The 55,686-nt window shown below is 71.8% G+C and carries 54 protein-coding genes, 1 tRNA gene and 1 riboswitch (1 of these 56 only partly in view); of the genes, 26 read left to right on the forward strand and 29 right to left on the reverse strand.

Going from position 1 to position 55,686, the window contains the following annotated elements; genetic code table 11:
* Positions 1-400: 400 nt before the first annotated feature.
* Positions 401-1,156 carry a class I SAM-dependent methyltransferase gene (locus ACIGEZ_RS30675; protein WP_399837881.1) on the forward strand — a complete coding sequence of 252 codons (756 nt, stop codon included), beginning with the start codon at positions 401-403 and terminating at the stop codon, positions 1,154-1,156.
* Between the two features lie 100 nt (positions 1,157-1,256).
* Positions 1,257-1,586, forward strand: coding sequence for a deoxyxylulose-5-phosphate synthase (locus ACIGEZ_RS30680; RefSeq protein ID WP_399837537.1), 330 nt, complete (start codon positions 1,257-1,259; stop codon positions 1,584-1,586).
* A gap of 18 nt (positions 1,587-1,604) precedes the next feature.
* On the opposite strand, the gene ACIGEZ_RS30685 is transcribed toward ACIGEZ_RS30680, so the two are convergent.
* Entirely contained in the window at positions 1,605-2,075 is a 471-nt protein-coding gene (locus tag ACIGEZ_RS30685; protein WP_399837539.1) for an SRPBCC family protein, read from the reverse strand.
* A gap of 323 nt (positions 2,076-2,398) precedes the next feature.
* Between ACIGEZ_RS30685 and ACIGEZ_RS30690 the strand changes: the two genes are divergently transcribed.
* Positions 2,399-3,961 carry a hypothetical protein gene (locus ACIGEZ_RS30690; protein ID WP_399837542.1) on the forward strand — a complete coding sequence of 521 codons (1,563 nt, stop codon included), beginning with the start codon at positions 2,399-2,401 and terminating at the stop codon, positions 3,959-3,961.
* A complete protein-coding gene (locus ACIGEZ_RS30695) occupies positions 3,951-5,672 on the forward strand; it encodes a hypothetical protein (RefSeq protein ID WP_399837544.1) in 1,722 nt (573 codons plus the stop codon). The genes ACIGEZ_RS30690 and ACIGEZ_RS30695 overlap by 11 nt, the downstream gene beginning before the upstream one ends.
* A gap of 101 nt (positions 5,673-5,773) precedes the next feature.
* On the opposite strand, the gene groL is transcribed toward ACIGEZ_RS30695, so the two are convergent.
* The 4 genes from groL to thrC form a co-directional block, all read right to left on the reverse strand.
* The gene (gene groL, locus ACIGEZ_RS30700; RefSeq protein WP_399837546.1) at positions 5,774-7,402 is read right to left on the reverse strand and encodes a chaperonin GroEL; all 1,629 of its coding nucleotides are present in this window, start codon (positions 7,400-7,402) and stop codon (positions 5,774-5,776) included.
* Positions 7,403-7,765: 363 nt separating this feature from the next.
* A complete protein-coding gene (locus ACIGEZ_RS30705) occupies positions 7,766-7,969 on the reverse strand; it encodes a cold-shock protein (RefSeq protein WP_005315736.1) in 204 nt (67 codons plus the stop codon).
* Positions 7,970-8,423: 454 nt separating this feature from the next.
* A complete protein-coding gene (locus ACIGEZ_RS30710; protein ID WP_399837548.1) occupies positions 8,424-8,702 on the reverse strand; it encodes a MoaD/ThiS family protein in 279 nt (92 codons plus the stop codon).
* A gap of 27 nt (positions 8,703-8,729) precedes the next feature.
* The gene (gene thrC, locus ACIGEZ_RS30715) at positions 8,730-10,040 is read right to left on the reverse strand and encodes a threonine synthase (protein ID WP_399837551.1); all 1,311 of its coding nucleotides are present in this window, start codon (positions 10,038-10,040) and stop codon (positions 8,730-8,732) included.
* Positions 10,034-10,178, reverse strand: a riboswitch (SAM riboswitch). (Overlaps the previous gene by 7 nt.)
* Before the next feature lie 121 nt (positions 10,179-10,299).
* Between thrC and ACIGEZ_RS30720 the strand changes: the two genes are divergently transcribed.
* Together ACIGEZ_RS30720 and ACIGEZ_RS30725 are read left to right on the forward strand one after the other, a co-directional pair.
* Positions 10,300-11,241 (forward strand): glucosyl-3-phosphoglycerate synthase, encoded by a 942-nt coding sequence (locus ACIGEZ_RS30720; protein ID WP_399837884.1) that lies wholly within the window; start codon positions 10,300-10,302, stop codon positions 11,239-11,241.
* Positions 11,242-11,485: 244 nt separating this feature from the next.
* Positions 11,486-12,919: a trehalose-6-phosphate synthase gene (locus ACIGEZ_RS30725; protein WP_399837553.1), complete on the forward strand. Its 1,434-nt coding sequence runs from the start codon at positions 11,486-11,488 to the stop codon at positions 12,917-12,919.
* A 15-nt stretch (positions 12,920-12,934) separates the two neighbouring features.
* Here the strand turns inward: ACIGEZ_RS30725 and otsB are convergent, their stop codons facing one another.
* From otsB to ACIGEZ_RS30740, 3 genes are all read right to left on the reverse strand, one after another.
* Positions 12,935-13,792: a trehalose-phosphatase gene (otsB, locus tag ACIGEZ_RS30730; RefSeq protein WP_399837556.1), complete on the reverse strand. Its 858-nt coding sequence runs from the start codon at positions 13,790-13,792 to the stop codon at positions 12,935-12,937.
* Between the two features lie 80 nt (positions 13,793-13,872).
* Positions 13,873-14,103 (reverse strand): DUF3263 domain-containing protein, encoded by a 231-nt coding sequence (locus ACIGEZ_RS30735; protein ID WP_399837558.1) that lies wholly within the window; start codon positions 14,101-14,103, stop codon positions 13,873-13,875.
* A 10-nt stretch (positions 14,104-14,113) separates the two neighbouring features.
* Positions 14,114-15,388 (reverse strand): extracellular solute-binding protein, encoded by a 1,275-nt coding sequence (locus tag ACIGEZ_RS30740; protein ID WP_399837561.1) that lies wholly within the window; start codon positions 15,386-15,388, stop codon positions 14,114-14,116.
* 227 nt (positions 15,389-15,615) lie between these two features.
* On the opposite strand from ACIGEZ_RS30740, the gene ACIGEZ_RS30745 reads away from it, so the two are divergent.
* From ACIGEZ_RS30745 to ACIGEZ_RS30765, 5 genes are all read left to right on the forward strand, one after another.
* Positions 15,616-16,512: an SIS domain-containing protein gene (locus ACIGEZ_RS30745; RefSeq protein ID WP_399837564.1), complete on the forward strand. Its 897-nt coding sequence runs from the start codon at positions 15,616-15,618 to the stop codon at positions 16,510-16,512.
* Positions 16,513-16,629: 117 nt separating this feature from the next.
* On the forward strand, positions 16,630-17,586 hold the full coding sequence (locus ACIGEZ_RS30750; protein ID WP_399837567.1) for an ROK family protein: 957 nt from the start codon (positions 16,630-16,632) through the stop codon (positions 17,584-17,586).
* Complete coding sequence (nagA, locus tag ACIGEZ_RS30755; protein WP_399837569.1) at positions 17,586-18,728, forward strand: N-acetylglucosamine-6-phosphate deacetylase; 1,143 nt, start codon at positions 17,586-17,588, stop codon at positions 18,726-18,728. Before ACIGEZ_RS30750 ends, nagA begins: the two co-directional genes overlap by 1 nt.
* Before the next feature lie 135 nt (positions 18,729-18,863).
* Positions 18,864-19,802 carry a 1-phosphofructokinase family hexose kinase gene (locus ACIGEZ_RS30760; RefSeq protein WP_399837572.1) on the forward strand — a complete coding sequence of 313 codons (939 nt, stop codon included), beginning with the start codon at positions 18,864-18,866 and terminating at the stop codon, positions 19,800-19,802.
* A 54-nt stretch (positions 19,803-19,856) separates the two neighbouring features.
* Positions 19,857-20,702, forward strand: a complete 846-nt coding sequence (locus ACIGEZ_RS30765; RefSeq protein ID WP_399837575.1) for a ketose-bisphosphate aldolase — start codon at positions 19,857-19,859, stop codon at positions 20,700-20,702.
* A gap of 80 nt (positions 20,703-20,782) precedes the next feature.
* Here the strand turns inward: ACIGEZ_RS30765 and ACIGEZ_RS30770 are convergent, their stop codons facing one another.
* Positions 20,783-21,751, reverse strand: coding sequence for a CBM35 domain-containing protein (locus tag ACIGEZ_RS30770; protein WP_399837579.1), 969 nt, complete (start codon positions 21,749-21,751; stop codon positions 20,783-20,785).
* 131 nt (positions 21,752-21,882) lie between these two features.
* Complete coding sequence (gene cdgB, locus ACIGEZ_RS30775; protein WP_399837581.1) at positions 21,883-23,520, reverse strand: diguanylate cyclase CdgB; 1,638 nt, start codon at positions 23,518-23,520, stop codon at positions 21,883-21,885.
* Positions 23,521-23,812: 292 nt separating this feature from the next.
* Between cdgB and ACIGEZ_RS30780 the strand changes: the two genes are divergently transcribed.
* A complete protein-coding gene (locus ACIGEZ_RS30780) occupies positions 23,813-24,364 on the forward strand; it encodes a flavin reductase family protein (RefSeq protein WP_399837583.1) in 552 nt (183 codons plus the stop codon).
* Between the two features lie 79 nt (positions 24,365-24,443).
* Here ACIGEZ_RS30780 and arfB read toward each other — a convergent pair whose 3' ends face one another.
* Complete coding sequence (gene arfB / locus ACIGEZ_RS30785) at positions 24,444-24,881, reverse strand: alternative ribosome rescue aminoacyl-tRNA hydrolase ArfB (RefSeq protein ID WP_399837586.1); 438 nt, start codon at positions 24,879-24,881, stop codon at positions 24,444-24,446.
* A 135-nt stretch (positions 24,882-25,016) separates the two neighbouring features.
* Between arfB and ACIGEZ_RS30790 the strand changes: the two genes are divergently transcribed.
* On the forward strand, positions 25,017-25,592 hold the full coding sequence (locus ACIGEZ_RS30790) for a TerD family protein (RefSeq protein ID WP_399837588.1): 576 nt from the start codon (positions 25,017-25,019) through the stop codon (positions 25,590-25,592).
* 112 nt (positions 25,593-25,704) lie between these two features.
* A complete protein-coding gene (locus ACIGEZ_RS30795) occupies positions 25,705-26,217 on the forward strand; it encodes a GNAT family N-acetyltransferase (RefSeq protein WP_399837591.1) in 513 nt (170 codons plus the stop codon).
* A gap of 7 nt (positions 26,218-26,224) precedes the next feature.
* Here the strand turns inward: ACIGEZ_RS30795 and ACIGEZ_RS30800 are convergent, their stop codons facing one another.
* Complete coding sequence (locus ACIGEZ_RS30800) at positions 26,225-27,622, reverse strand: M1 family metallopeptidase (protein WP_399837593.1); 1,398 nt, start codon at positions 27,620-27,622, stop codon at positions 26,225-26,227.
* A 152-nt stretch (positions 27,623-27,774) separates the two neighbouring features.
* Positions 27,775-28,323 carry a heme-binding protein gene (locus tag ACIGEZ_RS30805; RefSeq protein WP_399837596.1) on the reverse strand — a complete coding sequence of 183 codons (549 nt, stop codon included), beginning with the start codon at positions 28,321-28,323 and terminating at the stop codon, positions 27,775-27,777.
* Positions 28,324-28,584: 261 nt separating this feature from the next.
* Here ACIGEZ_RS30805 and ACIGEZ_RS30810 point away from each other — a divergent pair, with 261 nt between their 5' ends.
* The 5 genes from ACIGEZ_RS30810 (at position 28,585) to ACIGEZ_RS30830 (ending at position 32,837) form a co-directional block, all read left to right on the forward strand.
* Positions 28,585-29,763, forward strand: a complete 1,179-nt coding sequence (locus tag ACIGEZ_RS30810; protein WP_399837600.1) for a sensor histidine kinase — start codon at positions 28,585-28,587, stop codon at positions 29,761-29,763.
* On the forward strand, positions 29,760-30,383 hold the full coding sequence (locus ACIGEZ_RS30815; protein ID WP_399837603.1) for a response regulator: 624 nt from the start codon (positions 29,760-29,762) through the stop codon (positions 30,381-30,383). Before ACIGEZ_RS30810 ends, ACIGEZ_RS30815 begins: the two co-directional genes overlap by 4 nt.
* 209 nt (positions 30,384-30,592) lie before the next feature.
* A complete protein-coding gene (locus tag ACIGEZ_RS30820) occupies positions 30,593-31,798 on the forward strand; it encodes an FAD-dependent monooxygenase (protein WP_399837887.1) in 1,206 nt (401 codons plus the stop codon).
* A 44-nt stretch (positions 31,799-31,842) separates the two neighbouring features.
* Positions 31,843-32,247 carry a hypothetical protein gene (locus tag ACIGEZ_RS30825; RefSeq protein WP_399837606.1) on the forward strand — a complete coding sequence of 135 codons (405 nt, stop codon included), beginning with the start codon at positions 31,843-31,845 and terminating at the stop codon, positions 32,245-32,247.
* 89 nt (positions 32,248-32,336) lie between these two features.
* The gene (locus tag ACIGEZ_RS30830; RefSeq protein WP_399837609.1) at positions 32,337-32,837 is read left to right on the forward strand and encodes a hypothetical protein; all 501 of its coding nucleotides are present in this window, start codon (positions 32,337-32,339) and stop codon (positions 32,835-32,837) included.
* Between the two features lie 38 nt (positions 32,838-32,875).
* Here the strand turns inward: ACIGEZ_RS30830 and ACIGEZ_RS30835 are convergent, their stop codons facing one another.
* On the reverse strand, positions 32,876-33,535 hold the full coding sequence (locus ACIGEZ_RS30835) for a pentapeptide repeat-containing protein (RefSeq protein WP_399837612.1): 660 nt from the start codon (positions 33,533-33,535) through the stop codon (positions 32,876-32,878).
* A 117-nt stretch (positions 33,536-33,652) separates the two neighbouring features.
* Between ACIGEZ_RS30835 and ACIGEZ_RS30840 the strand changes: the two genes are divergently transcribed.
* Both ACIGEZ_RS30840 and ACIGEZ_RS30845 read left to right on the forward strand, forming a co-directional pair.
* The gene (locus ACIGEZ_RS30840) at positions 33,653-34,828 is read left to right on the forward strand and encodes an NAD(P)-binding protein (protein WP_399837615.1); all 1,176 of its coding nucleotides are present in this window, start codon (positions 33,653-33,655) and stop codon (positions 34,826-34,828) included.
* Positions 34,829-34,884: 56 nt separating this feature from the next.
* A complete protein-coding gene (locus tag ACIGEZ_RS30845) occupies positions 34,885-35,889 on the forward strand; it encodes a zinc-binding dehydrogenase (RefSeq protein WP_399837618.1) in 1,005 nt (334 codons plus the stop codon).
* A 3-nt stretch (positions 35,890-35,892) separates the two neighbouring features.
* Here ACIGEZ_RS30845 and ACIGEZ_RS30850 read toward each other — a convergent pair whose 3' ends face one another.
* From ACIGEZ_RS30850 to ACIGEZ_RS30865, 4 genes are all read right to left on the reverse strand, one after another.
* Positions 35,893-36,225, reverse strand: a complete 333-nt coding sequence (locus ACIGEZ_RS30850; RefSeq protein WP_399837621.1) for a hypothetical protein — start codon at positions 36,223-36,225, stop codon at positions 35,893-35,895.
* 54 nt (positions 36,226-36,279) lie between these two features.
* Positions 36,280-37,737 carry a glycoside hydrolase gene (locus ACIGEZ_RS30855; protein WP_399837625.1) on the reverse strand — a complete coding sequence of 486 codons (1,458 nt, stop codon included), beginning with the start codon at positions 37,735-37,737 and terminating at the stop codon, positions 36,280-36,282.
* Positions 37,738-37,873: 136 nt separating this feature from the next.
* Complete coding sequence (locus ACIGEZ_RS30860; protein WP_399837628.1) at positions 37,874-38,347, reverse strand: GNAT family N-acetyltransferase; 474 nt, start codon at positions 38,345-38,347, stop codon at positions 37,874-37,876.
* Between the two features lie 19 nt (positions 38,348-38,366).
* A complete protein-coding gene (locus ACIGEZ_RS30865) occupies positions 38,367-38,645 on the reverse strand; it encodes a hypothetical protein (protein ID WP_399837631.1) in 279 nt (92 codons plus the stop codon).
* Positions 38,646-38,894: 249 nt separating this feature from the next.
* Between ACIGEZ_RS30865 and ACIGEZ_RS30870 the strand changes: the two genes are divergently transcribed.
* The gene (locus ACIGEZ_RS30870; protein ID WP_399837634.1) at positions 38,895-40,283 is read left to right on the forward strand and encodes an NAD(P)/FAD-dependent oxidoreductase; all 1,389 of its coding nucleotides are present in this window, start codon (positions 38,895-38,897) and stop codon (positions 40,281-40,283) included.
* 141 nt (positions 40,284-40,424) lie between these two features.
* Here the strand turns inward: ACIGEZ_RS30870 and ACIGEZ_RS30875 are convergent, their stop codons facing one another.
* The 3 genes from ACIGEZ_RS30875 to ACIGEZ_RS30885 form a co-directional block, all read right to left on the reverse strand.
* A complete protein-coding gene (locus ACIGEZ_RS30875; protein ID WP_399837638.1) occupies positions 40,425-40,871 on the reverse strand; it encodes a hypothetical protein in 447 nt (148 codons plus the stop codon).
* Entirely contained in the window at positions 40,864-42,570 is a 1,707-nt protein-coding gene (locus tag ACIGEZ_RS30880) for a right-handed parallel beta-helix repeat-containing protein (protein WP_399837641.1), read from the reverse strand. The genes ACIGEZ_RS30875 and ACIGEZ_RS30880 overlap by 8 nt, the downstream gene beginning before the upstream one ends.
* Positions 42,571-42,835: 265 nt before the next feature.
* Positions 42,836-42,909, reverse strand: a tRNA-Thr gene (locus tag ACIGEZ_RS30885).
* 182 nt (positions 42,910-43,091) lie between these two features.
* Between ACIGEZ_RS30885 and ACIGEZ_RS30890 the strand changes: the two genes are divergently transcribed.
* The 3 genes from ACIGEZ_RS30890 to ACIGEZ_RS30900 all read left to right on the forward strand — a co-directional run bounded on the left by ACIGEZ_RS30890 (position 43,092) and on the right by ACIGEZ_RS30900 (position 45,752).
* Complete coding sequence (locus ACIGEZ_RS30890) at positions 43,092-44,189, forward strand: ABC transporter ATP-binding protein (RefSeq protein ID WP_399837644.1); 1,098 nt, start codon at positions 43,092-43,094, stop codon at positions 44,187-44,189.
* Positions 44,190-44,510: 321 nt separating this feature from the next.
* Positions 44,511-44,924 carry a hypothetical protein gene (locus tag ACIGEZ_RS30895; protein ID WP_399837647.1) on the forward strand — a complete coding sequence of 138 codons (414 nt, stop codon included), beginning with the start codon at positions 44,511-44,513 and terminating at the stop codon, positions 44,922-44,924.
* Positions 44,925-45,038: 114 nt separating this feature from the next.
* On the forward strand, positions 45,039-45,752 hold the full coding sequence (locus tag ACIGEZ_RS30900) for an NDP-sugar synthase (RefSeq protein WP_399837651.1): 714 nt from the start codon (positions 45,039-45,041) through the stop codon (positions 45,750-45,752).
* Positions 45,753-46,114: 362 nt separating this feature from the next.
* On the opposite strand, the gene ACIGEZ_RS30905 is transcribed toward ACIGEZ_RS30900, so the two are convergent.
* The 6 genes from ACIGEZ_RS30905 to ACIGEZ_RS30930 form a co-directional block, all read right to left on the reverse strand.
* Positions 46,115-47,695: a DoxX family membrane protein gene (locus ACIGEZ_RS30905; protein ID WP_399837654.1), complete on the reverse strand. Its 1,581-nt coding sequence runs from the start codon at positions 47,693-47,695 to the stop codon at positions 46,115-46,117.
* 95 nt (positions 47,696-47,790) lie between these two features.
* Positions 47,791-48,744 (reverse strand): 23S rRNA (guanosine(2251)-2'-O)-methyltransferase RlmB, encoded by a 954-nt coding sequence (rlmB, locus tag ACIGEZ_RS30910; RefSeq protein ID WP_399837657.1) that lies wholly within the window; start codon positions 48,742-48,744, stop codon positions 47,791-47,793.
* Positions 48,745-48,832: 88 nt separating this feature from the next.
* On the reverse strand, positions 48,833-50,233 hold the full coding sequence (gene cysS, locus ACIGEZ_RS30915) for a cysteine--tRNA ligase (protein WP_399837660.1): 1,401 nt from the start codon (positions 50,231-50,233) through the stop codon (positions 48,833-48,835).
* Between the two features lie 128 nt (positions 50,234-50,361).
* Positions 50,362-50,871, reverse strand: coding sequence for a 2-C-methyl-D-erythritol 2,4-cyclodiphosphate synthase (ispF, locus tag ACIGEZ_RS30920; RefSeq protein WP_399837665.1), 510 nt, complete (start codon positions 50,869-50,871; stop codon positions 50,362-50,364).
* Positions 50,861-51,619 carry a 2-C-methyl-D-erythritol 4-phosphate cytidylyltransferase gene (gene ispD / locus ACIGEZ_RS30925; RefSeq protein WP_399837668.1) on the reverse strand — a complete coding sequence of 253 codons (759 nt, stop codon included), beginning with the start codon at positions 51,617-51,619 and terminating at the stop codon, positions 50,861-50,863. The genes ispF and ispD overlap by 11 nt, the downstream gene beginning before the upstream one ends.
* A 304-nt stretch (positions 51,620-51,923) precedes the next feature.
* On the reverse strand, positions 51,924-52,406 hold the full coding sequence (locus ACIGEZ_RS30930; RefSeq protein WP_003953493.1) for a CarD family transcriptional regulator: 483 nt from the start codon (positions 52,404-52,406) through the stop codon (positions 51,924-51,926).
* Positions 52,407-53,050: 644 nt separating this feature from the next.
* On the opposite strand from ACIGEZ_RS30930, the gene ACIGEZ_RS30935 reads away from it, so the two are divergent.
* Positions 53,051-53,731 (forward strand): DUF461 domain-containing protein, encoded by a 681-nt coding sequence (locus ACIGEZ_RS30935; RefSeq protein WP_399837671.1) that lies wholly within the window; start codon positions 53,051-53,053, stop codon positions 53,729-53,731.
* 57 nt (positions 53,732-53,788) lie between these two features.
* Here the strand turns inward: ACIGEZ_RS30935 and ACIGEZ_RS30940 are convergent, their stop codons facing one another.
* Both ACIGEZ_RS30940 and ACIGEZ_RS30945 read right to left on the reverse strand, forming a co-directional pair.
* Positions 53,789-54,469, reverse strand: a complete 681-nt coding sequence (locus ACIGEZ_RS30940) for a response regulator transcription factor (RefSeq protein WP_015035162.1) — start codon at positions 54,467-54,469, stop codon at positions 53,789-53,791.
* Positions 54,466-55,686: the 3' portion of a sensor histidine kinase gene (locus ACIGEZ_RS30945; RefSeq protein ID WP_399837673.1), read on the reverse strand. Its footprint extends 63 nt past the window's final position; only the last 1,221 of its 1,284 coding nucleotides appear in the window; its start codon lies off the right edge, out of view — the gene reads right to left on this strand; its stop codon occupies positions 54,466-54,468. Before ACIGEZ_RS30945 ends, ACIGEZ_RS30940 begins: the two co-directional genes overlap by 4 nt.

Genomic DNA, 55,686 nt, shown 5'->3' on the forward strand with positions numbered 1-55,686 from the left:
CTGGCGCTTCTGCCAGAAGTGCTTCGCGATGTACTTCTGGGGCTACCCCACCGACGGCGTCTGCCCCGCCGGCGGCGCGCACAGCGCCCAGGGATACAACTTCGCCCTCCCGCACTCCTGACGAACTCCCTCCCCTGCCCCTCCCGTTCGGCGTCTCGGACACAGGGGCACGGAACTCGTCGGGATGCGCCCTCCGCGGCCGCCCGGACCCCCCGAGACGCCCCCTGCCGCCCCCGCCAGGCCCGTACCCCGTACCCGCCGAGGCGGGGGCCGCGACCACCCCGCGCACCCCCGCCCAACAGCCGCACAGCCACCCCGCAAACAGCATCTGACCTGGCCTTTCACCTCCACCTCCCCTACCGTTTCCCTGACACGGAAGGGGACCGCTTTGGACCGCACGCTGGACCGCACGACCCGTACCACCGAGGACGTCCTCGAACTCCTCGACGGCCTGTTCGCCCACGACGCCGACAAGTGGGAGAGGTTCTACGACGACCGTTCCAGGCCGGTCCCGTTCTTCGTCCCGAAGCCGGACGAGAACCTCGTCGGCTACCTGGACGACGGCCTCGTCGACCCCGCCGCCGGCCGCGCCCTCGATCTCGGCTGCGGCCCGGGCCGCAACGCCCTGTTCCTCGCCGAACGGGGCTTCGAGGTCGACGCCGTGGACCTCTCGCCCGGCGCCCTCGCCTGGGCCCGCGAACGCGCGCGGGAGGCCGGCCACGAGAACATCCGCTTCCTCCAGGGCAACGCCTTCTCCGGCGCCCTGGACAAGGACCTGGACCAAGCCCCGTACGACCTGATCTACGACTCCGGCTGCTTCCACCACCTTCCGCCGCACCGCCGCGGCACCTATCTCGACTTCCTCACCCACCACCTCGCCCCCGGCGGCCACTTCGCCCTCACCTGCTTCGCCGCCGGCCCCGACGGCATGGGCTCCGAACTCCCCGACCCCGCCTTCTACCGCGACGCCTCCCTCCACGGCGGCCTCGCCTACACGGCCACGTCGCTCCGCACCCTCTTCACGGACGCCACCGTCCTGGAGGAACTCGCTCTCCGCCGCATGCACGCCGAGCCGCCCACCTCCGCCCGCTTCGGCGAGCCCTTCCTCTGGACGGGCCTGTTCCGGCGCGCGGACCTGCCGGACGTCAGCCGCTGACGTACTCGCACACCGCGGCCCGCCCGCCGCGCCCCCGAATAGGCCGGTGGCCGCCGAAATCCCATGGCCCGCCAGGCCCTTGGGGCTCTAGCCTGCCCGCATGAGCCATGCCAAGACCTCGTACGTCTGCCTGCCCTGCCGGGCCTCGTACAAGCAGCCGTACGGGCCCGAGCGCGAGCGGCGCTGTCCGCGCTGCGCGCGGGCGATGATCCATGCCGGCTCTGCCTTCGCCCCGCCCCGGCGCCGTGACACGGACGCCTGGCGCGCGCTGTCCGTCGTGCTCAACGCGGGCATCCGGTTCCACAAGAGTTGCTGTGGCGGCCCCGGTTGGCGCCCCCGCACCCTCCGCGAGGTCAAGGAGCGGACGGCTTACGCCCGCCGCACCGGGCAGCCCATGGCCCGGGCCCTGCTCCGCCGGCACCCGTACTGAGCCGGCGGCGGCAGCCCGTCACATCGTCTCCAGATACCTCGCCAGCCGGTCGTACTGCTCCTTCACCCCCGACTCCATCCCCGCCGCCAGCGCCTGGTCCCGGACCTCCGTGGAGGGCCAGAAGGACGTGCTGGTCAGGGCCGTGCCGCCGTCGGGAGTGGCGTCGAAGGTGAGGATGACGCGGACCGGTTCGCCGTCCGGCATCTGTTCGAAGATCTCCGTGTAGACGATGCGTTCGGACGGGACGATCTCCTCGTACGTGCCCGAGAAGACGATCTCCTGGCCGTCGGGGGCCCGCTGGCCCCAGCGCCACGCGCCGCCCGGGCGCAGGTCGATGTCGCAGACGGACATGGTCAGGGCGGCGACTCCGTACCATTCGCGCACGTGCTCGGGGCGGGTCCAGGCCTCCCAGACGCGTTCCACGGGGGCGTCGAAGGTGCGGGTGATGACCAGCTCGCGTTCCGCGGGTGTCGTGAGGAGAGTGATCATCGGAATTTCTCCCGTCTGCCTCTGCCGCGACCTCGGCCGTCTGCCTTTCCCGCCCCTCCTCCCAGGATCGCCCTGACCGACTCTCCGTGCGAACAGGGGCGAACAGGGAATCGAGTGAACACGTTCAACCCTGAGGCGCTATCGTGCTCCCACGCGGCCTGCGATATCCAACGCGCCGCCTTTCCGACCTGTGGGGGGTCCCTCAGATGCGCTCTACGCGCACGCTGCCGCATGCCTTGGTACGTGCGGCAACCGTTTTCGCTCTTTCGGCAGGCGTCGCCCTGCCCGTCATCGTCGCGGCGCCGACCGCGTACGCCGCGACCGTGAGCCAGACCGTCACCCACGACGACGGCCGGCTGACCCTCGGGCTGCCGTCCAACGCGCTCTGGGTGAAGGTGAGCGTCCTCGCCTCCAGCGCCCCGGACGCCGCCGTGCTCGCCACGACGGACGAGCTCACGTCGACGGCCTACAACGCCTGGACCACCGACGCGGCGATCAAGCTCCCCGAGGGCACCGCCTTCGGGGACTACCCGCTCGCCGTCGACTACCGCCTGCCCGGCGGCATCGTCGAGCACTGGACCGGCGGGTCCTTCGGCTACAAGCTGCACACCGGTGTCTCCACGGTCGCCTTCGACCGCAAGACCACCAGCTACGACCAGCGGGACGTCGTCCTGTCCGGTACGGCCACCACCTGGAACCCGGCCACCGGCGAGCGCACCCCCGCCGCCGAGGGAACCTCGGTCAAGGTCACGCTGAACCTGCGCGACGCGTACTCCGCGACCAGCACGAAGATCGCCACGGCCACCACGGCCGCCGACGGCACCTTCTCGCTGCCGGTCACCCCGAACGCCGAGATCTCCGGCGGCACGGCCGTCGTCACGGCCGGCACCGACGTGGACCCGGACGAGGCGCGCCCGGTGCCCGCCGTGGGCGTGGAGAAGCTGACGTACCGAATCACCTCGGACACCAGCAAGTACCGCGTCAACGCGAACACCGACGTCAAGGTCACCGGCCGCGTCGAACGCCTGACCGCCGAGGGCTGGAAGGCCTTCGGCGGCGCGCCGGTCGTCTCCACCGGCACCGAGCCGCTCGGCTACGACACGGCCGTGCGCAACGAGATCGGCTCCGGCGGCACGTTCGCCGACGGCTCCTTCTCGTACCTGGCCCGGGCCCAGTACTCGACGACCGGCGTCTACACCGGCCTGCGTCCCTCCGTGTACTACGGCAAGGGCAACGACCGGCCGTACGACCTCGCCAGGATCGCCGTACCGCAGCACTTCTGGTACGCCGACGCCCGGATGACCCTCGACGAGTTCGGCAGGCTCACCGCGACCGGCCGTCTGGCCACCAACGCGTCGGTGACCTGCTACGACAAGATCGACTGGGTCGCCCTCCAGGTGTCCCTGGACAACGGCCGCACGTGGCACGACATGAAGGCACAGGCCACCTCGTACTGCAGCAGCTACTCGTTCCAGGTCTGGGGCTTCGACAACGCCCTCTACCGGATCTACCACCCCGAGACGGACCGTTTCTTCGCCCGGACCAGCACCCCGGTCCGGCTGGCCCGTACGCCCACCCGGATCGTCAACGTCTCCATCACCCCGTCCCGGCCCCGCACCGGCTCGTCGATGACCGTCAAGGGTCTCGTCCAGCAGAAGGTGAACGGCGTCTGGAAGGCCATGCCGGGTGCCAAGGTGACGCTGGTCTTCAAGCCCAGGGGCGACTCGAGCTGGTACTGGGTCAAGAAGGACGTCGCGACCAACTCGGCCGGCAACTTCAACTTCCGCGCCACCAACTACGGCGACGGCTCATGGGGGCTGTACCTCCAGTCCAAGAACGGTTTCTTCTACAGCGAGTCGAGGACCATCTATGTCGATGCGCTCTGATCTCCGACGCTCGGAGTCCCGGCGCCCGGAGCTCCGACGCTCTGACCTCCGGCGGCTCTCCGCCGTCTCCCTCGTCACGGCGCTCACCCTGGGCGTCGCGGCCGCTCCCGCCCTCGCCGACGAGCCCGCCCCGACGCCCACCCCGGTGGGCGTCGGCCGGGCCGTCACCCAGGCCGACCAGCGCGGCAGCTTCCGCGTGACCGCGTGGACGGACGCCCCGCAGGCCACCGTCACCGCGGTCTCCGCCAAGGTCCGCCAGGGCGACACCGTCCTCGCCGACATCCCGGCGCTGCTCCAGTCCACCCCGGGCACCTTCACGCTGCCCGCGGACGCCACGCTCAAGCTGACCGAGGACCAGGGCACCATCCCGGCGCTCGGCAAGTACGCGATCGACGTCACCGCCACCGACTCGCTCGGCAACACGGTGACCCGCACCGGCGCGGGCACGCTGGACTTCACCCTGCGGCCGCTGCTCAGCTTCGCCGTCGGCACCCCCGGCTGGAACGACCCGAGCATCCGCCCGCAGGGCAAGCTGACCGGTGTCCAGCCCGGCTCCGGCGACATCGTGCCGCTGCCTGGGCGCTCGGTCTCGTACCAGCGTTCCACCCCGGACGAGGGCCCGGCACAGTCCGCGCTCACCACGGACACCGGCGAGTTCGCCGGCGCCCCGATCCCGGCGACGCGGGCCTACGAGTCGTACCGGGCCTCGTTCGCCGAGGACAGCGCCGAGGTCCACGGCACCGCCACCGACTGGCGCTACTTCAGCGAGTGGCAGGCCAGGAAGATGACGGTCACCGCCACCGCCGACAAGGCGCGCGCGGTGAGCGGCGAGACCGTCACCATCACCGGCCGGGTCACCGACCCGGAGAACGGCGGGGCGCCGCTCGCGGACCAGCCGGTGCGGGTGCGCCTCGGCGCGCCGCACGACTACTACCACGAGGCCGTCTCGTTCCCGCAGACGGTGCGGACCGACGCCGACGGCAACTACACCGCGAAGCTCGTCGCCGCCGCGGGCCCGAACGCCTCGGGCTGGACCGTCGAGTCGGCGGACCTGTTCCAGGCCTTCTCGCCGGTCCAGGGCACGCTCGTCATGCCCCTCGACTCGCGCACCACGACCACGGGCTACTCGCTCGCGCCCGACGCGCGCCTGAAGGTGTACGGCCAGCTGCGTTCCCCGTACGAGCGCTGGTCGGGCGGGTCGTCCTCCCAGACGGTGCTGCTCGAGCAGTCGCCCGACGGGCAGACGGGCTGGAAGAAGGTCGGCTCGACCAGCTTCTACTCCGACGTCCGCTCCTCCTTCGGCATCGCCGTGTGGAGCAAGGGCGGCTGGTTCCGGCTGCGGCACCTCACCTCGGACCAGTACGCGGAGTCCGTGGGCAAGCCGTTCTACATCGTCCGGACCGAGACCCGGATCCTGAACGTCAACGCGGCCCCCGAGCCCGTCCGCAAGGGCTCGACGGTGACCGTGACGGGCACGCTCCAGCACAACGCGGGCGGCTGGAAGCCGCTGGCCTACAAGCAGGTCCAGCTGGTGTTCCGGGCCAAGGGCACCTCGAAGTGGATCACGGTCGCCAAGGGCAACACCGCCTCCAACGGCAACGTGGCGCTGAAGCACAAGGCGACGGGTGACGGTGTGTACAACCTCGTCTACGTGGCCGACGGCACGCACTTCCAGGCGTCGGGCGTGGCGGACTACGTCGACGTCCGCTGACACCGTCCGGAGAACCGGCTGACAAAGCCCGAGGGCGGCACCCCCACTGGGGGTGCCGCCCTCGGTCGCGTTCAGCGATGAACCACCGATCCCCGAGGGGATCAGAAGTCCATGTCACCGCCCGGCATGCCGCCCGGAGCGGCCGCGGAGGCCTTCTCCGGCTTGTCGGCGATGACGGCCTCGGTGGTGAGGAACAGGGCCGCGATGGAGGCCGCGTTCTGCAGCGCCGAGCGCGTGACCTTCGCCGGGTCGATGATGCCCTCGGCGATGAGGTCGACGTACTCGTTGGTCGCGGCGTTCAGGCCGTGACCGGTCGGCAGGTTGCGGACCTTCTCCGCCACGACGCCGCCCTCGAGGCCGGCGTTGATCGCGATCTGCTTCAGCGGGGCCTCCAGGGCCAGCTTCACGATCGCGGCACCGGTGGCCTCGTCACCGTTCAGGTCCAGCTCGAGCTTCTCGAAGACCGAGGAGGCCTGGAGCAGGGCCACGCCACCGCCGGCGACGATGCCCTCCTCGACGGCCGCCTTCGCGTTGCGAACGGCGTCCTCGATGCGGTGCTTGCGCTCCTTGAGCTCGACCTCGGTCGCGGCACCGGCCTTGATGACGGCGACGCCGCCGGCCAGCTTCGCGAGGCGCTCCTGGAGCTTCTCGCGGTCGTAGTCCGAGTCGGAGTTCTCGATCTCGGCGCGGATCTGGTTCACGCGACCGGCGACCTGCTCGCTGTCACCGGCACCGTCGACGATGGTGGTCTCGTCCTTGGTGATGACGACCTTGCGGGCGCGGCCCAGCAGGTCGAGGCCCGCGTTCTCCAGCTTGAGGCCGACCTCTTCGGAGATGACCGTGCCGCCGGTGAGGATGGCGATGTCGTTCAGCATGGCCTTGCGACGGTCGCCGAAGCCCGGGGCCTTGACGGCGACGGACTTGAAGGTGCCACGGATCTTGTTGACGACCAGGGTCGACAGGGCCTCGCCCTCGACGTCCTCGGCGATGATCAGCAGCGGCTTGCCCGACTGCATGACCTTCTCGAGGAGCGGGAGCAGGTCCTTCACCGAGGAGACCTTGGAGTTGACGATCAGGATGTACGGGTCATCCAGGGCCGCCTCCATGCGCTCCATGTCGGTCGCGAAGTACGCCGAGATGTAGCCCTTGTCGAAGCGCATGCCCTCGGTGAGCTCCAGCTCCAGACCGAAGGTCTGGGACTCCTCGACGGTGATGACGCCTTCCTTGCCGACCTTGTCCATCGCCTCGGCGATGAGCTCGCCGATCTGGGTGTCGGCGGCGGAGATGGAGGCCGTGGAGGCGATCTGCTCCTTGGTCTCGACGTCCTTCGCCTGCTCGAGCAGGGCGCCGGAGACGGCCTCGACGGCCTTCTCGATGCCGCGCTTGAGGGCCATCGGGTTGGCACCGGCGGCGACGTTGCGCAGGCCCTCGCGGACGAGCGCCTGGGCGAGAACGGTGGCGGTGGTCGTACCGTCGCCGGCGACGTCGTCCGTCTTCTTGGCGACTTCCTTGACCAGCTCGGCGCCGATCTTCTCGTACGGGTCCTCGAGCTCGATCTCCTTGGCGATGGAGACACCATCGTTGGTGATCGTGGGGGCGCCCCACTTCTTCTCGAGGACGACGTTGCGACCCTTGGGGCCGAGGGTGACCTTGACGGCGTCAGCGAGCTGGTTCATGCCGCGCTCGAGACCGCGCCGGGCCTCCTCGTCGAACGCGATGATCTTGGCCATGTGAAGTGGTCCTCCCGGACATGGGGTGGATAACGCTCCTGGACCGCGCCGACGCCCGCGACGGACGGTCCGCGGGCCCTGTGGTTCCTTGCCCCACCTGGCCGCGGGCCTCGTCTGCCCGATCCTCGTAAGCACTCTCACCTTCAGAGTGCTAACGCCAATGATTAGCACTCGACCCAGGAGAGTGCAAGCGTCCCGAAGGGACATCGACGAGGGGTGGCGGTCGGGCGAGGGGCGGGGGCGAGCGACTCCCGCAGATCGACAGGCTGGGGGGTAGCCGCACAGGACGCGCGAGGGGCCCGCATCCCTGGTCGGGATGCGGGCCCCTCGACGGAAGTGCGTCGGTGGCCGATCGCGCCGCGCTCAGACGGCGAGCTTGACCATGTCCGCCTGCGGACCCTTCTGGCCCTGCGAGATCTCGAACTCGACCCGCTGACCCTCTTCGAGGGTGCGGTAACCGTCCATCTGGATCGCGCTGTAGTGGACGAAAACATCCGCACCACCGTCGACCGCGATGAAGCCGTAGCCCTTCTCCGCGTTGAACCACTTGACGGTGCCCTGAGCCATGCCTAACTCCCCTATTACTGGCCCTTGCGCGGGACCGCACTTCGCGGACCCGGGTCAGACCCTGCGCCGGAACGCGTCGACCGCGGCTGAATGTATCTGCCCAACTGCCCTCTGCAACAGGTCAATCGGACGAGAATTCTGGGCACGCCGGAAAGGGGAATTGGGGAGAATCCGTTGAATTCCCGGGCAAGTCGGGCCCGGCAAAGTGCGCAGAAGGTACACAAGGCACGGGCACTTTGGCTGCATCTTGTCGCGCACCGACGCATTCTCATATGCGCCTGGCATGAGCAGCGGAGGGGACTTCCCCAACTCTACCGCGCTCAACCATGCAGAATTGCCCCCTCCGCTTCTGATAGCGGAAGGGGCAATTCTGGGAGCTTCGGATATTCGAGAACTCCGGGACTCCGGGGACTCCGGGACTCCCGGGACTCCGGGGACTCCGGCGTGGGACGACTCAGCAGCCGCCGGCGACGGCCGGGATGATGGAGACGCCCGCGCCGTCCGGCGTCTCGGTCTCCAGACCCTGCTCGAAGCGGACGTCGTCGTCGTTGACGTACACGTTGACGAAGCGGCGCAGCTTGCCCTGGTCGTCCAGGACGCGGGCGGCGATGCCCGCGTGGTTCTTCTCCAGGTCGGCGATGACCTCGGCGAGGGTGCCACCCTCGGCCTTCACCTCGGCCTGGCCGCCCGTGTAGGTGCGGAGGATGGTGGGGATGCGGACGTTGACGGCCATGTGTTCACGAACCTTTCAGTGAGCCGGTCAGTGGGCCAGGCCGGCGTCGCGGAACGCGTCGAGGCTCGGGCGGATGGTGGCGGTCGCCTGTGAGCTGTCGGCCACGGCGTCCAGGGTCTTGAGGCCGTCACCGGTGTTCAGGACGACGGTGGTGAGGCTGGGGTCGATCAGACCGTTCTCGACGAGCTTCCGCGCGACGCCGACGGTCACGCCGCCCGCGGTCTCGGCGAAGATGCCCTCGGTCTCCGCGAGGAGCTTGATCGCGTCCACGACCTGCTCGTCGTTCACGTCCTCCACGGCGCCGCCGGTGCGGCGGGCGATGTCGAGGACGTACGGGCCGTCGGCCGGGTTGCCGATGGCCAGCGACTTGGCGATGGTGTTCGGCTTCTGGGGCCGTACGACGTCGTGGCCGGCCTTGAAGGCGACGGAGACCGGGGAGCACCCCTCGGCCTGGGCGCCGAAGATCTTGTACGGCTTGTCCTCGACCAGGCCCAGCTTGATGAGCTCCTGCAGACCCTTGTCGATCTTGGTGAGCTGGGAGCCGGAGGCGATCGGGATCACCAGCTGGTCGGGGATGACCCAGCCGAGCTGCTCGCAGATCTCGTACGCGAGGGTCTTCGACCCCTCGCCGTAGTACGGGCGGAGGTTGACGTTGACGAATCCCCAGCCCTCGCCGAGCGGGTCGCCGATGAGCTCCGAGCAGAAGCGGTTGACGTCGTCGTAGTTGCCCTCGATGGCGACCAGGTCGCCGCCGTAGACACCGGCCATGACGACCTTGCCCTGCTCCAGGTCGTGCGGGATGAACACGCAGGAGCGGAAGCCGGCCCGGGCGGCGGCGGCACCGACGGCGCCGGCCAGGTTGCCGGTGGAGGAGCAGGACAGGGTGGTGAAGCCGAAGGCGCGGGCGGCCTCGATGGCCTGGGCGACGACCCGGTCCTTGAAGGAGTGGGTCGGGTTGCCGGAGTCGTCCTTGACGAACAGCTTGCCGGGCTCGACGCCGATCTCGCGGGCGAGGTTGTCGGCCTGGACGAGCTTGGTCCAGCCGGGGTTCAGGTTGGGCTTCTCGGCGACGTCGGCCGGGACGGGCAGCAGCGGGGCGTAGCGCCAGATGTTGGCGGGGCCGGCCTCGATCTGCTTGCGCAGCGCCTCGGGGTCGCCGGCGGGGAGCTCGTACGCGACTTCGAGCGGGCCGAAGCAGAGCTCACAGGCGAAGATCGGGCCGAGCGGGAAGGACTCACCGCATTCGCGACAGGAAAGCCCGGACGCGGGACCCAGATCGACGGTGGCGGGGGTGGCGACAGTCTGTACAGCCATGGAGGCGAGGCCCTTTCTCCTCATCTTCCTCATGGCGCATTTCGCCATGAGACGGATTTGGCACCTTCCCTAGCCGGGGGCCTCGCTGGAGGACGAGACAAACCGACTGGAGGGTTGCCGGGGCTTCAACGGGCCGTTTCCCTCTGCCCCTCTGGATGAGCGGTATTCGATTGTGTGACGCGGGCGGCACCCCGACATGCATCGGGCATCCGCGTTGTTCAAGACTGTAACCGAAGCCCTGGACGGGCGAGACGGTCGTCCGATCCGCGAGATGGAGATCACGTTGCTGGAAGAGGTGGAGCGCTGGCTGTCCCGGCGGTCCTGGTCCGTGGCCGACCGTCCGCTGGAGCGGGTTCTCGCCGCGAAGCGGGGGACCACGGTCAGTGTGGTGCTGCCTGCGCTGAACGAGGAGGCGACGGTCGGCGCGATCGTCTCCGCGATCCGCCGGGAGCTGATGACCGAGGCGGTGCCGCTGGTGGACGAGCTGGTGGTGGTCGACTCGGGCTCCACGGACCGTACGGCGGAGGTGGCGGCGGCGGCCGGGGCCCGGGTGGTGGCGCGGGACGCGATCCTGCCCCGAATACCGGCGGTGGCCGGCAAGGGCGAGGTCCTGTGGCGGTCACTGATGGTGACCGGTGGGGACGTGGTGTGCTTCGTGGACGCGGACCTGCGGGACTTCTCGGCGGACTTCGTCACCGGGATCGTGGGGCCGCTGCTCACCGACCCGGACGTGGAGTTCGTGAAGGCGATGTACGACCGCCCGCTCGGCGACGCCCCTGGTCAGGGCGGCCGGGTGACGGAACTGGTGGCCCGCCCGCTCCTGAACCTGCACTGGCCGCAGCTCGCCGGCTTCGTCCAGCCGCTCGGCGGCGAGTACGCGGCCCGCCGTTCGCTCCTCGAACGGCTGCCGTTCCCGGTGGGTTACGGAGTGGAGCTGGGCCTCCTCGTGGACGCGCTGCACACGGTCGGCCTGGACGCGCTCGCGCAGGTGGACGTGGGGGTGCGCAAGCACCGGCACCAGGACGGCCAGGCGCTCGGCCGGATGGCGGCGGCGATCTACCGGACGGCTCAGCTGCGGCTCTCGCGCGGGCATCTGGTGCGGCCTCGGCTGACCCAGTTCGAGCGGGGCGAGGAGGGGTTCACGCCGAGGACGTACGCGGTGGACACGGAGGAGCGGCCGCCGATGGCGGAGATCGCGGAGTACCGGCGCCGCAGCGTGGCGTGACACCGGACGATGGTCGTCTTTGCCTACATTCCGTCTCATGCACTTCACGACGGAGACGGGATGGCTGCTCGGCGCGCTGGGCCTGGCGCTCACGGCGACGGGCGTGGTGGCCCTGGCGGCCGTACGGGGCCGACGGGACCAGTGGCGGAACCAGTGAGCGATCCGGCGCCGGTCCCGTGACGGATCCGGCGACTGTCTTGAATCCGTACGTTTGAGCGTTTACGTGACGGGCTAGGTTCGCGATATGGCTTCTGTCCTCGTGGCATCGAACCGTGGCCCGGTCTCGTACACCGTGCGGGACGACGGAGAGCTCGAAGCCCGGCGGGGCGGCGGCGGGCTCGTCTCGGGCCTGAGCGCGATCTCGTCGGAGGACGGGCTCTGGGTGTGCGCGGCGCTCGGCGACGGCGACCGCGAGGCCGTCCGCCGCGGCGTCGCCGAGACGGGCGTCCGGATGCTGGACATCGCCCCTGACGTGTACGCCGACGCGTACAACGGCATCGCCAACTCGGTGCTGTGGTTCCTCCACCACCACCTCTACGACATCCCGCGCGAGCCCGTCTTCGACGCGGCCTTCCGCCGCCGCTGGGAGTCCTACCGCGCCTACAACCACGCCTTCGCCGAGGCCCTGGCCGAGGCGGCGGACGACAGCGCGGCGGTCCTCGTGCAGGACTACCACCTGGCCCTCGTCCCGGGGCAGCTGCGCGAGCTGCGCCCCGACCTGCGGATCGCCCACTTCACCCACACGCCGTGGGCGTCGCCCCAGTACCTGCGGCTGCTGCCGGAGGACGTCCGCGAGGAGCTGCTGTGGGGCATGCTCGGCGCGGACGAGCTGGGCTTCCACACCTGGGGATGGGCGACGTCCTTCCTGTCCGGCGCGCAGATCGACGGCCCCGAGGGCACCGCCGAGCCGTTCCTGCGCTCCAGCGACCCGTGGCGCGGCGTGAAGCACCGCAAGGGCGGCGCGGACCGCTCCACCCGTGTGGCGGCGTACCCCCTGGGCGTGGACGGCGACGAGCTGCTGTCCCTCGCCCACCGCCCGGAGGTCGACGAACGCCTGGCCGCCCTGCGCGCCGAGGTGGGCGACCGGAAGACCATCGTCCGCGTCGACCGCACCGAACTGTCCAAGAACATCCTGCGCGGCCTGCTCGCCTACCGCGAGCTCCTCACCACCCACCCCGAATGGCAGCACCGCGTCGTCCACCTGGCCTCCGCCTACCCCTCCCGCCAGGACCTGGAGGTCTACCGCTCGTACACGACGGCGGTGCGCGAGCTGGCCGACCGGATCAACGACGCGTTCGGCACGCCGGACTGGACCCCCGTCCTGGTCTCCGTCCAGGACGACTTCACCCGCTCCCTGGCCGCCTACCGCCTCGCCGACGTCGCCCTGGTCAACCCGGTCCGCGACGGCATGAACCTGGTCGCCAAGGAGATCCCCGTCGTCTCCGAGGCCGGCTGCGCCCTGGTCCTGTCCCGCGAGGCGGGCGCGTACGAGGAGCTCGGCAAGGACGCGCTCACGGTGAATCCCTACGACGTGACGGAGACCGCCGAGGCCCTCCACCGCGCCCTGTCGATGCCCCCCGCCGACCGCACCGAGCGCACCAAACGCCTCGCCGCGGCCGCCACGGCCCTCCCGCCCCAACGCTGGTTCCTGTCCCAGCTGGAGGCCCTGCGGTCCTGAGGCCGCAGCGGGCCGTTACGCCCCTTCCGCCCGCCCCAGGGCCTGCGCGAGGCTCGCCAGGAAGGAGACGACCGCTGCCGGGCCCGCGAGGGTGAGGTCGGCGCGGTCGGTCAGGTCGGGGACCTGCTCGGAGGCGGAGGCGGAGCAGACGAGGAGGCCGGGGGTGCCGTTGGAGCGGAGTTTGTCGACGGCCGCGTACGCCGGGAGGTCACCCAGGTCGTCGCCCGCGTACAGGACCGACTCGGCGCCGATCTCGCGGGCGTACTCGGCGAGGGCGACGCCCTTGTCCATGCCCGGGGGACGCAGTTCCAGGACCATGCGGCCCGGTTCGAGGACCAGTCCGTGGTGGGTGGCCAGGTCGCCGAGGGGGCCCTTGAGGGCCTCGAAGGCGCCCTGCGGGTCGTCGGCGCGGCGGGTGTGGACGGCGACGGCGCGGCCCTTCTCCTCGATCCAGGTGCCGGGCCAGGCGCCGATGCGGTCGAGGAAGCCGGGGAGCTCGGCGCGGACCGAGGCCACGCCCGGGTGGGGAGCGGCGGCGTGGACGGTGCCGGTGACGGCGTCCCAGCGTTCGGCGCCGTAGTGGCCGAGGACGACCAGGTGCTCCAGGCCGGCGACGCCCGCGAAGCCCCCGTACCGTACGGCTACTCCGGCCGGGCGGCCGGTGACCACGGCGACGGAGGCCACCCGCGGGGCCAGGGCGGCCAGGGCGGGGACGGCGCCGGGGTGGGCGCGGGCCCGTTCCGGGTCGGGCACGATCTCGGCGAGCGTCCCGTCGAAGTCGAGGGCGACGACCGCCTTCTCGGGCCGCGCGAGGAGTGCGGCGAGGCCGTCGCGTCCGGCGGCTGTGGTCGGGTGCGGAAGGCTGCTGACCATGCCCACGACCCTACCGAGGGTTGCCGTCCGCGTCAGCGGCGCGATCCGCGCAGGTGCGCCCCCCTGAGGCCTTGGCGAACTCAGCGGCGCTGTTCCTTCTCCGCCCGCACCCTGCGCAGCCGGTTGACCGTGACCGGGTCGTGGGCCAGGGCGCGCGGGTCGTCGAGCAGGGCGTTGAGCAGCTGGTAGTAGCGGGTCGCGGAGAGGCCGAGCTGTTCGCGGACGGCCCGCTCCTTGGCGCCCGGGCCCGGCCAGGAGCGGCGCTCCAGCGCCAGGACGGCCTGCTCGCGCTCCCCGAGTTCACTGGTCATACAGACCAACTTATTCGGCGTTCTCCGCCACCGTCGCCTCGCGGGCGATCCGGCCGAGGACCTCGGCGGGCTTGGCGCCCGGTTCGACCGCCTTGCCGATGCTCTTCTTGATGGTGCCGCTGACCTGCGCCCAGGACGTCTTGCCGACCGGGGGCAGCTGCGAGTCGGGCAGCGCCTGGAGGAACTCGCGGAGGGCCGCGTGCTCCGGCTCGGACTCCATACGCGCGGAGGCGGTGACGGTGGCGGGCAGCAGGTCGTTGTCGCCGGCGAACTTCAGCACGTTCTCGTCGCTGAAGGCGAAGTCGAGGAACGCGCCGATCTCCTTGCGGTGGCCGTTCTGCCTGAAGCCCATGATCCAGTCGGCGACGCCCATGGTGGCCCTGGCCTTGCCGTCCACGCCGGGGAGGGCGATCTTGCCGACCTTGACGCCCTTCTTCTCGGCCTCCTGCATCAGCGACGGGTGGCCGTTGAGCATGCCGACCTCGCCGCGCGCGAAGGCGGCGAAGGCGTCCTTGCGGTTGAGCTTGCCGGGGGCGACCGGGCCGGTGAGGCCCTCGGCGACGAGGTGGGTCCGCAGCCACTCGAAGGTGCGGATGTTCGCCTCGGAGTCGATCTTGTAGTGGTCGGTCGCGTCGGTGTAGCCGTCACCGCCGCTGAGCAGCCACATCAGGGTCTCGGCCTGGGCCTCCTCGGGCCCGAGCGGCAGCGCGAAGGGGTAGGGGACGTCCTTCTTCTTCAGCTTCACGGCCGCCGCGGCGAGCTCGTCCCAGGTGGTCGGGGGCTCGTCGATGCCGGCCTTGTCGAAGAGTTCCTCGTTGAAGAAGAGCAGCCGGGTCGAGGCGACGAAGGGCAGCCCGTACTGGGTGCGCTTGTGCTCGCCGGCCGCGACGAGCGGGGCGAGGAAGTTGGCCTGGACGCGGATGGACAGGAGCTCGTCCGCGGCGTAGAGCTGGCCGGCGGCCGCGTAGTCGGCGTAGGCGCCGATCTGGGCGATGTCGGGGGCCTGGCCGGCCTTGACGAGCTCGGCGACCTTGCGGTCGACGTCGTTCCAGGACTCGATCTGGACCTGGACCTTGACCCCGGGATTCTGCGCTTCGAAGGCGGAGACGACGCCGGCCCAGTACTTCTTGGTGGAGTCGCCGCCGTTCAGGTCGTAGTCGGCGGCGATCAGCTTGAGGGTGACGTCGCCGGACTCGCCGCCGAGCGTGCCGCAGCCGGAGAGGGCGGTGGTCAGGCCGAGTGCGGAGGCCGCCGCGGCCAGTCCAAGAAATCGTCGCCGCTGCACAGCCTTAACCCACCCTTTGCTCGTCGTCGAGTCGAAGTCGAGCCGTAAGTTTCCCTCGCATTCACTCCGGAGGTCTACACCACTTCCATATCGCTTCTGCAACGCATTGCTGTACAGCACTGCGCACTGCTATGCACATGACTGCGCGCTTTTGGCAATTGCTTCCCTGAAACCTTTCTGGTCTGGACCAATAGGTCCATCGCACCCCGTAGGCAGGAGTCGCCCGCATGTCCCTCACCTCCGCAGAGATAGCCACCCAGCCCGCCGCCTGGCGCCGCGCGGTCGAGGCCGCCGCCGGATTCGAGGGGCTGCCGAAGCCCGGCGAGCGGGTCGCCGTCACCGGCTGCGGCACCTCCTGGTTCATGGCCATCGCGTACGCGGCGCTGCGCGAGGCGGCCGGCCTCGGCGAGACCGACGCCTTCGCGTCCTCCGAGTTCCCGGCCGGCCGCCCCTACGACCGGGTCGTCGCGATCACCCGCTCCGGTACCACCACCGAGGTCCTCGACCTGCTCACCGCCCTGCGCGGCCGGATCCCCACCACGGCGCTGACCGCCGACCCGAAGACCCCGGTCATGCCGGCCGCGGACGCGGTCGCCGTCCTGGACTGGGCGGACGAGGAGTCGGTCGTCCAGACCCGGTTCGCGACCACCGCCCTCGCCTTCCTGCGCGCCGGACTCGGTGAGCTGCCGGGCCTCAAGACGGTCGCCGAGGCCGCCGTCGACGCCGAGCTCGCCCTCACCGAGCCGCTGCCGGAGGACGTGCTCGCGGCCGAGCAGTGGACCTTCCTGGGGCGCGGCTGGACGTACGGGCTCGCGCTGGAGGCCGCCCTGAAGATGCGCGAGGCCGCGGGCGCGTGGACGGAGTCGTACCCGGCGATGGAGTACCGCCACGGCCCCATCGCCATCACCGCCCCCGGCCGCACCACCTGGGTGTTCGGCGCGCTCCCCGAGGGCCTGGCGGCGGATGTCGGCCGGGTCGGCGGCACCCTCGTGTCGCGGCCGGAAACCGACCCGCTCGCCGAGCTCGTACGCGCCCAGCGGCTCGCGGTCGCCCTCGCCGAGGCCCGCGGCCAGGACCCGGACCGCCCGCGGAACCTGACGCGGAGCGTGATCCTGGCGCCGTGACCGTCCCCGGAGCGTGATCCCGGCGCCACAGCAGCGGGCCGCCGTATTTGTATCCGACCGCAACAATCCTCCGCAGTGGACTAGACCTTTCGGGTCCCCACGGGCGAGACTGTCCCCGTGAGACACGTCATCGCCCTCGATGTGGGCGGCACCGGCATGAAGGCCGCCCTCGTCGGGGCGGACGGCACCCTGCTCCACGAGGCCCGTCGCGCCACCGGCCGCGACCGCGGACCCGAGGCCGTCGTCGAGACGATCCTCGGGTTCGCCGAGGAGCTGCGCGCCCTCGGCCAGGAGCGGTACGGCGAGCCCGCCGCGGCCGCCGGCGTCGCCGTGCCCGGAATCGTCGACGCCGCGAACGGCATCGCCGTCTACGCCGCCAACCTCGGCTGGCGCGACGTCCCCATGCGCGCCCTGCTCAGCGAGCGCCTCGGCGGCATCCCCGTCGCCCTCGGCCACGACGTCCGCACCGGCGGCCTCGCCGAAGGCCGGATCGGCGCGGGCAACGGCGCCGACCGCTTCCTCTTCGTGCCGCTCGGCACCGGCATCGCGGGCGCCATCGGCATCGGCGGCGAGATCGAGGCCGGCGCCCACGGCTACGCCGGCGAGATCGGCCACATCGTGGTCCGCCCCGGCGGCATCGAGTGCGGCTGCCGCCAGCGCGGCTGCCTGGAGCGGTACGCCTCCGCCTCCGCCGTCTCCCACGCCTGGGCCACCGCCTCCGGCGACCCCGACGCCGACGCCGCCGACTGTGCCAAGGCCGTCGAGTCCGGCGACCCCGCGGCCGTACGCGTCTGGCAGGAGGCCGTCGACGCCCTCGCCGACGGCCTCGTCACCGCACTCACCCTGCTGGACCCGCGCACCCTCATCATCGGTGGCGGTCTCGCCGAGGCGGGGGAAACCTTGTTCACACCCCTTCGGGCCGCCGTGGAGGAGCGCGTCACCTTCCAGAAGCTGCCCGCCATCGTCCCGGCGGCCCTCGGGGACACCGCCGGATGCCTGGGCGCGGGCCTCCTCGCCTGGGACCTGCTCGCCAGCTCACCCGACCGATCCGCCGACTCGGAGGTATCCGCCTGATGGCCGTTTCCACAGTTCTCGCCGGGGCGCGCGTAGTCCTGCCCACCGGGATCGTCGAGAACGGACGAGTGATCGTCGAGAACGGCCGCATCGCAGGGGCAGCGGAAGGGGCGCCCGCCCTCGACCTCACCGGCCACTGGCTCGTACCCGGCTTCGTCGACATCCACAACCACGGCGGCGGCGGCGCCTCCTTCACCTCCGGCACCGTCGACGAGATCCTCACCGGCGTCCGGACCCACCGGCTGCACGGCACGACCACCGTCGTCGCCTCCTTCGTCACCGGCGAGATGGACTACCTCACCCAGCGCGCCGGCCTGCTCTCCGAACTGGCCGAGCAGGGCGACATCGCCGGCATCCACTTCGAGGGCCCGTTCATCTCGCCGTGCCGCAAGGGCGCCCACGACGAGACGCTGCTGCGCGACCCCGAACCGGCCGAGGTGCGCAAGCTGATCGACGCGGCGCGCGGCAGGGCCAGCATGGTCACCCTCGCCACCGAGCTGCCCGGCGGCATCGACTCCGTACGGCTGCTCGCCGAGCACGGCGTGATCGCCGCCATCGGGCACACGGACGCGACGTACGAGCAGACGCGGGCCGCCATCGACGCGGGCGCCACCGTCGCCACCCACCTCTTCAACGCGATGCCCGGCCTCGGGCACCGCGCGCCCGGCCCGATCGCCGCGCTCCTGGAGGACGAGCGGATCACGGTCGAGCTCATCAACGACGGCACCCACCTGCACCCGGCCGCCCTGGAGCTCGCCTTCCACCACGCGGGCCCGGAGCGGGTCGCGTTCATCACCGACGCGATGGACGCCGCCGGCTTCGGCGACGGCCGCTACATGCTCGGCCCGCTGGAGGTCGAGGTGCGGGACGGCGTCGCGCGGCTCGTCGAGGGCGGCTCGATCGCCGGCTCGACGCTGACGCTCGACCGGGCGTTCAAGCGGGCGGCCACCATCGACAAGCTGCCCGTCGAGTCCGTCGTCCAGGCCATCTCCGCCAACCCGGCCAAGCTGCTCGGCGTGTACGACCGGGTGGGCTCGCTCGAACCCGGCAAGGACGCCGACATCGTCGTCCTCGACGAGAACTTCGAGCTCAAGGGCGTCATGCGCAAGGGCGCCTGGGTGGTTGAGCCCCAAGTGGGCTGATTTCTACTCAAGTTGTCTGAAGGCGGTTGGCCCAGGGTCTGGGCCAACCGCTTTCTGTTTGGCATGATCGGGCGCCGACGGCGGTGACGCGAGCCGGCCGGAGCTGACAGGCACGAGACGACGGGGGTGGGGCTGGTGATCCTCACGGTCACCCTCAACACGGCGCTGGACCTCACGTATCGCGTCCCCGCGCTTGTCCCGCACGCCTCGCACCGCATCACCCAGGTCATCGAACGCCCGGGTGGCAAGGGCCTCAACGTGGCCCGCGTGCTCGGCGCCCTCGGCCACGAGACGGTCGTCACCGGCTTCGCGGGCGGCGCGACCGGCGAGACGCTGCGCGCCCTCCTCGCCGCCACCACCGCCGGACAGCCGGTCCGCGACGAACTGGTCCCGATCGCCGGGCCGACCCGCCGCACCGTCGCGGTCGTCGACGCCGCGAGCGGCGACACCACGCAGCTCAACGAGCCGGGCCCGGCCATCGCCCCCGCCGAGTGGGCCGCGTTCACCGCCCGCTTCACCGAACTCCTCGCCGGCGCCCGGGCGGTGGCCCTCTGCGGCAGCCTGCCGCCCGGCATCCACGTCGGCGCGTACGCCGAACTCGTCCGGCTCGCCCGCCGCGCCGGCGTCCCGGTGCTCCTCGACACCAGCGGCGAACCGCTGCGCCGCGGCATCGCCGCCCGCCCCGACCTGGTCAAGCCCAACGCGCAGGAGCTGGCCCAGCTCACCGGCTCCCGCGAACCGCACCGCGCCACCCGCGACGCCCGCCGCCGCGGCGCCCACGCGGTCGTCACCTCGCTCGGCCCGGCCGGCCTGCTCGCCGCCACGCCGGAGGGCCTGTGGCAGGCAGCGCCGCCCGCCCCCGTCCAGGGCAACCCGACCGGTGCGGGCGACTCGGCCGTCGCCGCCCTGCTCGCCGGTCTGGTCGACGGCACCGACTGGCCCACCCGGCTGGCCCACGCCGTCGCCCTCTCCGCGGCGACCGTGCTGTCCCCGGTGGCCGGCGAGTTCGACGAGGCCGCGTACGAGTCCCTCCTGCCCCGGATCGCCATCCACGAGCCGGCTACAGCGGCGTAGCCGAGTCGCAGCAGTACGAACAGGCCCCGCAGGGCCACGGAATCGAGGAACGCAATGCCACTCGTCCGCACCGGCGACCTCATCACCGAAGCCCAGGCCGCCGGCCGGGGCCTCGCCGCCTTCAACGTCATCACCCTCGAACACGCCGAGGCCATCGCCGCGGGCGCCGAACGGGCCGACGCCCCCGCCGTGCTGCAGATATCCGAGAACGCCGTGAAGTTCCACGGCGGCCGGCTCTCCGCCGTCGCGGCCGCCGCGACCGCCGTCGCCCGCGCCTCCTCCGCGCCGCTCGCCCTCCACCTCGACCACGTCGAGTCCGTCGAACTGCTGCGCCAGGCGCACGTCGAGGGCTTCGGCAGCGTCATGTTCGACGCCAGCAGGCTGGGTTACGGCGAGAACGTCAAGGCCACCGCCGAGGCCGTCCGCTGGGGCCACGAGCGCGGGATCTGGATCGAGGCCGAGCTGGGCAAGGTCGGCGGCAAGGAGGGCGAGCCGCCGCTCGACGCCCACGCGCCGGGCGTCCGCACCGACCCCGCCGAGGCCGCCGCGTACGTCGCCGACACGGGTGTCGACGCGCTCGCCGTCGCCGTCGGCTCCTCCCACGCGATGACCGAACGCACCGCCGCCCTCGACCACACCCTGATCGCCGCCCTCAAGGCCGCCGTCCCCGTCCCGCTCGTGCTGCACGGCTCCTCCGGCGTCCCTGACGAGGAGATCCGGGCCGCGGTCGCTGCGGGCATGGTCAAGATCAACGTCGGCACGGCCCTGAACACGGCCTTCACCTGCGCCGTCCGCACCTACCTGACCGAGGACCCGACCTCCGTCGACCCGCGCAAGTACCTGCGCCCGGCCCGGGAGGCGATGACGGAGACGGTGGCGGGGTTCCTGGGGCTGCTGTGACGCCGGGGTGAGAACGCCGAGGGCCCCGGAGGTGTCACACCTCCGGGGCCCCGCCGCTCAGCGCCTCAGCCGCTGCTGCCTCAGCCGCTGAGCTTCGTCTTGCTGATCTTCAGCCAGTCGAAGACCGCGTCGCACTGGTTGCCCGCCTCGCACGACAGCTTGATCGTGTTCTGCCCCTGCTGGAGGGTGACCGGAGCCCAGGTGGTCTGCCAGTTCTTCTCCAGGTTCGGGTCCGTCGACGCGATGAAGTTCTTCAGCCCTATCGGGTTGGTGTTCGCCTTGTCGTTGACGGTCAGCGTCGCGTTCGCGTCCTTCGCCGGGATCGCGTACCGCACGTACAGGTAGTACTGCCCGGCCTCGGGCACGTCCGCCTGCCAGGTCACCGACGAGCCGAGCGCGTTGAACCCGTTCACGTACGCGCCGTCGGCGCCCTCCGCGCCCTTGATGTCCCTGGCGAGCGCCGCCGAACCACCCAGCTTCAGCGTCGCCGCGTCCTGCTGGGGCAGCTCCGCCGGGGGCTGCGACGAGGGGCTGGGGTCGACCGACGGGGACTCGGAGACCTGGGAGGGGGCGCCGGTCTGCTTGCCGCCCGCGCCGCCCGCGCTGTCGTTCTCGTCGCCGCCGTTGCTGATGACGGCCGCCGTGATGCCGATCACCACGACCGCGACGACCGAGACCGCGCCGATGAGCAGGCCCTTGGTGTTCGGGCCGCGCCCCGAGCCGCCGCCGTGCCCGGTGGGGGGCAGCGGGGACTGCCGGGTGGGGGCGCCGCCCGGGTAGGTCTCGGGGGCCGCGTACTGCGGGTGCGGCTGGCCGTACTGCTGCTGCTGCGGCACGTGGGGCTGCGCGTGGCCGCCGTACTGCCGCTCGCCGACCGTGCGGACCTGGTTGTACGAGGTGCGGGGCACGCCCGGCTGGGCCGCGGGACCCGGGTAGCCGTAGCCGCCGCCCTGGGGCGGCTGAGCACCTGCTGCCTGTCCGTCCGCGTACAGGTAGCCGAACGGATCGTCGTCCTCGGGCGTCTTCGCGCCGTCGTTCCCCGCAGCCATCCGGGTCACTCCTTTTCCCTGCTCGCCGGCCGTCGCCGACCGGCCGAGCCTACCTCGAACGGCCCTGTCGCCGATCCGGCGCTTTGTGTACGACCGGTGAACGTAGATCTCGGCAGGCGTTACGGCGCGGCTCAGCCGGCCCTGCGGTGGACCTTCGAGCGGGACCGCTTCTCGATGTACATCCGCTGGTCGGCGCTGTTCAGGACCTCTTCGACGGTCATGCCGCACTCGGCCCAGCCGATGCCGAAACTGGCACCGACCCGCACCGCCCGCCCGTCGACCCGGATCGGCGGAATGATCGCGTTGCGCAGCCGTACGGCGAGGTCGGCGGCGTCGGCCGAGCCCAGGCCGTCGGCGAGGACGACGAACTCGTCGCCGCCGAGCCTGGCGACGGTGTCCCCGTCCCGTACACCCGTGGTCAGGCGGCGGGCGACCTCGATGAGCACGGCGTCGCCGGTGTGGTGGCCGAAGCGGTCGTTGATCGACTTGAAGCCGTCGAGGTCGCAGAAGAGGACGGCGAGCCCCTTCGTCCCGTCGTCGATGTCGCCGCCGGTGGGGGCGACGGAGTGCACGTGGTGGTCGTACGGGCCGACGGCGCCGTCGACCGGCGAGAAGCCGAAGCCGTGCTCGTGCTCGTGGTCGTACGGCGGCTCGTACTCGTCGGCGGAGGCGCCGGAGCCGGCGAAGGGGCGCTCGCAGAGGCGGGCGGAGAGCCGGGAGCGGAGCTCGGCGCTGTTCGGCAGGCCGGTGAGGGCGTCGTGCGAGGCGCGGTGGGCGAGCTGCAGCTCGTGGCGCTTGCGCTCCTCGATGTCCTCGACGTGGGTGAGGAGGAAGCGGGGGCCGTCGGCGGTGTCGGCGACGACGGAGTTGCGCAGCGAGACCCAGACGTAGGTGCCGTCGCGGCGGCCGAGGCGCAGCTCGGCGCGGCCGCCCTCGGCGGAGGTGCGCAGCAGGGTGCCTATGTCCTCGGGGTGGACGAGGTCGGCGAAGGAGTAGCGGCGCATCACGGAGGCCGGGCGGCCGAGCAGCCGGCACAGGGCGTCGTTGGTACGGAGCAGGCGGCCGTGCTGGTCGCCGCCCATCTCGGCGATGGCCATGCCGGAGGGCGCGTACTCGAAGGCCTGCCGGAACGACTCCTCGCTGGCGCGCAGGGCCTGCTGCTCGCGCTCCAGGCGGACCAGGGCGCGCTGCATGTTGGAGCGGAGCCGGGCGTTGCTGATGGCGATGGCCGACTGGGAGGCGTACATCTGGAGGGCCTCGCGGCCCCAGGGGCCGGGGTGGCGTCCGTTGCGCGGCCGGTCGACGGAGATCACGCCGAGCAGCTCGCGGCCGGAGCCGGAGGCGTACATGGGGGCGTAGAGCCGGTCGTGGGGGTGCCACTCGTCTTCGAAGCGGGGCGCGGGGCCCTCGGTGTGCCACTGCGGGACGTCGTCCTCCATGAGCACCCAGCCCTCGGTGTGCGGTATGAACCGCAGGTCGCCCCAGGGCTCGCCCATGGAGAGCCGCCGCTCCCAGGAGGTGCGGGAGCCGACCCGGCCGGTGATCAGGGCTTCGGCTGCGGGGCTGCCGGCGAAGGCGGCGACGACCAGGTCGCCGTCGGGGCGCACGAGGTTGACGCAGGCCAGCTCATAGTTGAGCCCCGCGACGATGCCGTCGGCGACGGCCTGCAGGGTGTCCGCAAGGCTGCGGGCGGTGTTGAGGTCCGCCACGACCTGATGCAGCTGCCGCAGGGTCGCAAGACGGACGTACGGCTCCGACTCGGTCTCCATTGCTCGCTCTCCCCGAGACCTCGACAGCTAACTCCAGGGTTCTCATCGGCTTCGTACTGCACTGTCCCCGCCACTGAATCACAGCGAGCTGTGCACCCGGTACACAGGGTCAACAAATACTGCGCTCTGTGACTCAAGTCACAGAGCGGTGCGGAGGTTTCCGAACGGCGGGTGAACTGCGCGGAACGGTGGTTCGAACAGGCCCCCGAACGGGGTCCTAGGACCCGCGGGGGAACCCGGCTGGTCCCGGCGCCCGATGTAGGGGACTTCCCGCCCGGACTAGCGTGCGAGGGTGCTGCAACAGACCCCCACCCGCGACCTGGCCATCCCTCATGCTGAGGGGGTGAGCAACGACGAGTTCAAGGGCGCCATGTCCCGCCTGGCCGCGGGCGTGGTCCTGGTGACGGCGCACGACCCGGAGGACGGCCCGCACGGTGAGGACGTCGGCATGACCGCCACCGCCTTCCTCTCGGTCTCCCTCGACCCGCCGCTGGTCATGGTGAGCCTGCGCAACGGCTCGCGGATGGACGACCTGCTCGACGAGGTCCCGGTCTGGGCGGTCTCGCTGCTCTCCGAGAGCCAGCGCCACATCGCCGGCCGCTTCGCGATGAAGGGCCGCGTCAGCGACCGCCTGCTCTTCGCCGACCTCCCGTACACCCGCGGCCCGCACAGCAACGCGCCCCTGATGGGCGGCGCCCTGGCCACCCTGGAGTGCCGCACGGAGAACCGCGTCGTGGCCGGCGACCACACCCTGGTCGTGGCCCGCGTCCTGGCCGCGAACCTGCCGTCGGCGGAGGGCGGACCACTGACGTACTTCCGGGGGAAGTACCGGACGCTCGGCTGAGGGGCCACGGCGGGGCAGCGCCCCGGTGGGAGCACGGCGGGGCAGCGCCCCGGTGGGGGCCCGACGGGGTGAAGCCCCGTCAGCCCCAGTCGCGGCCCTGGCGGCCGCGCTTGGTGTCCGAGCGCTGCTTCTTCTCGCGCAGGCGCCGCTCGTTGATGCCGCGGGGGATCTTCGTCGCGCGGCGCGGCTTCGGCGGCGGGGCGGTGGCCTCGGCGAGGAGGGCGGTGAGGCGGACCGCGGCGGTCTCCCGGTTGCGCCACTGGGAGCGGTGCTCCGAGGCGCGGACCGTGACGACCCCGTTCACCAGCCGCCCGGCGAGCCGCTCCAGGGCCCGCTCCTTCCACACCGGAGGCAGCGCCTCGGTCGCCGCCAGGTCGAAGCGGAGCTCCACCTGCGAGTCGCTGGTGTTGACGTGCTGGCCACCCGGTCCCGACGACCGCGAGAAACGCCACATGAGCTCGGCCTCGGGCAGCGAGACGGAGCCGCGGATGAGATACGGACCGGACATGCCCCCCATCGTCCCCGGATCGCCACCCGCCCGTCATCCTGTTTTGGAACCGTCGCGCTTCCCCGCGCGTTATTGCGAGCGGGCGACGATCGAGTCGCCGCCCGCGCAGGACCCGAGAAGCAGGACCCGAGAAAGGGACTTCCCATGGCTGTAAGCCTCTCCAAGGGCGGCAACGTCTCCCTGACCAAGGAGGCCCCGGGCCTCACCGCCGTCACCGTGGGCCTCGGCTGGGACGTCCGTACGACCACGGGCACCGACTTCGACCTCGACGCCTCCGCCATCGGCGTCGACGCCGTGGGCAAGGTCGTCTCCGACGGCCACTTCGTCTTCTTCAACAACAAGTCCACGCCGGACCAGACCATCGTCCACACCGGTGACAACCGCACCGGCGAGGGCGGCGGCGACGACGAGCAGATCAACGTCAACCTGGCGGGCCTCCCGGCCGGCGTCGACAAGATCGTCTTCCCGGTCTCCATCTACGACGCGGTCAACCGCTCGCAGAACTTCGGCCAGGTCCGCAACGCGTACATCCGCATCGTCAACCAGGCCGGCGGCGCCGAGATCGCCCGCTACGACCTGTCGGAGGACGCGGCCGTCGAGACGGCCATGGTCTTCGGCGAGCTGTACCGCAACGGCGCGGAGTGGAAGTTCCGCGCGGTCGGCCAGGGTTACGCCTCCGGCCTGGAGGGCATCGCCCGCGACTTCGGCGTCAACCTCTGACCCGGCCCGTCGGCATGACGAGGAGCCCCGGCCGCGCCGCGCGCGCCGGGGCTCTCCCGCCTCCCGCGCCTTCGCCGTCGCGCAGACGGCCCCGCGCTCTACCCTTGCCCGCGTGATCGTCGAACCCCTGGCCGCCAAGGACCCCCGCGACCTGCCCGGCCCGCTGCTCACCGAGCTCACCGGGCTCTACGCATCGAACCAGGCCTTCCAGCAACTCAGCGGCGATTTCCCGGACCCCGGCGACATCCGGCCCGAGCAGGTCGCCGCCGCCCTCGCCGACGAGCTCGCCGAGCCGGGCGCCGAGGTGCTGCTGGCCCGGTCCGGCGGCCGCCTGGTCGCCGTCGCCGTCACCCTCGCGCACCACCCCGACCCGGCCGAACCGGACCCGTGGCTCGGCCTGTTGATGGTGCACGCCGCCGAACACCGGGCCGGCCACGGCCGCCGCCTCGCCGCGTACGTCGAGGACCGCTTCCGCGCCGCAGGCCGTACGGGACTCAGGCTCGCCGTCCTGGAGAACAACCCCGGGGCGCTCGCCTTCTGGACCTCCCTCGGCTACGAGGAGACCGCCCGCCGCCCGGACCTGGCCCACGGCCGCCCCTGCGTCGTGCTCCGCAAGCCGCTCTAGGCCGGCCCTAAGGCCGGGCGGGCTTCTCGTCCCCGTACAGCCACACGTCCCACAGCTCCTGAAGGTCCTCGCCCGCCACCGACTCCACGTACGCGGTGAAGTCCTCCGTCGTCGCGTTGCCGTACCGGTGCTTCGCCGGCCAGCCCGCCAGGATCTCGTAGAAGGCGTCGTCGCCGACCGCCTGCCGCACCTTGTGCAGCACCATCGCGCCACGCTGGTAGACGGGCGTGCCGAACAGGTCCTCGGCGGCCGGGGGGTCGGCGGGCGGGAAGGCCCAGGCGTCTTCGTCGGCGAAGGCCTTCTCGAAGCTCTTCTGCGCCGGGGTGTTCTCGAAGTCCTCCGCGTACAGCCATTCCGCGTACGTCGCGAAGCTCTCGTTCAGCCAGATGTCCTTCCAGGACGCCGGCGAGACGGAGTCGCCGTACCACTGGTGGGCCAGCTCGTGGACGAGGGTCGGGGTGTCGAAGGAGGAGAGCGGGAAGACGGGCCGGGTCTGGGTCTCGAGCGCGTAGCCGACGTCCCCGGGCCGCTCGACGATCGCCCCGGCCGCGGCGAAGGGGTACGGGCCGAAGTTCTCCGTCTCCCACTCCAGGATCTCGGGCAGCCGCGCGCGCAGGGCGGCGCTCTGTGGGGCGACGGTCGGGTCGGCGGCGGTCAGGACCGGGACCTTGCCCAGGGCGGTCGCGGTCGAGGTGTCGTACCGCCCGATCGCGAGGGTCGCGAGATAGCCGGCCATCGGTTCGGCCGTGTGCCAGACGGAGGTGGTGTGGCCGTCGGCGGTCTTCTTCTCCGAGGTGAGGACGCCGTTGGACAGCGCGCGCACTCCGGCGGGGACGGTGACGGTGATGTCGTACGCGGCCTTGTCGGCGGGGTGGTGGTTGCCCGGGAACCAGGCCATGGAGCCGGTCGGCTGGCCGAGCGCGAGGGCGCCGTCGGCGGTCTTCAGCCAGCCCTCCTTCGAACCGTCCGCGTCCGTGAGGGTCTGCGGCACGCCGCCGTAGGTGACCACGGCGCGGAACTCCGCCCCGTCGTCGATGTCCTCGCGCGGGCGCAGGGTCAGCTCGTTCCCGGCCCGGTTGACCGCGGCGGGCGCCCCGTCGACGGTCGCCTCGCTGACGGTGAGCCCGGCGAGGTCCAGGTTGAAGGCGCTGAGGTCCTGGGTGGCCTTCGCGGTGATCTCGGCCCGGCCGTCGAGGCGGCCGGTGGCGGGGTCGTAGGCGAGGGTGAGGGCGTAGTGGCCGACGTCGTAGCCGCCGTTGCCGAGCTTGGGGAAGTACGGGTCGCGCAGCCCGGCCGCTCCGGGCGTGCCCTTCACACCGCCGGAGCCGTCACCGGTGCAGCCGGCGACGAGCAGGGCGAGGGCGAAGGCCAGGGCTCCGGACCGAACGCGACGACGAGTGCTCACGAACCGATCCTAAGCACGCAGACGAAACGGCCGTGCGCACGAATCAGCGGCACCCGGTGGGGGGACCGGGCGCCGCTGAGCCACAGAGGGCGCTACTCCGTCAGGTACGGCGCCAGTCGCTCGGGGGCGACGCCTGCCGACCGGTCACGACGTCAGTCGCCGAGCGACGCCACGCCCGCCTGGGCGAACTTCTCGTCCAGGTCGCCCGACGGCGCACCGGCCACGCCGATGCCGGCGATCGGGGCGCCGTCCGCGGTCACGGGCGCGCCGCCGGCGAGGAAGAGGGTGCCGGGGATGTCCTTCAGGTTCGGGGCCTGGGCCAGGCGGCCGGCGAGGACGGAGGTCGGGGCGTTCCACGAGACGGCGGTGAACGCCTTGCGCTCGGCGGACTCGTAGGACTGCGGGCCGGCACCGTCGCCGCGCAGGGTGACGATGGTGTTGCCGTTGCGGTCGACGACGGCGACGGAGACCCGCTGGTTCTCCTTCTCGGCGGCCTTCAGGGTGGCCTGCGCGGCCTTGGTGGCGGCGGCGACCGTCAGGTGCGTGGACTGGCGCAGGTTGTCGTTGTCGGCGTCGGCCTTCTTGGCGACGGCCGCGGCGGGGGCGGCCTGCGGGGCGGAGGCGTTCGCGGAGACGGCGCCGAAGGTGCCGGCGGCGAGGACGACGGCGGCGGTGGTGCCGAGGAGGAACTTCTTCTTCATGGCGGGCTCCTGGGAGTCGAGGCGTTCGAGGAGGGGTGTTCCGTTCGCTCTGCCATCGATCCTCCGGCCGGAACCGGGCCCGTACGGTCCGCGTACCGGCTGCCGTCGCCGCGCATGATGGATGACGGGGGTGTCAGCCGATCGGTTGATGCCGCTCTGGTCCTCGTGGGCCAGGATGGATACGAATTCCCAGGTCAAGCCCCACGACGACACGGCGACACGGCGACACGACGACACGACGACACGGCGAAGAGGCAGAGCATGGAGCAGGACCCGGACGCCCGCTGGCTGGGGCGGGTCATGCACGTGGCCTTCTTCCTCCTCCTCGGCGCCTCCCTGGCCCGCTTCCTGCTGCGCCACCCGTGGGAGGACCGCAGCCCGTGGATCGTGGCGCTCTCCGGCGCGCTGGCCTCCCTCTACCTCCTCGGCCCCGTCCTCGGCACCCGCGCCACGCCCCGCCGGATCGCCTGGCTGGGCACGGTCGTCGCCGTGTGGATGGTCCTGGTGGTGCTCGCGCCGAGCTTCGCCTGGTGCGCGGTGCCGCTCTTCTACACGGGCCTGCGCACCCTTCCGCCGCGCGCCGCGCTCGGCCTGGTCGCGCTGCTCACCGTGTTCGTCGTGACGGCGCAGGTGCAGCTCTCGCACGGCGGCTTCGACCCGAACCTCGTCATCGCCCCGCCGGCCGTCGCCGCCATCGCGACCGCCGTCTTCGTACACGCGCAGCGGCAGGCGGACCGGCAGCGGGCGTTGATCGACGACCTGATCCGCACCCGCCGCGAGCTGGCCGCGACCGAGCGCCGCGAGGGCACCCTCGCCGAGCGGCAGCGGCTCTCCATGGAGATCCACGACAGCCTCGCACAGGGCCTGTCCAGCCAGCAGATGCTGCTCCAGGCCGCCGACCGCACCTGGGACAGCGACCCGGCGACCGCCCGCCGCCACGTCCGTACGGCCGAGTCGATCGCCGAACGCAACCTCGCCGAGGCCCGCCGCTTCGTGCACGACCTCGCCCCCGCCGACCTCGCCGAGGGCGGTGGCCTGGAGCAGGCGCTGCGCGGGCTCGCGGCGCGCGAGTCGGCGGCGTTCCGGGTCGACGGGACGGCGGTCGTGCTGCCGGACCGGGTGCAGTCGGCGCTGCTGCGGGTCGCGCAGGGCGCCCTCGCCAACATCCGCGAGCACGCGGCCGCCGCCTCCGCCGCGCTGACCCTCACCTACCTGGACGACCAGGTCGTCCTCGACGTCGCCGACGACGGACGCGGCTTCGACCCGGCGGGCACCCGCCCGGACGACGGCGTACGGGGCCACGGCCTGCCCGCGATGCGGGTGCGGGCACAGCAGCTGGGCGGCACCCTGACGATCGAGTCCGCCCCGGGCGAGGGCACCGTGCTCTCGGCCGCGATCCCCCTGCTCCCCCCGTCGAGTGCCGCGGAGGCCGACGAGTGACGACCGTACGGATCCTGCTCTGCGACGACCACGCCGTCGTGCGGGCCGGCCTGCTCGCGCTGCTGGGCAGCACCCCCGACATCGAGGTCGTCGGCGAGGCCGGCAGCGGCGAGGAGGCGGTCGCGATGGCCGGCCATCTGAAGCCGGACGTCGTCCTGATGGACCTCCAGCTCGGCCCGGGCATCGACGGTGTGGAGGCCACCCGCCGGATCGCCCCGACCGGTGTGCACGTCCTGGTCCTCACGACGTACGACACCGACGCCGACATCACCCGCGCCATCGAGGCGGGCGCCACCGGCTACCTCCTGAAGGCCGAGCGCCCCGAGGAGCTGTTCGCCGCGATCCACTCCGCCGCCCAGGGCCGTACGACGCTGTCGCCGCCGGTCGCCAGCCGGGTCATGGACCGGATGCGGGGCGCCGCCGGCCCCACGCTCACCGACCGGGAGCGCGACATCCTCGGCCAGCTCGCGCACGGCCTCGGCAACCGCGAGATCGCCCGGGCACTGTTCATCAGCGAGGCGACGGTGAAGACCCACCTGGGCCGGATCTACGCGAAGCTCGGCGTGGACACGCGCGCGGGCGCGGTGGCGGTGGCGAAGGAACAGCGCTTGCTGCCGTAGGGCCCGGGACCGCCCTGACCCTTCTGCCGTAGGGCCCGTGACCGCCGCAACCGCTCCTGCCGCAGGGCCCTGAACCGCCTCCGCCGTGAGGGCCCGTAACCCGGCCGGGCGGACCTCCCCGGCATTCCCCTCCCGCCCCGCCCCCACACTGCTACCCTGCGTTGCCATTCCAGCGCACAGTGTCATGTCATGTCCTCGTGGGAGCGCACGTGAAGATCTCCGTCGTCGGCGGCGGGCCCGCCGGCCTGTACTTCTCGATCCTGATGAAGCGCCAGGATCCGTCGCACGAGATCACCGTGTACGAGCGGAACCCGGCCGGCTCGACGTACGGCTGGGGCGTGACGTACTGGGCGGGGCTCCTCGACAAGCTGCGGGCCGGCGACCCCGGCTCCGCCGAGGCCATCGCCGCCGCCTCCGTCACGTGGACCGACGGCGTGGCCATCGTCCGCGACGAGCGGACCGTGCACCGCGGCGACGCGGGCTTCGGCGTCGGCCGCCGCCGGATGCTCGGGCTGCTCGCCGACCGGGCCCGCGAGCTCGGCGTACGCGTCGAGTTCGAGCACGGCGTCAGCGGCCCGGACGCGCCCGAACTCGCCGGCGCGGACCTCGTCGTGGCCGCCGACGGCGTGAACAGCGTGCTGCGCGAGGCGCACGCGGACCGCTTCGGCGCCGCGTTCACGACCGGCCGCAACCCGTACATCTGGCTCGGCACGACCAAGGTCTTCGACTCCTTCAGCTTCGCCTTCAAGGAGACCGAGCACGGCTGGATCTGGTGCTACGCGTACGGGTTCAGCGGCGAGCGGTCGACCTGTGTCGTCGAGTGCGCGCCGGGCACCTGGACGGGCCTCGGTCTCGACCGGATGAACGAGGCGGACAGCCTGCGCCTGCTGGAGAAGCTGTTCGCCGACCTCCTCGACGGCGAGCCGCTGATCGGCCGCGAGCACGCCGACGGCAGCGCCCAGTGGCTCACCTTCCGCACCCTGACCTGCCGCACCTGGCACCACGACAACCTGGTCCTGCTCGGCGACGCGGCCCACACCACCCACTACTCGATCGGCGCGGGCACGACCCTGGCCCTCGAGGACGCGCTGGCGCTCGCGGCGGCCCTGCGGGACGGCGTTTCGGACGCGGCCCTCACCGCGTACGGCCGGCGCCGCCGGTCCGAACTGCTCCCGGCCCAGAGCGCGGCCCGCTACAGCGCCCAGTGGTACGAGAACCTGCCCCGCTACATGCGCCTGGAGCCGGCCCGGATGTTCGCCCTCCTGGGCCAGCGCCACTCCCCGCTCCTGCCCCACGTCCCGCCCGGGCTCTACTACCACCTCGACCGCGCCGCCGGGCGGCTCGAACCGCTGCGTCGCTTCAAGCGCTGGCTGGGACCGCGGGTGGCCCGGGCCGTCCACGGACGGGGACAGTAGGCTCCTGCCTCGCACAGTCCGAACGATCATCGCAGGAGAAGCACGTGAAGCGCACGATGAGCCGCGCGGCCGTCCTCGCCGCAGCCGCAGGGTCCCTTCTCGTGGCCGTACCGGCCTCGCCGGCGTACGCGGCCCCGGTCGCCGTGGACATCCAGGGCGGCCGCGTCGAGTGGAACGCCAACCCGTACAACGGCATACCGGGTGACTCCTTCCGCGTCTGCGACACGGTCGCGGACGGCTACGGCCTGGAGACGGAGATGTACAAGAACGTGACCGAGACCTTCGACGGCGACTACGTCCGGGAGGTCACCACGCGGGGCCACGACTCCCCGTACTGCACGCCGTGGAGCAGCGGCGACCTCTACGAGGGCAACCAGGTGAACCTGCGGACCTACAAGGTCAAGGGCACCTTCCGCCAGCTCGTCCACGTGCTGGGCGCACGCGCCTGAGCCCGGCGGGGGCGGGGTCCGGCGCGGGCTCGCGCCGGCGCCCCAGGCCCACCGCACCCCGCACCCCGTGGGCGTGACACCATCGGTCCGTGCTCGACATCGGCTACTCCCTCTCCCGCCGCTTCCCCGACCCGCCGCAGACGGACTACCGCCGCGCGGACGTCCGCGCGCTGCGGCACGACCTGTTCTGCGGTGACGTGTACCTCGCGGACACGGTGAAGGACCAGGAGGTGTCCACAGCCTGGGGATGGGTACCGGTGCTCGACTTCGCGTGGGCGCTGTGCGACATCGTCGAGCAGCTCGACCGCGACCCGCGCGGCAGCAGGGCCTCGCAGCCGCAGCACGCGGAGCTCGACTTCACCGAGTCCTCGGACCGGATGCTGTTCGAGCGCCGCTTCGGCTGGGTGGACGTGGAGGCCGACTGGATGCCGGGCGACGAACCGCCGCTCACCTTCAGCCACCGGGCACTGCGCCGCGAGGCCCGCGACTTCCTCCACGACCTGCTCGCCGACCTCACGGACATGCACGAGGGCCTGGCCGACAACCCGGTGGTGTGGGACCTCCAGGCCCGCTTCCCGCGAGTCCCCTAGCCAGGGCGTACTTCCGGCGGATCGGTGCTCCCCACGGGTCAGTCCTCCACCCGCACCCCCAACTGCGCCGCGAACACCGGCGCGAGGTCGAGCAGCTGCCCCGTGGAGATCACCGCGCCCGCGAGCGCTTCCACCCCGCGCGCGATCTCCAGCCGCTGCACGCCCCGCAGGTCCACGTCCTTCAGTCGCGCCCCGGTGAAGTCCGCCCCCAGCAGGACGCAGTCGACGAACTCCACCCGCTCCAGGACCGCACCCCCGAAGTCCGGCTCGCTCAGCACGCACCCCTCGAAGACGACGTCCTTCAGCTTCGCCGTCCGCAGGTTCAGATAGTCCGCCTTCCCGCCCCGCACCCACACCCGCTCGAGCACGGCCCCGTGCAGCTGCGTCCCGCCGAGCCGCGCGTCCACGAGCTCCACGTCCCGCAACTGCGCCCCCGCCAGATCGGTGCCGACTCCCCGTACCCCTTCGAGCACCGAGTCGAGGAAGCGCGCCGCCGTCAGCCGTGCCTCGTCGAGCGCGCAGCCGCGCACCGCGCAGTCCAGGAACCGCGCCCCCACGCCGTCCTGACCGGCGAGGTCCAGGCCGTCGAACTCCACCCCTTCGTAGTCCCCGTCCGGCTCCAGTCTCCCCTCGTACGGCTCCAGCGGCGGCAGCCGCACCTCGGGCTTCCGGGCTTTCGGGACCGTCCTGCGCTTCATGGATCCATCGTGACGCACGCCACTGACAGTCCCTTCGGCCCCGATGTCACAAACGCGGCCGTCCCGTCCGTCCCCTACGTGAAGCACCGACACAGGAACGGCTACGAGGAGCGGGACATGCGGAAGATCACGATCATCGGCGGCGGCTTCGCAGGACTCACCGCGGCGATCACCGCCGCCGAGGCGGGGGCCAAGGTGACCCTGCACGAGTCGCACCACACCCTCGGCGGCCGGGCCCGCACCGCGGAGGGCCCGTACCGGACCAACGACGGCCCGCACGCGATCTACAGCGGCGGCCCGCACTGGACCTGGCTGAAGCAGCGCGGCCTGCTCGGCGCACTCGCCCCGCTGCCGGCCCTCGAAGCCGCCAAGATCCGCTTCCACCACCGGGGCGCCCTGCGCCGCGTCCCCCCGCTCGGCTTCCTGCGCCAGTCCTTCCGTACGGCCGAACAGGCCCCCGTGGACGTCGACTTCCGCACCTGGGCGACGGGCCTCGCCGGGCCGGACGCGGCGCACGCGGCGGCGTCGTACAGCGGTGTCGCGCTCTACCACCACGACCCGGGCGCGCTGTCGGCCCGCTTCGTACAGGAGCGGCTGCACCGGGCCACGTCGATCCCGGCCGAGGCGCACTTCGTCAAGGGCGGCTGGGGGCAGCTGGTCGAGCGGATGGCGGCGCGCGCGTGGGAGCTGGGCGTACGGATCGAGACCTCGTCCCGGATCGACGCGCTGCCGGTGGGCGACGGCCCGGTCGTCGTCGCGACCGCCCTGCCGTCCGCCGCCCGGCTGCTGGGCGACCCGTCGCTGACGTGGGAGTCGGGCCGTACGGTCCTGTTCGACCTGGCGCTGCGTACCCGTAAGGGCGACCCGTTCGCGCTCTCGGACCTGGACGCGCCCGGCTGGGTGGAGCGGTTCACCACCCAGGACCCGGGACTCGCGCCTGCGGGCGAGCAGCTCATCCAGGCCCAGCTGCCGATCGGCCCCGGCGAGTCGAAGGCGGACGGGATCGCGCACGCGGAGCGGCTGCTCGACCTCGGGTTCGCGGACTGGCGCGAGCGGACGGTGTGGCGGCGCGAGGCGGTCTCCAACGGCCGTACGGGCGCGGTCGACCGCCCCGGCACCACGTGGCGCGACCGGCCGGCGATCGACCGGGGCGACGGCGTGTACCTGGTGGGCGACCAGGTGGCGGCGCCGGGCCTCCTCGCGGAGGTGTCGTTCACGAGCGCGGTGGAGGCGGTGTCGCTGGCGCTGCGGGCGGAGCGCCGCAGGAAGGCGCTTGACCTGAAGTCCGCTTGAGGTTGAAGGCTGTACCCGAAAGCACATCGCGCCTTCGCCAACCCGGGGAGCCCACCATGCACGCCATCCGCCTCCACGCCTTCGGCCCCGCCGAGAACCTGACGTACGAGGAGACCCCGGACCCGGTCCCTGGCCCCGGCCAGGTCCGGATCAAGGTCGCCGCGGCCGGCGTGCACCTCCTGGACACCGCCCTGCGCGAGGGCCAGTCGGGCCCGTACCCCGTCCCCACCGAACTCCCCACCGTCCCCGGCCGCGAGGTCGCCGGCACGGTGCAGGCGCTCGGCGAGGGCACCGACCCGGCGTGGCTCGGCAAGCGGGTCGTCGCGCACATCGGCATGGCCCCCGGCGGCTACGCCGAACTCACCGTCACCGACGCCGCGCGGCTCCACGAACTCCCGGACCACCTGGGCGAGGCGGAGGCCGTCGCCATGATCGGCACGGGCCGCACCACGCTCGGCATCCTGCAGTTCACCGAGCTCGGCCCGGACTCGGTCGCGATCGTCCCGGCGGCGGCGGGCGGCGTCGGCACCCTCCTCGTCCAGTACGCGAAGAACGCCGGCGCCACCGTCATCGGCCTGGCCGGGGGCCCGGAGAAGGTCGCCCGCGTCCGCGAGAACGGCGCCGACCTGGCCGTCGACTACAAGCGGCCGAACTGGCCGGACGAGGTCCGCGCGTACCTGGACTCCCTGGGGAGGCGGGCGACGGTGGTCTACGACTCGGTCGGCGGCGCGACCGGTCGCGCGGCGGTCGACCTCCTCGGCGAGGGCGGGCAACACGTCGTCTTCGGCTGGTCGGGCGAGGGCCTCCACGACGGCAAGCCCCTCACCTTCACCGAGGAGCAGCTGAAGGCCCGCGGCATCACGTCGGAGTCCGTCCTGGGCCCGGCCATGCTCCAGAAGGCCGGCGGCGACATCCGCAACCTCGAACTCGCCGCCCTGGCCGCCGCCACGGAGGGCACCCTGCGCCCGACGGTCCAGCGCTACCCCTTGAAGGACGCGGCGGAGGCCCACCGTGCCCTGGAAACCCGGGGAACGATGGGAAAGGTGGTCCTGATCCCGTAAGGCTCAGGCCGTCCCGACCACATCCCAGGAATGCCCCTTGAACTCCTTGAGGAACTCGGGGTGGTCCTCCCACATCCGGGCGATGGAGCGCAGCACATCCCAGTTGTGCTCCAACGCCTGGTCCACCACCTGCCGCAACTCCGGCGCCGACTCCCGCTTCTCCACGAGCCCGTTCACGGCGGCCGCGGCCTGCACGGTGTACCTCAGCGCCCGCAGCGCCCGCGACGTGTCATCCATCCCGAACCCGTGGTCACTCCCGTTCGCGGGATCGAACAACGGCGTGAGCCGCGCCTCGATGAACCCCGTGATCCGCTCGAACCGCTGCTGAATCTCCATGTCCATCCCCCCTTCCTACACCCCGGCCGACCTCCGCCCCGCGCGGCCCTCCCGCTACAGGTACACGTCGGAGACCTCGAAGGTCTGCACGGTGCGGGCGTTGAAGTAGGACCAGAACCGGTTGCCTCGTACGAAGGTGTCCGCGTGGTGCTGGTAGCGCTCGCCGCCGGCGTCCGTCCCGGTGGCCCAACGGTCGACGAGGGCGCCGTCCGTTCCGGGCCTGGTGAACCGGGACAGGTCGAAGTCGATCCACTGCCCCTCGCCGTAGTTCACGGCGACGATGACGAGTTTGTGGTTGACGCTGTCGTAGGCCGCGACGGCGTCGGGATGACCGGCGTCGATGATCCTCATGCCCGGGCGGATGTGGCGCATGTACTGGGCCAGGACGAAGTACTTCGGGTTGACGGCGCCGATCACCCCGTTGGTGAGGGTGATCGCCCCGTAGTTCTCCCAGTCGAGGATCTGCCAGATGACCCAGGCCGTGGGGTGCAGCCAGCGCAGGTCGTAGTTGAGGTTACGGGCGAGGAACAGGCCGCTGGTGTCCCCGTCGCCGTACTCGGACATCCAGATGTTCTTGCCGTCCGCCGCCACGGTGTTGTAGAGCGCGGCGCGGTCACCGTCGAATTCGTAGCCGTGGACGTTCACCCGCCCCACGGCCGCGCGGGTGGCGGCGTCGAAGTCGGCGTTGTTCTTCCAGTTGTACACGGCACTGCCGACGCCCCAGTCGTCAAGGCCGGCCACCATCATCCACTGCAACCCCCGGGCGTCCAGCTGGGTGCGGGTCTGCCGGATGATCTCGGCGAGCTGGCGCCGGTCGTAGTGGCAGCCTTCCTGTCCGCCGATGTAGCCCGCCGGATATCCGCCCCAGCTGGCCCCCGGCTCGTTGACCGGCTGGACGGAGGTGAAGTCGATGCCCCAGTGGTCGTGCGCGTACCGCGCCACCGTCGCCATGTAGGCCGCGTGGCGGCCGAAGTTCCCGTCCTGCAGGTTGCACTTCAGCGGGTCCGCCGCCCCGCGCGGATCGTCGTTCTTCAGCATCCACCACATCGGCGAGTTGCTGAAGAGCTCGAACTTGTCGGCGCCCCGATCCCTGGCCAGCCACATCATGTCGCGCTGGTTCGCGTCGGCGTACCAGTTCCAGCTCGCCGACTGCGGGTCGGCCGAGTACCAGTCGCGCTGGTAGCCCTCGATCTGCTTGAAGCCGTCCAGCGTCGGCGCGGGCTTCATCGTCCTGCCGCCGATGCTGTTCGTCCCCGAGCCACCGGCGTTGTAGCGGACCACGTTCATCCCCAGGCCGGGCAGTGACTGCCCGCGGAACTGGACGGTCTTCCGGCTGAACAGCACGTCGGCCAGATCCTCCTGGGGACCCAGCTGATTGGCCCACCAGGCCAACGACGTGCCCCACCCCTCCCACGTCCCCCAGTTGACCGACGGATTCACCTTGGTGGTGAAGTCCGCCCAGGCGGGCTGGGCGCCGGACACGACGGCCACCGCCCCGACCGGCAGACCCACCAGCCCACGTAGGACCGTACGACGTTCCATCAGACCCCCAAAAAATCTTCGCGCCCGGATATCGGTGCGCGCGAACCGCATAGTGTGCACTACCGAGACGGACGCCGGGAGCCCGGCATGCTCGGCGGGACGCCCCCTAGACCGTCCCCAGCTCCGTCAGGGCCGTGTCCGTCAGGCGGTAGACCGTCCACTCATCCTGCGGGCGGGCGCCCAGGGACTCGTAGAACTCGATCGACGGCTTGTTCCAGTTCAGGACCGACCACTCCAGGCGCTCGTAGCCGCGCTCCACGCAGAGGCGGGCCAGTTCCGTCAGGAGGGCCTTGCCGTGGCCGCCGCCGCGGAGGTCGGGGCGGACGTAGAGGTCCTCCAGGTAGATGCCGTGGACGCCCCGCCAGGTGGAGAAGTTCAGGAACCACAGGGCGAAGCCGGCGACCTCGCCGTCGGCCGTCTCGGCGATGTGGGCGAAGGCGGCGGGCCGGTCGCCGAAGAGGGCCTCGTGGAGTTGTTCGGGCGTCGCACGGACCTCGTCGAGGGCCTTCTCGTACTCCGCGAGTTCGCGGACCAGGCGGTGGATGACGGGCACGTCGGCAGGTACGGCGGTACGGATCATGAGGCCAGCCTGCCCCGGATCACTCGGCCCTGGCCAGCCGATTCCGAGCGGTGGACACCCGGTCGCGATCCGGCGCCCGCGCACCGTCCACCGCGAGCACCGTGCCCGGGGTCTCCTCGGACTTCGCGCGGCAGCCGCACCGCGGATCGACGAAAACCGTCACCGTGTGCGGCGCCTCCGCCTGCCCGACGGCGATCTCCGGCCCCTCCACCGCCGCCGGCAGCCCAGCCGGCACCTGCGCGTGCTCCGCGCCCGTCGCCGTCAACGCCGCCGCGCCCGCGTCGTACCCTGCGAACACCCCACCCAGGCAACGCCGATGACACCGGTCACCACGGCCGCGGCGAGGACCCGCCGGGCCCCGCGTACGCGCATGGAAGGGTCCTTCCGGAGCCAGGGACACGCCACGGACGACAACGGAATCCGCACCCGCGAACCTCAGCGCGCCCCAAGCGCCGACCTCCCGCCGACCTCCCGTCGAAGGACCCGTATCCACGGGAGCAGGGCCCCCGGTAACCTCCCGCGCACGACACCCGGAAGAGGGATGGACATGAGCACGATCAACGGCGGCATCTCGTTCTGGTACGCCCAGGAGGGCGCCCCCGCCCCCCGCGAGCCGCTGCCCGGCGACACCACCGCCGACGTCTGCATCGTCGGCGGCGGCTACACCGGCCTGTGGACCGCCTACTACCTCAAGAAGGCCGTCCCCTTCCTCAACATCACCGTCCTCGAGGCCAAGTTCTGCGGCTACGGCGCCTCCGGGCGCAACGGCGGCTGGCTCTACAACGGCATCGCCGGCCGCGACCGCTACGCCAGGCTGCACGGCCACGAGGCGGCCGTCCGTCTCCAGCAGGCCATGAACGCCACCGTCGACGAGGTCGTCACCGTCTGCGAGGCCGAGAAGATCGACGCCGACATCCACCGCGGCGGAGTCCTCGAAGTCGCCCTCACCCCCGCCCAGCTGGCCCGTCTCAAGGACTTCCACGCCGTCGAGCTCGCCTTCGGCGAGAAGGACCGCGAGATGTACGGCGCCCGCGAGACCGCCGAACGCGTCCGCGTCGCCGGCGCCGTCGGCTCCAGCTGGACCCCGCACGGCGCCCGCCTGCACCCGGTGAAGCTGGTCCAGGGCCTCGCGGCGGCCGTCGAGGCGCTCGGCGTCACGATCCACGAGTCGACCCCCGTCACCGAGATCAGGCCGAAGCACGCCCTCACCCCGTACGGCACGGTCCGCGCCCCCTACGTCCTGCGCTGCACCGAAGGCTTCACCGCCTCGCTCGCCGGCCAGCGCCGCACCTGGCTCCCCATGAACTCCTCCATGATCGCCACCGAGCCGCTCACCGACGCCCAGTGGGAGTCCGTCGGCTGGAACGGCCTGGAGACCCTCGGCGACATGGCCCACGCCTACATGTACGCCCAGCGCACCGCCGACGGCCGCATCGCGCTGGGCGGCCGGGGAGTCCCGTACCGCTACGGCTCGAAGACCGACAACGACGGCCGCACCCAGCCGCAGACCATCGAGGCCCTCCGCGACATCCTCGTCCGCTTCTTCCCCCAGCTCGCCGGCCTCGGCATCTCCCACGCCTGGTCCGGGGTCCTCGGCGTCCCGCGCGACTGGTGCGCCACCGTCACCCTCGACCGCTCCACCGGCCTCGGCTGGGCCGGCGGCTACGTCGGCTCCGGCGTCGCCACCGCCAACCTCGCCGCCCGCACCCTGCGCGACCTGATCCAGCAGGACTCCGGCCAGTCGGGCCCCACCGACCTGACCGCCCTCCCCTGGGTGAACCACAAGGTCCGCAAGTGGGAACCCGAACCCCTCCGCTGGCTCGGCGTGCAGGCCATGTACGCCGCGTTCCGCACCGCCGACCGCCGCGAAACCACCACCCACGCGGCGAGCACGGACCGCATCGCGACCCTGGCGAACCGCCTCTCCGGCCGCTGACGGCGAAACCGCCAGAGGACTCCCTCAACCAGCAGCCGCCAGACGTCACCCGCCGGCCGACTCTCCTGAGCCGTCAGCCAGGTCCCCTGAGCCGTCAGCCGTCGGACGGCTCCCTCAGCCGTCCGACGGCTCCCTCAGCCCTCAGACGACTCCCGCCAGGCCCTGGATCGCCGTCAGCGCCCACTGCTGCGCCCCCGCCGTCGCACCGGCCGCCACGCCGGTCGCGACCGGGGCGAGGGCGCCCCGGAGCGTGGCGACGGCACGGCGGAGCCGGCCCGGCTCGGGGGCGTCGGGGCCGGTGATCTCCCCGAGCACCTCCTCGGCCGCGGCCTGCGCGTCCTCCTGGTCCTGCTCGCCGAGCCCGGCCCGTGGCAGCTGCCGGAGCAGGTCCCTGACCAGGGCGGCGAGTTCCTCGTACCCCGGGGCGGCCGACGCGGCGTCGTTCTGCTGGTTCTGGTTGACCGTCTGGTTGTCCCAGAAGAACTGGGACCGGGAGACGGAGCCGTTGATCACGGGACCACGGTAGTGGTGCACGTGCTGCGGATCGTTCTGCGAGTCGTTCTGTTGATCGTTCTGCGGATCACTCATGCCGGGAACCGTCCTCGTCGCTCTGCCACTGGACCACATGGTTGTTGTCCCAGATGAAGGTGGACCGGGACACCGGGCCGTTGATCACCGGCCCGTGCTGGTGGACGATCGTCGGCGGCGGCTCCGGCTCGGGCTCCTTCACCACGATCCGCAGCGACGTGCGCAGGGACACCAGCTCGACGAGGCCACGGTGCACCACGGCCACGCCCCGCGTCCCGGTCACGGCGCAGTCCGCGAACCGGCCGGCCGCCTCGTCCTGGAAGAGCGCGCCCGCGACCGCGCAGTCGCCGAACGCGCTGTCCGCCACGTCCAGACGGGCGGAGTCCTTCGCCATCAGCCCGATCCCCTCCGTGCCGGTCACGGTGAGGTTCCGCGCCACGAGCCTCCCCTTGCCCAGGGCCGCCGCCCCGCACCCGCTCACCGCCTTGACCTCACTGTCGTACACGAAGAGCTGGGACTCCTCGGCGGCACCGAAGCCCACCATCCCGCGCTCCGCCGACACCCCTCTGAGCGTCACCCGGGACTGGCCGAGGGCCTCCACGGCGGACAGACCGAAGTCGCGCAGCACCGCGCCGTTCACCTCGGCCGTCGTGCCGCCGTCGCCCCGGGTCTCCAGGTGCGTCGGGCACCGCTCCACCCGGACCTGCTCGAACACGGCCTTGCCGCTGCCCGTCACCCGCAGGGCCACGCTCGTCAGGTCCTCGATCCGGATCCGGACGAACCGGCCGCGGGCGGCGTCGACGACGGCCACGCCGACGTTGCCCCGCGTGATGCGGCAGTCATGGACCTCCGGGGCGCCGCCCTCGGTGACGTGCACGGCGACGTTGCCCGCCTCGACGACCTCGCAGTCCTCGAACCTGCCGCGGCCCGCGGTCCGTACGTTGATCCCGGTGTCCCGGCAGCCGCTGAACGCACAGCCCCGCACCACCGGGTCGGCGCCACTCGTGACCGCGATCCCGTGCTCGGCGGCGGTGACCCGCGTACGGTCCACGGAGCCGCGGGAGCGCTCGATGTACGCGATCCCCTCCGCCTGTACGTCACCGATCACGCAGTCCGCGACGGCGAGCTCCGCCTGGGTGTCCGCCATGACGGCCGCGCGCCCGGTGCCGGTCAGCTCGCAGCCGGTGACCTCGGCGCGCGCGCCGCTGACCCGGATCCCGTGGATGCGGGCCCCCGCGAACCGGCTCTCCCGAACGGCCACGTGGGCGCCTTCGACCGCCGCGAGCGCATTGTCGGCGGCGTCGCCGAACCGGCACCGCTCGACGAGCCCGCCGGACCCGACGAACAGGACCCGGCCGTACCGGAACGCACTGTCCCGCAGCGTCACCGCGCTGCCGGCCCGCGCGTGCACGCAGACGCCACCCGGCGCCTGCACCTCCGTGTGCTCCAGCGTGAGCGAGCCCGCCGTACACCCGACGACGTCCGCGTCGCGCCCGGCGAACACCAGCCCGTGAACCCGGACCTGCCCACCACCGGCCTCCAGGACGGGCCCCCGCGGCCGGCTCACCACGACGGAGCCCGGCCCCTCGGCCGCGACCAGCTGGACGTCCCCCCGCACGGTGAGCTGCTCGTCGTACCGCCCGGGCGCGATCTCGATCAGGGCCGCCCGCCCGCGGCGAGCGGCGGCGACAAGGGCGGACGTGATGTCGCCGTAGGCACGCCGCCCTCCCCGCGGCGCCACCAGATACCTCGCGACCATGCCCACCTCCCCCGTGCGCGTCCGCGAGCACCCCTCAAGACCGAAGCCCCAACCTCCGCACCAGCATAGGCCGTTGACCCCGCCCCCGAAGGCAACGGATGGCAGGTCGCGCTGGTCAAGGAGTACGTCCAGGGCCGTTCGCCCGTATTCACGCGCGGATGCGGGCAAACACACGCCCTGGCGTTTGATCCAGTCCGGGCGGCCGTGATCACGCAAAAGGGCCGGCGCCGGGGAAACGTCCCCCTGCGCCGGCCCTTCGCCCATGAGCCCCCTGTCGGGTTCGAACCGACGACCCCCGCTTTACAAGAGCGGTGCTCTGGCCAGCTGAGCTAAGGAGGCAGCGAGTGCAGTGTAACGAACGCCCGCGCGCCGTCGGTCGGAAATCTCACGGTCCTCCGACTGCTGACAGATCCCGCATCGCCAGGTAGCGTCACTTGCGGTTCACCCAGGTGGACTAGACCTCAATCCTTCCTTTACTCGGATCGTCCGGCACGTTCCTGCCGGTGAAGGGACACATCACCATGGCTTCCGTCACCTATGACAAGGCGACCCTGGTTTACCCCGGCGCCGAAAAGCCCTCCGTCAACGAGCTGGAGATCGAGATCGCCGATGGCGAGTTCCTCGTTCTCGTCGGCCCCTCCGGCTGTGGCAAGTCGACCTCGCTGCGCATGCTCGCCGGCCTGGAGGACGTGACCGCCGGCGCCATCCGCATCGGCGACCGTGACGTCACGCACCTGCCGCCGAAGGACCGGGACATCGCCATGGTGTTCCAGAACTACGCGCTCTACCCGCACATGACGGTCGCCGACAACATGGGCTTCGCGCTCAAGATCGCCGGCGTCAACAAGAGCGAGATCCGCACCAAGGTCGAGGAAGCGGCGAAGATCCTCGACCTCACCGAGTACCTGGACCGCAAGCCGAAGGCGCTCTCCGGCGGTCAGCGCCAGCGTGTGGCGATGGGCCGCGCCATCGTGCGTGAGCCGCAGGTCTTCCTCATGGACGAGCCGCTGTCGAACCTCGACGCCAAGCTGCGCGTCTCGACCCGTACGCAGATCGCGTCGCTGCAGCGCCGGCTCGGCATCACCACGGTGTACGTGACGCACGACCAGACCGAGGCCCTCACCATGGGCGACCGGGTCGCCGTCCTGAAGGACGGTCTGCTGCAGCAGGTCGACACCCCGCGCAACATGTACGACAAGCCCGCCAACCTCTTCGTCGCCGGCTTCATCGGCTCCCCCGCCATGAACCTGATCGAGGTCCCGATCACCGACGGTGGCGTGGCGTTCGGCAACAGCGTCGTCCCGGTCTCCCGTGACGCCATCGCCGCCGCGTCCGCCAAGGGCGACACCACGGTGACCGTCGGCGTCCGCCCCGAGCACTTCGACGTGTCGGGCCCGACGAGCAAGGACGGCCTGGCCGTCACCGTGAACGTGGTCGAGGAGCTCGGCTCCGACGGCTTCGTGTACGGCTCCACCCGCGTCGGCGGCGAGGACAAGGACCTGGTGGTCCGCGTCGGCGGCCGCGACGTCCCGGCGAAGGGCTCCACGCTGCACGTCGTGCCCCGCTCCGCCGAGCTGCACGTCTTCTCTACGTCGACCGGCGAGCGCCTTTCCGACTGAACCGACTGAACCGGCCGAACCGGCCGAACCGGCCGAACCGGCCGAATCAGCCAAACCAGCCGAACCAGCTGATCGAGCTGACGCAGCCGCATCGGCTGCTCCACACACACGCCGTACGGCTCCGTCCCCCTTGCGGGGGCGGGGCCGTTCGCGTACGGGCGGCATGAATCGGCGAGTCGGTGAAAACCCCGGCAGAACTGGGCATTCAAGCCCAGGGCCACGCCCCGGCGTCAACACGGAATTCGAAAAGCCGCCTCGAACCGTCCCTCGCGAGAGTGACTAAATGTCGCCATATCACTACCGGCCGCTACGCTCGCCTGCGTGACGCACACTGCCCGCCGAATCGGCCGCTCTCTCGCCCTCGTCCTGCCCGTCGTCCTGGTGCTCTCCGGAACGCTCGCGGTGTCCGCCGTTCCGTGGGCCGGCCACGGCTCCGGGACCCAGATGCTGACGGCGTCGTCCACGGACGTCTCGCTGCCGGCCAAGTCCCGTGCCCCGCAGGATATTCTGCGCGACCAGCTGCTCGCAGAGCTTCAGGAGAAGGACCCGGGCACGGCCCTCACCCACCTCCAGCGCGAGGTCGAGAACCGCCCGTCGATCGCCAAGCACTGCATGTCCATCGCCAAGGCCCTCGGCGCCGCCGCCGTGCGCCACTACGGCCCCACCCGCGCCCAGTCCTACTCCCGCCCGGTCTGCGACACCTCCTTCGCCACCGGCGTCCTGCACGCGAGCTGAGCGGAACCCGGCACGGTGGAACCCGGCGCAGCGGAAGCGGGTCCGCGCGGTCCGGCCAGGGCGCCCGGTCCTCTCCGCACGCCTCACACGCCCCGTCCGCCTATCGTTCCCGGTATGCATACCTCTCCGACGCAGGCGGTGGTGCTGGCCGGCGGCCAGGGCTCACGGCTGCGCCCGTACACCGACGACCGCCCCAAGCCGATGGTCGAGATCCCGGGCACCGGGACCCCGATCATCGGCCATCAGCTGTCCTGGCTCGCCGCCGAGGGAGTGACGGACGCCGTCGTCTCCTGCGGCCACCTCGCCGAGGTGCTCCAGGAGTGGCTGGAGAGCGCCGACCTGCCCCTGAAGGTGACGACGGTCGTCGAGTCGGAGCCTCTGGGGCGGGGCGGCGGGCTCAAGTACGCCGCCGCGCACCTGCCCGAGCCGGGGCAGCCGTGGTACGCCACGAACGGCGACATCTGGACGCGCTTCTCGCTGCGGGAGATGGCCGAGTTCCACGAGGAGCGCGACGCCCTGGCCACGCTTGCGCTCGCCCGGCCGCGGATTCCGTGGGGCGCGGTCGAGACCGACACGTTCGGGCACATCACCGACTTCATCGAGTCGCCGCCGTCCCCGTATCTCATCAACGCGGGCGTGTACGTCTTCTCCGCGGCCTTCACCGAGCTGCTGCCGGACCGTGGCGACCACGAGCGCACCACGTTCCCGCGGCTGGCGCGTGAGCGGCGCCTTGCGGGCTTCCCGCTGCCGCAGGGGGCGTACTGGCGGGCCATCGACACCGCCAAGGACCTGACCGAGGCGGCCAAGGAGCTCGCCACCCACGCGTAGGCGGAAGGCGTACGAGGAAGGGGCGGCACCACCGTGCGTGGTGCCGCCCCTTCCTCGTACCGGGGAGGTCCTGCCGGCCTCCAGGACCTCGGGGCGGATGCCCTGGCGGCGGAGTTCCGTGACCGCGGCGGCCTTGGCGACGGCGCCGAAGCGGTGGCCCAGGAGCGGATGCTCAGGAAGGCGGCGGCGACGAGAAGCTGGGCGGCCGCGGCGAGCGTGTTCATGGGGGACCTGCCGTGCGAGGGACTTGCACTTAGTTCAAGCGAGCGCACGTCAAGCCGGCCCAGCCGCCGCCCGAGGCGCAACGCAAGAGCCCCGGGTGTCCGTGCGGACACCCGGGGCCCCTCCTACGGCCGCGAGCCTCAGCCCAGCAGCCCGCCGATCGGGTTCCGCGGCCCGCCCGAGGACGAGCCGCCGTCCGACGAGCCGCTGCTGCTGCCACTGCTCGGCGTGCCGCTCGTACCGCCCGAACCGCCAGAGCCCGAGCCGGTGGAGGTCGGCGGGGCCGCCGTCCGCGACTGGCTCGGGGTACGGGTGCCACCCTGGCTGGCCGACGGGCTCTGCCGGTCGCTGCGGCGGGTCTCCCGCGCCGACTCCTTCGGCCCGGCCGTCTCCTCTTCCTCCTCGCGCTCGCCGCTCGCCCCGCTCGTCGCCGTGGGCTTCGGGCTCTTGGACGCCGTGCGGGACGGGCCGGTGGTGCCGGGCTCCTTCGGGAGCGGCCGGCCGGGCAGGTGGTTGACCGGGTCGTCGTTCGGCCCGGGAACCGTGACCATCTCCGTGGACCGTACGGCCCCGCCGAGCATCGAGCCGACGAGCAGCGTGAGGCCCACGACCACCGCCGTGACCACCGTGCTGCGGCGCAGCACCCGGCGGCGCAGCTCCCACAGCTCCGAGCGCGGCCCGAGGGTGCGCCAGGCCTCGCCCGCGAGGCGGCCGTCGATCGAGTAGACCGGGGCGCCGGCGATGATCAGCGGCGACCAGGCGGCCAGGAAGATGATGTCGGGCGCGTCGTAGACCGGGAGGGTCTTCCAGCTGACGGTCAGGATCAGCGCGGCGGACAGCAGCGCGCCGACCACGGCGGCGACCCGCTGCCAGAGGCCCAGCACGGTGAGGACGCCGACGACGACCTGGAGGAAGGCGACCGTGAGTCCGGCGCCGACCGGGTGCTGGAGGGCGAAGTCGCGCAGCGGCTCGGCGAGCCCCCACGGGTGCAGCGAGTTGAGCCACTTGACCATGGAGCCGCGCTCGCCGCCGTCGAAGTAGACGGGGTCGCAGAGCTTGCCCATGCCCGCGTAGATGGAGATGAAGCCGAGGAAGACCCGCAGCGGGAGGAGGACGACCCCGAGGTTCATCCGGCGGCCCGGGTAATAGGCGTGCCGGACCGGGTCGTTGCCCTGGCGGTGCGGGGAGCGGGCGTGCGGGTCGGCGCTCTGGTCGTACGGCTCGGGCTCGAGCTCGTACACCTCGTCGTACGCCCCCTCGGCGCGCCGCATCGGCGGGAGCAGCGGGGAGCCCGGCCCTGCGGGCACCACGGGGGTGGGCATGGTGTCGTCGAAGCGCGGGAAGGGGTGCGTGGTCGGCTCCAGCGTGGAGACCGCGGAGCCCGAGCCGCCCGCGGTGCCCGGCGCGGCCGAGGAGTCGCGGACGGCCTGGAGCAGGCCGGTGGCGCCGGGGGCGGACTTGCCGCTCCACACGACGGGCCGACGGCGGGCCGCTCCGGCCGCACCGGCCCCCATGCCGGCTCCTGCCGCGACTCCGGCCGCTCCGGCGAGGGCTCCGATACGGGGGTTCCCGGCGAACTTCGGCTGTTGGGCCGGCGCGAGCCGCACACGGAAGCTGGCGTGGTTCACGATCACCTGGGCGGGATCGGAATCCACTTTGACCATGCTCAGCGCGGGCTGATCGTCGAACCCCGGCCGGGGCGTTCTGGTGTCCACACTCATCTAACCGAGTGATGTGGGTTTAGGACACTGCCTTGACGGGGCGGAAATGTCGGAGGTCCGTCAAGATCACGGCCGGGGCGAATCCCCCGTTCGGGTCAGCCCATCCGGCGGCGGGCCGCCTCGTACAGGACGACGCCCGCGGCGACACCGGCGTTCAGCGACTCGGCGCCGCCCGGCATCGGGATGCGGACCAGGAAGTCGCAGGTCTCGCCGACCAGGCGGGACAGGCCCTTGCCCTCGGAGCCGACGACGATGACGACCGGGCCGGACAGCGCCTCCAGCTCGTGCACCTCGGTGTCGCCGTCCGCCGAAAGACCGACGACCGTGAGGCCGGCCTTCTGGTACTGCTCCAGGCAGCGGGTCAGGTTGGTGGCGCGGGCCACCGGGGTGCGGGCCGCGGTGCCGGCCGAGGTCTTCCAGGCACCCGCGGTCATACCGGCGGCGCGCCGCTCGGGCACGACGACGCCGTGGCCGCCGAAGGCGGAGACGGAGCGGACGACGGCGCCGAGGTTACGCGGGTCGGTGACGCCGTCGAGGGCGACGATCAGCGGCTCGTCGTGGTCGTCGTAGGCCGCCTCGGCGAGGTCCTCGGGGTGCGCGTACTCGTACGGCGGGACCTGGAGGACGAGGCCCTGGTGGTTGAGCCCGTTGGTCATCCGGTCCAGCTCGGGGCGCGGCGCCTCCATGATGTTGATGTTGCCGCGGCCGGTGGCGAGGTTGAGGGCCTCGCGCACGCGCTCGTCGTTGTCGATGAACTGCTGGACGTAGAGCGTGGTGGCGGGCACGCCGTCGCGCAGCGCCTCGAAGACCGGGTTGCGGCCGACGACCATCTCCGACTGGCCCTTGCCGCCGCGGCGGACCACGGGGCGACGGGAGGCCTGCTTGGCCTTGGCGTTGGCGACGCGGTTCTTGACGTGACCCTTGCGGGCGGAGGCGGGCGGGGTCGGGCCCTTGCCTTCGAGGCCGCGGCGCCGGTTGCCACCGCTGCCGACCGTCGCGCCCTTCTTGTTGGACGTGCGGCGGTTCCTGCGCTGGCTGTTCCCGGCCATGACTACCTGTTTCCTCTGCCTGCGTACGAAATGAAGTCTCTAAGTGAAGTGTGCCGCCCGGGAGCCCGGACGGCACATCATCACTGGTCTAGCGGTTGCCGAGCGTCCAGCGGGGGCCGTCGGGGCTGTCCTCGATGGCGAGGCCGGAGCGGGTGAGCTGGTCGCGGATGGCGTCCGCGGTCGCCCAGTCCTTCCGCTCGCGGGCCGACTCGCGCTGCTCGAGCACCAGCCGTACGAGAGTGTCGACGGCGCCGTGGAGCTCCTCGCCGCCGCCCGTCTCCTCGGCCCAGTGCGGGTCGAGCGGGTCGAGGCCGAGGACGCCGAGCATGGCACGGACCTCGGCGAGGCGGGCGATGGCCTCGTCCTTGTCGTCGGCGGCGAGCGCGCTGTTGCCCTGGCGGACGGTGGTGTGGATGATCGCCAGCGCGTGCGGCACGCCCAGGTCGTCGTCCATGGCCTCGGCGAAGGCCGGCGGCACCTCGGCGGCGGGGGCGACGGGCGACCCGGCCTTCTCGGTGGCGCGCTGGACGAAGCCCTCGATACGCGCGAAGGCGGCCTCGGCCTCGCGCAGGGACTCCTCGCTGTACTCGATCATCGAGCGGTAGTGCGGGGTGCCCAGGTAGTAGCGCAGGACGATGGGGCGCCAGTTCTTCACCATCTCGGAGACGAGCACCGAGTTGCCGAGCGACTTCGACATCTTCTCGCCGCTCATGGTGACCCAGGCGTTGTGCACCCAGTACGAGGCGAAGTCGTCGCCGAAGGCCTTGGCCTGGGCGATCTCGTTCTCGTGGTGCGGGAAGATCAGGTCGAGGCCGCCGCCGTGGATGTCGAAGGCGGAGCCCAGGTACTTGTGGGCCATCGCCGAGCACTCCAGGTGCCAGCCGGGACGGCCGCGGCCCCACGGGGTCTCCCAGTCGGGCTCGCCCGGCTTGGTCGCCTTCCACATGGCGAAGTCGCGGGGGTCGCGCTTGCCGGTGATGCCCTCCTCGGAGGGCTGGCGCAGGTCGTCGATGTCCTGGTTGGACAGCTGCAGATAGCCGGGGAAGGAGCGCACGTCGAAGTAGACGCTGCCGTCGGCCTCGTAGGCGTGGCCGCGCTCGATGAGGCCGCGCATCATCTCGACCATCTCGGTGACGTGGCCGGTGGCGCGGGGCTCGTAGGTCGGCGGCAGGCAACCGAGGGCGTCGTAGCCGGAGTTGAAGGCGCGCTCGTTCTCGTAACCGATGGACCACCAGGGGCGGCCCTGGTCGGCACCCTTGGCGATGATCTTGTCGTCGATGTCGGTGACGTTGCGGATGAACGTGACGTCGTAGCCGCGGTAGTCGAACCAGCGGCGCATGATGTCGAAGTTCAGGCCCGAGCGGATGTGCCCGATGTGCGGGGCGGCCTGCACGGTCGCGCCACAGAGGTAGATCGAGACACAGCCCGGCGTGAGCGGGGTGAAGTCACGGATCTGCCGGGCGCTGGTGTCGTACAGGCGAATGGTCACCACTCCAGGGTAGTGGGCGGGTGGTAGTGCCCCGTGCCCGATTCCCGGCCACGGGGCGACTTTTTCCCGCTCTGTGACTGCTCTCTCGGCGCTGTCGAGCGGCGGTCCGGGGCCGAGCCGGTCCCGCTCTAGTGCTGTACGGGGTAGACGAGGGCGGTCGCGAGGGCGGCCAGGCCCTCGGCCCGGCCGGTGAGACCGAGGCCGTCGGTGGTGGTGCCGGAGACGGAGACGGGCGCGCCGGCCGCCTCGCTCAGCGCCTTCTGCGCCTCGTCGCGGCGCTTGCCGATCTTGGGGCGGACGCCGACGACCTGGACGGCGATGTTGCCGATCTCGTACCCCTCGGCGCGGACGATCCGGGCGGCCTCGGCGAGCAGCGTGACGCCGGAGGCACCGGACCACTCGGGGCGCGAGGTGCCGAAGTGGGCGCCGAGGTCGCCGATGCCGGCCGCGGAGAAGAGCGCGTCGCAGGCGGCGTGCGCGGCGACGTCACCGTCGGAGTGCCCGGCCAGGCCGTACCCGTCGCTGTCGGAGCCTTCCCAGAGCAGGCCGGCGCACCACAGCTCGCGGCCCTTCTCGAAGGCGTGGACGTCGGTGCCGATCCCGGTACGGGGGATCAGGGGGAGGCTGCTAGAAGCCATCGTTGGCCCTCCTGCGGGCGAGTACGGCCTCGGCGAGGACGAGGTCGAGCGGGCGGGTCACCTTGAAGGCCTCTTCGTGGCCGGGCACGACGACGACGGGCGCGCCGAGCTTCTCGACCATGCCGGCGTCGTCGGTCGCGCCCTCGCCGGTGAGGGCGACGGTGGCGTGGGCGTTGACGAGCGTGTCGCGGTCGAAGCCCTGCGGGGTCTGCACGGCGCGCAGGCGGGCCCGGATCGGGGTGGCGACGACCTGTTCGGGCTCGCCGGGCCGCTCGGCCGGCTCGACCTCCTTGACGGTGTCGGCGACGGGCAGCGCCGGGACGACGGCGACGGCTCCGTCGCGTACGGCCTCGATGACGGTGTCGACGGTGTCGACGGGGACGAGCGGGCGGGCCGCGTCGTGGACGAGGACGATGCCGATGTCCTCGGGGACGGCGTCGAGGCCGAGGCGGACGGACTCCTGGCGGGTGTCGCCGCCGGACACGACGACGTAGTCGGTGCGCTCGGGCAGGGCGTGGGCGTCGAGGAGGTTCTTGACCTCGGCGGCGCCGACAGCGCCGTCGGGGGGTGCCACCACGACGACGAGGGAGACGGCGCGGGAGGCGGCCATCGCCCGGACGGCGTGGATGAGCATGGGGGTGCCGTTCAGCGCGCGAAGCGCCTTGGGGGCGCCCGGGCCGAGGCGTACGCCCCGGCCGGCCGCGGGGATCACCACGGCGGTACGAGGAGGACGCGCTACGTCTGACATCGGTTGCACTCCGGCAGGTTTGTTTCCGCGGACGACGTGGGTATGGCGTCAGCAAGCTTGTTGCGACGCCTCGACCGGGCCCTTTCCGTGACGACGGTCGAGGCGTCGCCATGCGAGCCGCTGCCGGAAGCCGTGAGCCGCAGCGACGGACAGGGTCGGGGTCGGGTCAGGTCGGGTCTCAGGGGGTCGGAGAAAGAGAGACGAACATGCCGCAGTGCCCGGCGACGGCACTGTGGAATCGTGGGATTCACAGCGCGTCAGCGGGCACCGCGGCATTGTGCTGGCATGGCGTGGACGCCAGGCGTCAGGACGCGAGCACCTCGTCGAGGAGTGCCTCGGCCTTGTCCTCGTTCGTGTTCTCCGCGAGCGCCAGCTCGCTCACCAGGATCTGGCGAGCCTTGGCGAGCATGCGCTTCTCGCCGGCGGAGAGTCCGCGCTCGCGCTCACGACGCCACAGGTCGCGCACCACTTCGGCGACCTTGATGACATCGCCAGAAGCGAGCTTTTCCAGATTTGCCTTGTAGCGACGAGACCAGTTCGTCGGCTCCTCGGCGTACGGTGCGCGAAGCACCTCGAAGACCCGGTCCAGCCCATCCTGACCGACCACATCGCGAACACCGACGAACTCCGCATTGTCCGCCGGCACACGAACCGTCAGGTCGCCCTGGGCGACCTTGAGCACCAAGTAGGTCTTGTCCACGCCTTTGATCTGGCGAGTTTCGATGGCCTCGATCAGCGCGGCCCCGTGATGGGGATAGACCACGGTGTCGCCAACCTTGAACGTCATGTGACAGGTACCCCTTCCGTGGCTATCCAGGGTAACACGGATACGGCTTCTTCTGAATGGCGTTTTCGCAGGTCAGGGCATATCTCGGGGCTTGACAACAGCGCCGCGAACGTGCTGCGGCGGGCTTCCGGAAGGCGGTATTCGCAGGTCGGAGCCGCTGCGCGGACGGAGAGAAACGCGCACGTTACACCTGTCCGGACGCCCTCGACAGAGGGTCGATGTCCCGGTTTGCCGGGTTCGGTGTGGCCCTCTTCACGTACTCCGTTCGAGGATCGGCCACCCGTACGGATGCATCCAGGGTACTCAACCGAACGAATCCCGAAATTGATCACCGGACGGGCCGGCCGGCGTTTTTCGGCGGAATGCTCGGGCGCCACCGAATTGATCACGGCGCTTATGTGAACGGCGGGTCAATGGAACGTGATGCACTGGCGTGATCCGGCCTGACGGCGCGTTCCCGACGTCACGGGAGCGTGGCTGCGCGGAGCCGGGACAGAGAGCGCGGGACCACGGCGTGTCCGGCGGATACGTCCCAGGGGGCGGGTCGGGTGCGGGACGGAGAGTGCAGCTCGGTAACCTAAGCCCGCTGACGCACATTTAGCTGGTCCTTAGCCTGTCCGTACGTCCTAGGAGTTGCCGCCGCCGTGAGCCGCAGCCTTCGACGCGGCGCCCTCGCCGCTACCGCTCTCGTGATCTCCATCGCCTCGCTGTCCGCCTGTGGTGCGGGCAACGACGCACAGACGCTCGAAGTCCGGCCGGACAACGCCGCCGTCACGGTGGACGACATCAAGATCCAGAACGCGCTCGTGATCACCCAGCCCGAGGCGGGCGTGGTCGGTCCGGCCGTCGTCTCGGCCACCGTCTTCAACAACGGCCTGGTCCGGCAGACCCTCGACTCGATCACCCTGCCGGGCACGGTCGGAACGGTGAAGCTCAAGGCGGCCGAGGGCGCGGGCCCGATCGTCGTCCCCGCCGGCGGCTCCGTGGTCATCGGCGGCAAGGGCAACGCCTCCGCCACGATCGAGGGCGGCCTCAGGACCGCGAAGAACGGCGACGCTCAGAAGGTCGTCTTCAAGCTGAGCAGGACCGGCGACGTCGCGCTGAGCGCGTTCGTCGTCCCGGCGACCAGCTACTTCTCGGAGTACGGCCCGACCGAGATCCCGAAGCCGCCGGCCGCCACGCCGACCACCGGCGCCCCGGCCACCCCGGCGGGCGAGGCCGGCCACGGCTCCACCCCCACGGGCACGGCCACCCCGGCCGGCACGGCCACCCCCACGGGCGCGGCCACCCCGACCGGCGAGGCGAGCCACGCCGCCGGCCACTGAGCCACACGTGAAGAGGGGCGCCCCCACCTGGGGGCGCCCCTCTTCACGTTCGCCGGTCTACGGCTCGAACTTGTAGCCCAGACCGCGCACCGTCACCAGGTACCGCGGCGCACCCGGGTCGGGCTCGATCTTCGCCCGGAGGCGCTTCACGTGGACGTCGAGGGTCTTGGTGTCGCCCACGTAGTCGGCGCCCCACACCCGGTCGATGAGCTGCATACGGGTCAGCACACGGCCCGCGTTGCGCAGCAGCATCTCCAGGAGGTCGAACTCCTTCAGCGGCAGGTCGACCTTGCCGCCCGCGACGGTGACCACGTGCCGGTCGACGTCCATGCGGACCGGTCCGGCCTCCAGGGCCGCGGGGGTGACCTCCTCCGGCTCACCGCGGCGGCGCAGGACCGCCCGGATGCGGGCGACCAGCTCCCGCGAGGAGAAGGGCTTCGTCACGTAGTCGTCGGCTCCTATCTCCAGGCCGACGACCTTGTCGATCTCGCTGTCCTTGGCGGTCACCATGATGACCGGGACGTTCGAGCGGCCGCGCAGCTGGCGGCACACCTCGGTGCCGGGCAGGCCGGGCAGCATCAGGTCGAGGAGGACGAGGTCCGCCCCGTTGCGCTCGAACTCGTCGAGGCCGTCGGGGCCGGTCGCCGCTACGGCGACCTCGAAGCCTTCCTTGCGGAGCATGTACGACAGGGCGTCGCTGAAGGATTCCTCATCCTCGACGACAAGCACTCGGGTCACGGAAGGACCTCCGGGGCGGGGAGCGGTTCGGTCATGAGATCGGGGGTGTTCGAGGCGGGCTCGGAGGACCGGCGGTCCCGTACGGCGCCCGCCTCGGGCAGCCGCAGGGTGAAGGTGGATCCCTGGCCTTCGGTGCTCCACACCGTGACCTCGCCGCCGTGCGAGGCGGCCACGTGCTTGACGATGGCCAGGCCGAGCCCCGTACCGCCGGTGGCACGGGAGCGGGCGGGGTCGACACGGTAGAAGCGCTCGAAGATGCGCTCCTTGTCCTTCTCCGGGATGCCGATGCCCTGGTCGGTCACGGCTATCTCGATCATGTCGCCGCCGGGTGCCGCGACGCGGCGGGCGGCGATGCCCACCCTGGTGCGGGCCGGCGAGTAGTTGACGGCGTTCTCGACGAGGTTGCCGAGGGCTGCGGCCAGCTGGCCGCGGCTGCCCCAGACGTGCAGGTCGGTGCCGCCGTCCCGACGCCCGTTGCCGGCCTGGTCGAGGCCGTCGGGCGCCCATACGTTGGAGGCCATGGTGATCTGCTTGGTGGACGCGGTGTGCCGGGAGCGGTCGATCGCCTCGGCGACCAGTTCGTCCACCCGTACCGGCTCGGAGTCCTCCAGCGGGTCGTCGTTCTGCACCCGGGAGAGGTCGATGAGCTCCTGCACGAGGTTGGTGAGCCGGGTCGCCTCGATCTGCATGCGGCCGGCGAAGCGGGTGACCGCCTCGGGGTCGTCCGAGGCGTCCATGACGGCCTCGGAGAGCAGGGAGAGGGCGCCGGTCGGGGTCTTGAGCTCGTGGCTCACGTTGGCGACGAAGTCGCGCCGTACCGCTTCGATACGACGGGCCTCGGTCAGGTCCTCGACGAGCAGCAGCACGAGCCGCGACCCCAGCGGGGCGACCCGGGCCGAGACCGCGAGGGCCTCGACACGGCCGGTGCCGCGCCGGGGCAGGTCGAGCTCGACCTGCCGTATCTCGCCGTCGCGGCGGGTGTCGCGGGCCATGTTGAGCATGGGCTCGACGGCCAGCTTCCCGCCCCGGACCAGGCCGAGAGCGTACGCCGCCGAGCTGGCCTTGACCACGGAGTCGCTCTCGTCGAGGACGACCGCGGAGGAGCGCAGCACGGACAGCACGGTGTCGACACCGGGCGGGAGCACGGCGTCGGTGTGCAGGGAGGTTCGGGTGGGTCGCGCCTGGTCGCGTTCGCTCCAGCGGAACGCCAGCATGGC

The sequence above is a fragment of the Streptomyces sp. NPDC085481 genome, assembly GCF_044541845.1.
Classification (GTDB): domain Bacteria; phylum Actinomycetota; class Actinomycetes; order Streptomycetales; family Streptomycetaceae; genus Streptomyces.

Coding starts and splice junctions, on each gene's coding strand:
- ACIGEZ_RS30890 (WP_399837644.1), top strand. CDS start 43,092: ATGGCTTCCGTCACCTATGACAAGGCGACCCTGGTTTACCCCGGCGCC.
- ACIGEZ_RS30745 (WP_399837564.1), top strand. CDS start 15,616: ATGTCCCTCACCTCCGCAGAGATAGCCACCCAGCCCGCCGCCTGGCGC.
- ACIGEZ_RS30695 (WP_399837544.1), top strand. CDS start 3,951: ATGCGCTCTGATCTCCGACGCTCGGAGTCCCGGCGCCCGGAGCTCCGA.
- ACIGEZ_RS30860 (WP_399837628.1), bottom strand. CDS start 38,347: ATGATCCGTACCGCCGTACCTGCCGACGTGCCCGTCATCCACCGCCTG.
- ACIGEZ_RS30735 (WP_399837558.1), bottom strand. CDS start 14,103: ATGACCAGTGAACTCGGGGAGCGCGAGCAGGCCGTCCTGGCGCTGGAG.
- ACIGEZ_RS30685 (WP_399837539.1), bottom strand. CDS start 2,075: ATGATCACTCTCCTCACGACACCCGCGGAACGCGAGCTGGTCATCACC.
- ACIGEZ_RS30905 (WP_399837654.1), bottom strand. CDS start 47,695: ATGAGTGTGGACACCAGAACGCCCCGGCCGGGGTTCGACGATCAGCCC.
- ispD (WP_399837668.1), bottom strand. CDS start 51,619: ATGTCAGACGTAGCGCGTCCTCCTCGTACCGCCGTGGTGATCCCCGCG.
- ACIGEZ_RS30705 (WP_005315736.1), bottom strand. CDS start 7,969: ATGGCTCAGGGCACCGTCAAGTGGTTCAACGCGGAGAAGGGCTACGGC.
- ACIGEZ_RS30840 (WP_399837615.1), top strand. CDS start 33,653: ATGCGGAAGATCACGATCATCGGCGGCGGCTTCGCAGGACTCACCGCG.
- ACIGEZ_RS30680 (WP_399837537.1), top strand. CDS start 1,257: ATGAGCCATGCCAAGACCTCGTACGTCTGCCTGCCCTGCCGGGCCTCG.
- ACIGEZ_RS30875 (WP_399837638.1), bottom strand. CDS start 40,871: ATGAGTGATCCGCAGAACGATCAACAGAACGACTCGCAGAACGATCCG.
- ACIGEZ_RS30900 (WP_399837651.1), top strand. CDS start 45,039: ATGCATACCTCTCCGACGCAGGCGGTGGTGCTGGCCGGCGGCCAGGGC.
- nagA (WP_399837569.1), top strand. CDS start 17,586: ATGGCCGTTTCCACAGTTCTCGCCGGGGCGCGCGTAGTCCTGCCCACC.
- ACIGEZ_RS30880 (WP_399837641.1), bottom strand. CDS start 42,570: ATGGTCGCGAGGTATCTGGTGGCGCCGCGGGGAGGGCGGCGTGCCTAC.
- thrC (WP_399837551.1), bottom strand. CDS start 10,040: ATGAGGAGAAAGGGCCTCGCCTCCATGGCTGTACAGACTGTCGCCACC.
- ACIGEZ_RS30805 (WP_399837596.1), bottom strand. CDS start 28,323: ATGAAGAAGAAGTTCCTCCTCGGCACCACCGCCGCCGTCGTCCTCGCC.
- ACIGEZ_RS30810 (WP_399837600.1), top strand. CDS start 28,585: ATGGAGCAGGACCCGGACGCCCGCTGGCTGGGGCGGGTCATGCACGTG.
- ispF (WP_399837665.1), bottom strand. CDS start 50,871: ATGGCTTCTAGCAGCCTCCCCCTGATCCCCCGTACCGGGATCGGCACC.
- cdgB (WP_399837581.1), bottom strand. CDS start 23,520: ATGGAGACCGAGTCGGAGCCGTACGTCCGTCTTGCGACCCTGCGGCAG.
- ACIGEZ_RS30790 (WP_399837588.1), top strand. CDS start 25,017: ATGGCTGTAAGCCTCTCCAAGGGCGGCAACGTCTCCCTGACCAAGGAG.
- ACIGEZ_RS30765 (WP_399837575.1), top strand. CDS start 19,857: ATGCCACTCGTCCGCACCGGCGACCTCATCACCGAAGCCCAGGCCGCC.
- ACIGEZ_RS30870 (WP_399837634.1), top strand. CDS start 38,895: ATGAGCACGATCAACGGCGGCATCTCGTTCTGGTACGCCCAGGAGGGC.
- ACIGEZ_RS30710 (WP_399837548.1), bottom strand. CDS start 8,702: ATGGCCGTCAACGTCCGCATCCCCACCATCCTCCGCACCTACACGGGC.
- ACIGEZ_RS30770 (WP_399837579.1), bottom strand. CDS start 21,751: ATGGCTGCGGGGAACGACGGCGCGAAGACGCCCGAGGACGACGATCCG.
- ACIGEZ_RS30835 (WP_399837612.1), bottom strand. CDS start 33,535: ATGAAGCGCAGGACGGTCCCGAAAGCCCGGAAGCCCGAGGTGCGGCTG.
- arfB (WP_399837586.1), bottom strand. CDS start 24,881: ATGGGGGGCATGTCCGGTCCGTATCTCATCCGCGGCTCCGTCTCGCTG.
- ACIGEZ_RS30725 (WP_399837553.1), top strand. CDS start 11,486: ATGGCTTCTGTCCTCGTGGCATCGAACCGTGGCCCGGTCTCGTACACC.
- ACIGEZ_RS30850 (WP_399837621.1), bottom strand. CDS start 36,225: ATGGAGATTCAGCAGCGGTTCGAGCGGATCACGGGGTTCATCGAGGCG.
- ACIGEZ_RS30845 (WP_399837618.1), top strand. CDS start 34,885: ATGCACGCCATCCGCCTCCACGCCTTCGGCCCCGCCGAGAACCTGACG.
- otsB (WP_399837556.1), bottom strand. CDS start 13,792: ATGGTCAGCAGCCTTCCGCACCCGACCACAGCCGCCGGACGCGACGGC.
- ACIGEZ_RS30930 (WP_003953493.1), bottom strand. CDS start 52,406: ATGACGTTCAAGGTTGGCGACACCGTGGTCTATCCCCATCACGGGGCC.
- groL (WP_399837546.1), bottom strand. CDS start 7,402: ATGGCCAAGATCATCGCGTTCGACGAGGAGGCCCGGCGCGGTCTCGAG.
- rlmB (WP_399837657.1), bottom strand. CDS start 48,744: ATGGCCGGGAACAGCCAGCGCAGGAACCGCCGCACGTCCAACAAGAAG.